We start from the raw sequence: 56921 nt of genomic DNA, 5'->3' as shown, positions 1-56921 counted from the left end.
CGAGCTGAAGCACCTGACGACGACGCGGCACAGCGCCGGTCTGACCGGGCTGCCGGTGGCGCCCGCGATCGGGAACCTGATCCTGGACGGGGGCGCGGACCGCTCCCTGGACGAGATGGTCGCGGGCACCGGGCGCGGGCTGCTGCTGACCTGCCTGTGGTACATCCGCGAGGTGGACCCGGCGACGCTGCTGCTGACCGGACTGACCCGGGACGGCGTCTATCTGGTGGAGAACGGCGAGGTCGTCGGCGAGGTGAACAACTTCCGCTTCAACGAGTCGCCGGTCGACCTGCTGGGCCGGGCCGCCGAGGCCGGGCGCACGGAAAAGACGCTGCCGCGCGAGTGGAGCGACTGGTTCACTAGGGCTGCGATGCCCGCCCTGAGGGTGCCGGACTTCAATATGAGCTCTGTCAGCCAGGGCGTATAACCTCGTAGGCGTTCGCGGCCGGCTGTCACCCGGCCGCCCGAAGATCATCAAGGAGACGCGAGAGACGTGACGGACATCGTCGACGAGCTGAAGTGGCGGGGCCTGTTCGCCCTGTCCACGGACGAAGATGCTTTGCGCAAGGCGCTCGCGGACGGTCCCGTCACGTTCTATTGCGGCTTCGACCCGACCGCGGCCAGCCTGCACGTCGGTCACCTGGTGCAGGTGCTGACCATGCGCCGGCTCCAGCAGGCGGGGCTGCGGCCGCTCGCCCTGGTGGGCGGCGCCACCGGCCAGATCGGTGACCCGCGCCCGACGGCCGAGCGCACGCTGAACGACCCGGAGACGGTCGCGAACTGGGTCGGCCGGCTGCGTTCGCAGATCGAGCCGTTCCTGTCCTTCGAGGGCGAGAACGCCGCGGTCATGGTGAACAACCTGGACTGGACGGCCGGTCTGTCGGCCATCGAGTTCCTGCGGGACATCGGCAAGCACTTCCGCGTCAACAAGATGCTTACGAAGGACTCGGTCGCCCGGCGTCTGGAGTCCTCCGAGGGCATCAGCTACACGGAGTTCAGCTACCAGCTGCTCCAGGGCATGGACTTCCTGGAGCTGTACCGCCGTCACGGCTGCACGCTCCAGCAGGGCGGCAGCGACCAGTGGGGCAACCTCACCGCGGGCCTGGACCTGATCCACCGCCTGGAGCCCGAGGCCCAGGTGCACGCGCTGGCGACCCCGCTGATGGTCAAGGCGGACGGCACCAAGTTCGGCAAGACCGAGGGCGGCGCCGTCTGGCTCGACCCGGAGATGACGACGCCGTACGCGTTCTACCAGTTCTGGCTGAACGTGGACGACCGGGACGTCTCGACCTACATGCGCATCCTGTCCTTCCGCTCCCCCGAGGAGCTGGCGGAGCTGGAGCGGCAGACCGAGGAGCGGCCGCAGGCGCGGGCCGCGCAGCGGGCACTGGCCGAGGAGCTGACGACGCTGGTGCACGGCGCCGACCAGACGGCCGCCGTGATCGAGGCGTCGAAGGCGCTGTTCGGCCAGGGCGAGCTGGCCGGTCTGGACGAGCGGACGCTGGCCGCGGCGCTCTCCGAGGTGCCGCACGTCAAGGTGGCCGAGCTCGGCCCGGTGGTCGACCTGTTCGCCGAGGTCGGCCTGGTCGCCAGCAAGTCCGCCGCCCGCCGGACCGTGAAGGAGGGCGGTGCCTACGTGAACAACGAGAAGGTCACCGCCGAGGACGCCGTCCCGGCCGTCTCGGACCTGCTGCACGGGCGCTGGCTGGTGCTGCGCCGCGGCAAGAAGAACCTGGCCGCGGTCGAGGTCACGGGCGCCTGAGCGTTCCTGCGACGGCGTGGGCGCGGGCCGCTTCCTCAGGGAGGCGGCCCGCGCTCCGCGTCCGGCCTCGCGCGGGGTCAGGTGTCGCGCGGGGGTCGGTACTCGCGCGGGGGTCAGGCCCGCTGCTGCGCCTTCTTGTTCCCCCACAGCGCCATGTACGCCATGTCGCCCAGCGCCACGATGACGATCGCGGCGATCAGCTGGAAGAAGTGGCGGGTCCAGTCGATGCCGGACGTCGCCTCGACGCCGAAGGCGCGCGCGAGGGCGTTGCCCACGATCGCGCCGAGCATGCCGAAGATCGTCGTCAGCCAGAGCGGGCTGTGCTGCTTGCCCGGGATGACCAACTTGGCGATCAGGCCCAGTACGAACCCCACGATGATCGCCCACAACCAGCCCATGGCTGCCTCCTCGTGCGTGACGTGAGCACTGCGTCCAGCGTGGGCCGTTTGGCCGTCCGGCGCATTCCGGGTGCGGCCACCCGGCGCATCGGGGCTCGTGCCCCGGTCTCGATGGCGGCGCGGGTGCGGCGTACCGTGGGGATGTCCGCCCCGGCTCCCCGGCCGAGGCGGGGACGACGGGTTCGGGCCGGGGAGAGCCGATGCGGGCGGATGGTGGATCGTGATGCGGAAACAGCGCGGTGGGGGCGGCGCACAGGTGTTCCGGATCACCGGCGCGCGGACCGGCCTCGCGGAGGACGTGCGCGGCAGGCAGCGGCGCTATGTCATCTCGATGAGCATCCGTACGGTCTCGGTCGTCCTGACGGCGGCCCTGTGGAACGTCGAACGGCCCGTCGCCATCGTCACGCTGGTGCTCGGGGCCCTGCTTCCCTACGTCGCCGTCGTGGTCGCCAACGCGGGGCGGGAGCGGCCGCCGTCGCTGCCGTCGACGTTCGTGTCCGTGCCGCTGCGGCCGATGATCTCGGCGCCGCGCGAGGAGGAGCCGCACACCCCGTCCGGCGCGGACGGGAGTGCGGGCGAACCGTCCGCAAAGACGCGCGAGGAGCACACCGAAGGGGCCTGACCGCGGCGGTTGCCGACGGCCGCGAAAGGGGGTCGCGGACGCCCGGGTCAACCGGAATCAGGCTCTCCATCAAGCTCAGGAAAAGCTCAGATCCATAGTGCTGTTCCGGTGCCGGGGGCGGGGTGACCCGTGACATACTGCGTACGCGCTCCGCATCCCCCGTCGGAGCGACGGACCGACGCCGGGCAGCTCCCCCCGTGGCTGCTCGGCGTCGCCTTTTCCGGCCTACCGTGAGACGAAATCCCGTGAGTGACGAGACCCCCATCTGTTCGGCCAAGGGCTGCCGTACCACCGCCGTCTGGGTGCTCGCCTGGAACAACCCGAAGATCCACACGCCGGAGCGGCGCAAGACGTGGATCGCCTGCGAGGAGCACCGGGAGCACCTCGCGCAGTTCCTCTCGGTGCGGGGGTTCCTGAAGGACGTGGTCCCGCTCGACGAGTGGCGCGAACCCGAGGGTTCCGAGGGCTGACGCCCCCCGGCTCGGCCTCCGGGCGGGCCGGCTCAGCCCCCGATGGCCGACATCGGGCGGTCCGGCTGGAGGAACGAGGGGTCGTCGAGGCCCGAGCCCGCCTTCTTGCCCCACATGGCCAGCCGCCAGATCCGCGCGATCTCCTCGTCGCCCGCGTCCGAGCGCAGGGCGGCCCGCAGGTCGGTCTCCTCGGTGGCGAACAGGCAGGTGCGTATCTGCCCGTCGGCGGTGAGCCGGGTGCGGTCGCAGGCCGCGCAGAACGGGCGGGTGACGGAGGCGATGACGCCGACGCGGTGCGGGCCGCCGTCGACGAGCCAGCGCTCGGCGGGCGCCGAGCCGCGCTCGCCCTGTCCCTCCGGAGTCAGCTCGAAGCGGGTGCGCAAGGAGGCCAGGATGTCGCCCGCGGTGACCATGCCGTCGCGCTTCCAGCCGTGCTGGGCGTCGAGGGGCATCTGCTCGATGAAGCGCAGTTCGTAGCCGTGGTCGAGCGCCCAGGCGAGGAGGTCGGGGGCCTCGTCGTCGTTCAGGCCGGGCATCAGCACCGCGTTGACCTTGACCGGGGTCAGGCCGGCCGTCCGCGCGGCCTCCAGTCCGTCGAGGACGTCCTGATGCCGGTCGCGGCGGCTGAGCGCCTTGAAGACCTCGGGGCGCAGGGTGTCCAGCGAGACGTTGACCCGGTCCAGGCCCGCCGCCTTCAGGGCGGCCGCGGTGCGCTTGAGGCCGATGCCGTTGGTGGTGAGGGACATCCGGGGGCGAGGGGTGAGCGCCGCGACCCGCTCGACGATGCCGACGAGGCCGGGCCGCAGCAGCGGCTCACCGCCGGTGAAGCGGACCTCCTCGATGCCGAGCGAGGTGACGGCGATGTCGACGAGCCGGACGATCTCGTCGTCGGTGAGCAGGTCGGGCTTGGCCAGCCACTGCAGCCCCTCTTCGGGCATGCAGTACGTGCAGCGCAGATTGCACCGGTCGGTCAGGGACACCCTGAGATCGGTCGCCACGCGGCCGTAGGTGTCGATGAGCACGTGGGCCCCTTCCCTCGTGGTGGATCGTCCGCTGCGTCCGCCGTCACCGGCTCGTCACGGCGTATCTCCGTCATCTGCGAGCCTACGTGACGGGACCGACAACACCAGCGTCCCGATCCCACGAGGTGGGACGCGGCCGTGTCGTAGGTCCCTACGAAACGGCCGCGCTGCGGGACTCGTGGGATCCCGCGGCGCGGCCGGTGTGCGCGGTCAGTGGGCTCCGGTGCCCGTGAGGGAGCGCACCTCCAGCTCCGCGTACTTGGCGGCGTCCGGCCGCTCCTTGGAGAGCAGGGTGCCGACCACGCCGAGCAGGAAGCCGACGGGGATGGAGATGATGCCGGGGTTCTCCAGCGGGAACCAGTGGAAGTCGACGTGCGGGAACATCGACGTCTCCTTGCCGGAGACGACCGGTGAGAACAGCACAAGGCCGACCGCGGTGACCAGACCGCCGTAGATCGACCAGAGAGCCCCCGAGGTGGTGAACCGCTTCCAGAACAGGCTGTAGAGGATCGTCGGCAGGTTGGCTGAGGCGGCGACCGCGAACGCGAGGGCGACGAGCCCGGCCACGTTCAGGTCGCGGGCGAGGGCGCCCAGGACGATCGACACGGCGCCGATGCCGACGCTGGCCCAGCGGGCGGCGCGCACCTCCTCCTTGTCGGTGGCGGTGCCCTTCTTGATGACGTTGGCGTAGATGTCGTGGGCGAAGGACGACGAGGAGGCGAGGGTCAGGCCCGCGACCACGGCGAGGATCGTGGCGAAGGCGACCGCCGAGATGCTGGCGAGCAGGATCGCGCCCCAGTCGGAGTCGACCCCGCCGAGGTGCAGCGCGAGCAGCGGCGCCGCGGTGTTGCCCGACTTGTTGGAGGCGATGATCTCGTCCGGCTTGATGAGGGCCGCGGCGCCGAAGCCGAGGGCGAGGGTCATCAGGTAGAAGGCGCCGATGAGACCGATGGCCCAGTTGACCGACTTACGGGCGGCCTTGGCGGTGGGCACCGTGTAGAAGCGGATGAGGATGTGCGGCAGGCCCGCGGTGCCGAGGACCAGGGCGAGGCCGAGGGAGAGGAAGTCCAGCTTGGTGGTGCCGGTGGCGCCGTACTTCAGTCCGGGCTGGAGGAAGGGCGAGCCCTTGCCGCTGTTGTCGGCGGCCTTGCCGAGCAGGTCCGAGACGTTGAAGTGGAACTTCAGCAGCACCAGGAAGGTCAGCAGCAGGGCGCCCGCGATCAGCAGGACGGCCTTGACCATCTGCACCCAGGTGGTGCCCTTCATGCCGCCGATGGTGACGTAGACGATCATCAGGACGCCGACCAGCGCCACGATGCCGATCTTCCCGGCGTCGCTGGTGATGCCGAGGAGCAGCGAGACCAGGACGCCCGCGCCCGCCATCTGGGCCAGCAGGTAGAAGATCGAGACGACGATCGTGGAGGTGCCCGCGGCGGTGCGGACCGGGCGCTGGCGCATCCGGTAGGCGAGGACGTCGCCCATCGTGTAGCGGCCGGAGTTGCGCAGCGGCTCGGCCACCAGGAGCAGCGCGACGAGCCAGGCGACGAGGAAGCCGATGGAGTACAGGAAGCCGTCGTAGCCGAAGAGGGCGATGGCGCCCGCGATGCCGAGGAAGGAGGCCGCGGACATGTAGTCGCCGGAGACGGCGAGGCCGTTCTGGAAGGCGGTGAACTGGCGGCCGCCCGCGTAGAAGTCGGCGGCGTCCTTGGTCTGCCGGCCGGCCCAGACGGTGATGACGAGGGTCGCGGCGACGAACACCGCGAACAGGGTGATGATCAGCGGGCGGTGCTGGCTCGCCTCGCCGGCCGCGAGGAGCGTGCTCTGCGCGGGGCTCATGCGTCGCCCTCCATCCGGGACTTGATGGCCGCCGCCTTGGGGTCGAGGTCGGCGGCGGCGTGCCGCGAGTACCCCCAGGCGATGAGGAACGTGGTGAGGAACTGGGCGAGGCCGAGGACGAACGCCACGTTGATGTTGCCGACCACCTTGGTGCCCATGAAGCCGTCGGCGTAGTTGGAGAGCAGCACGTAGAGCAGGTACCAGGCGATGAAGCCGACCGTCACCGGGAAGGCGAACGAGCGGTGGGCGCGGCGCAGTTCACCGAACTCGGCGCTGGACTGCTCCGCGACGAACTCCTCGGCGGACGGGAGCCGGTGTTGCTCTTTCGAGGGGGGCGGTGTCTCGGTGGCCACGGAGTCTCCTCGCGTCACGGGCATACGGGTTCCGACCTCACAGGACTCATGGCCCACGCGACAGGGAGTGATGGTCCGGCTCCCTTGCGTGATGCCGACGGGGGGCCTCGATCCTGCTGGCGTCCCCTGTCCAAGGTCACGGCGCCACGCGAGGACCGGTTCAACTCCTTCTGCTTCTTTCGCGAACACACCCGATCGCACCCGATCGGAGCCGGGACGCCATTGCTGGCCGGTGAGCGCGGGAGATAGCTTCACCCTGCACACCCGTCATGTACCTGCCCAGTCGCCCCATCGGCGTCCCGGGCATCTCGCTCACGGATGATGTGGAGATCCCATGGCTCATCTGCGCTCCGGACGCCGGCTCGCGCTCGCCGTACCGGTCGTGCTGTCGCTGACCGCCTCGCTCGGCTTCCTTCCGTCGGCGGCCTCGGCCGTTCCGTTCGCGGAGTCCACCGCGCAGGCCGCACCGGCCGACGCCACCGAACTCAGCTATGTCGTCAACGTCCATGCCGGGCACGGTCTTTCGCCTTATCTGAAGAAGGCGATCGCCGACGCCGGTGGCACCATCGTGACGTCGTACGACCAGATCGGCGTGATCGTCGTGCACTCGGCCAACCCCGACTTCGCCGCGACCGTGCGCAAGGTGCCGGGGGTGGACTCGGCGGGCAACACCCGCAACGCGCCGCTGCCCGCGCAGTCGACGACCGACGAGGGCACCCCGAAGGCGCTGACCGAGGCTCAGGTCGCGGCCGCCGGGGCCGAGGCCACGGACGGCCAGGACCCGCTCGAACCGCTCCAGTGGGACCTGCCCGCGATCAAGGCGGACAAGGCGCACGAGAAGACGCTGGGCAGCAGCAAGGTCACCGTCGCCGTCATCGACACCGGCGTCGACGACACCCACCCGGACATCGCGCCCAACTTCGACCGCGACGCGTCGGTCAACTGCGTGTCGGGCAAGCCGGACACGACCGACGGCGCGTGGCGGCCCACGGCGGCCGAGAGCCCGCACGGCACCCATGTGGCCGGTGAGATCGCGGGCGCGAAGAACGGCGTCGGCATCACGGGGGTCGCGCCGGGCGTGAAGGTCGCCGGCATCAAGGTGGCCACCACCGCCGGGTACTTCTACACCGAGGCCGTCGTCTGCGGCTTCATGTGGGCGGCCACCCACCACGTGGACGTCACCAACAACAGCTATTACACCGACCCCTGGTACTTCAACTGCAAGGACGACCCGAACCAGAAGGCGCTCGTGGACGCCATCACCCGCGCCTCGCAGTACGCCGAGCGCAAGGGGGTCGTCAACGTCGCGGCCGCGGGCAACGAGAGCTACGACCTGGCGTCGCACTCCATCACCGACCCGGTCTCCCCCAACGACGCCACCCCGGTCGACCGCGTCGTCGACCCGCACAAGTGCTATGACATCCCGACCCAGTTGCCCGGTGTGGTCACCGTCGCGGCGACCGGCGCCAAGGGGCTGAAGTCGTCGTTCTCCAACTACGGCCTCGGCGTGATCGACATAGCCGCGCCCGGCGGCGACTCCACGGCCTACCAGGCGCCGGCGCCCCCGGCCACCAGCGGCCTGATCCTGGGCCCGCTGCCCGGCGGCAAGTGGGGCTACATGGCGGGCACCTCGATGGCGACCCCGCATGTCGTCGGCGTTGCCGCATTGATCAAGTCAACCCATCCGCACGCGTCGGCGGCCCTCGTCAAGGCGCTGCTGTACGCGGAGGCGGACGCCACGCCGTGCACGGACCCGTACGACATCAACAGCGACGGCAAGGTGGACGCGGTCTGCCAGGGCACCAAGAACCGTAACGGGTTCTACGGCTTCGGCACGGCGGACGCGCTGGCGGCGGTCACGCGGTGAGGGGGCGCGGCGGGGGTGCCCGGTAGCGGGGGTGCCCGACAGCAGAGGTGCCCGGTAGCGGTGCGGGCCTCGCCCCCCACGGTCGTACATTGATTGAATCAATAATGCACACTTCAATCATGACGACCTTGCCGATCGACCCCGCCGCACCCGTGCTGCGGGAGACCGCGGCCGCCTGGGCGGCCCTGGGCGGGGACCCCGCCCTGCTCGCACGCGTGGCGCCCGTCGTGCGGGACGGGGTCCTCGACGCGCGCACGCCCGTACGGGAGTTGGCACGGGCGTGCGTGGGCGCGTGCGCGCTGGCCGCCGCCGAGCTGGGCGCGCGGCGCGCGGGCCGGGCCGACGCGCCGCTCGTCGAGGTGGACGACGGGGCGGTCGCGACCGCCTTCGCCAGCGAGCGGCTGCTGACCGTGGACGGGCGGGCGCCGGAGACCTTCGCGCCGCTGTCGCGGTGGTGGCGGACCGCCGACGGCTGGGTCCGCACGCACGCCAACTACCCCCACCACCGGGACCGGTTGCTGCGCGCGCTCGCCCTCGCGCCGGACGCCTCCGCGGACGACGTGGCGGCCCGTCTCGCGGAGCGCGCGGCCCTGGACGTGGAGGGTGCCGTGTACGGCGCCGGGGGCCTCGCCGTCGCCCTGCGCACACCCGCGGAGTGGGCCGCGCACGAGCAGGGCACGGCGGTCGCCGCCCACCCGCTCGTCGAGACCCGCCCGCCCGAGGCGGCGGGCGCGCGGGGGCTCGCGCCCCTGCCCGGCGGCTCGGTACTGCTGCCCGCCGCGGGGCTGCGGGTCCTCGACCTGTCCCGGGTCCTCGCGGGCCCGGTCGCCACCCGCACGCTCGCCCTGCTGGGCGCGGACGTCCTGCGCCTCGACGCGCCCTGGCTCCCCGAACTCCCGGACCAGCACGCGGACACGGGCTTCGGGAAGCGCTCGGCCACCCTGGACCTGCGCACCGACCGCGCGGCCTTCGAGGAACTCCTCGCCGACGCGGACGTCGTGGTCACCGGCTACCGGCCGGGCGCCCTGGACCGCCTCGGCCTGTCCGCCGAGGCGCTGACCGAGCGGCGGCCGGACCTGGTCGTCGCCCAGTTGTCGGCGTGGGGCGCGTACGGGCCCTGGCGCGAGCGGCGCGGCTTCGACAGCCTGGTGCAGGTCGCCACCGGGATCGCCACCACCGAGGGCACCCCCGAGCGGCCCGGCGCGCTGCCCGCCCAGGCCCTCGACCACGGCACCGGCTATCTGCTGGCGGCGGCGGTCCTGCGGGGGCTCAGCGAGCGGGCGCGGGAGGGGCGCGGGCGGGTGGTACGGCTCTCCCTCGCACGGACGGCCGCGTGGCTGACGGACGGGATCGAACCGGCCGCCGGCGACCGCGGGGCACCGGGCCTCGCCTACGACGGCCCGGAGGCCTGGCTCGCCGAGACCACCGGCCCCCTGGGGCGGCTGCGGCACGCCCGCTCACCGATCACCTTCGCAGGCGGCCCGACCGACTGGGCCCACCCGCCGGTCCCGTGGGGCGACAGCGGCGCGCAGTGGAGAGCCTGCGGGTGAGTGGCGCGCCTGGCCAACCGGCCGGTGATCTCCACCGCGGGTGAGTGGGGGCTGATCGCGCAGTTCCCCGCGCCCCTGGAGGGGCGCGGGGAACTGCGCGAAGGGGCACGACGCACCCGCACTCGACGAACCGGTGCCGCGCCGAACCCGCCCCGAACCCGCCCCGAACCGAACCGAACCGAACCGCCGGAGGCTTCCCGCGTGGAACGGCTTGGTGTCAGTTGTTTTTCGGGGCTTGCCCGGTTCTGTGGTGGCTGGTGAAGATCTCGGGGTGACGTCGACACGAACGGGTGACGAGAAGGCCGCCATACCCGGCCCCGGCCGGGCCGTCGCCGTGCTGGTGCTCGCGGCGCTCGCCGCGCTGATCCCGCTGCTCGGCCCGTCCGCCGCGCTGACCGGCACCGGCGAGGCCGCCGCGCCCGGGGTCGGCGGCATCGCGCTGCTGCGCGGAGTGCTGTTCGCCGCGCTGTCCGTCCCCCTGGGCGAGGCGCTCGTGGCCCGCCTGGCCCGGCGGGTGCCCGGCGCTCCCGCACGCACGCCGGCCGGCTGGACGCCGTACGCGACCCTGGCCGGGCTGGTCGCCGCGCTGGGCCTCGCCTCGGTCGTGGCCACCGGCAACCTCGTCCCGCACAGCCTCGCCGCGGTCGACGTCGGCGGCCTCTACCAGTCGCGCGACGGCACGTTGGCCCTGCTGGAGGTCAACGCGTTCCTCGTGGCGGCCCTCTGCGCGCGCTCGCGCCGCCCCGCGACCGCGCTCTGGCCGCTCGCCGCGGCGATCGTCGCGGAGGCGCTGCGCGCCCACCCGCCGGCCGAGCACCACCCGCTGCTCGGCTCCGCGCTGACCCTCGCCCATCTGACGTGCGCGGCGCTGTGGTCCGGCGGCCTGCTCCACGCCCTGCGGACCCTGCGGCAGTGGCGCGACGAGCCGGCCGGGGCCGTCGCGGGGGCCGCGCTGCTGGGGCTCTACGCGCGCGTGGCGGCCGTACTGCTCGCGGCGATCACGGCGAGCGGCGTGTGGAGTTCCCTGCGCCGCGTCCCCCCGCACGCGGCGCTCACGGAGGTGCTGACGTCGACGGCGTACGGCCGCACGCTGGTCGCGAAGGTGCTGCTGGTCGCGGTCGTCGCCGCGCTCGCCCTGTGGGCCCGCGTCCGGCTGCGCCGCGCGTCCGACCCGCTGTCCGCGTACACCCCGGCACGGGCGGAGGTGCTCGTGCTGGGGCTGGTGGTCGTGGTCTCCGGCCTGCTGACCGCGCTGCCCCTGCCGATCCGCTGGACCTGAGCGGACGTCAGGTCCGGCGGCGGCGGAGGGAGTCCGGCCCGGCGGGGCAGCAGGAGCTGGCCCGGCAGGGCAGCAGGAGCCGGGCCCGGCAGGCGTCAGCCGTTGGTGACGAGCACCTTGAGGGCCGTGCGCTCGTCCATGGCCTTGTAACCGTCGGGCACGCCCTCCAGGTCCACCGTCAGGTCGAAGACCGGGGAGGGGTCGATCGTGCCGTCCAGGACGTCGGGCAGCAGGTCCGGGATGTAGGCGCGGACCGGGGCCACGCCGCCCCGCAGGGCGATGTTCCGGTCGAACATGACGCTGAGGTCCACGCCGGTGCCGCTGCCGTGCGGCACGCCGACGAAGCCGACCGCGCCGCCGTCGCGGGCGATGCCGATCGCGGTGCTCATCGACTGCTCGGTGCCGACCGCCTCGACGACCGCGTGCGCGCCCTGACCGCCGGTCAGCTCGCGGACCGCCGCCACGGCCTCGTCGCCGCGCGCCGCGACGACGTCGGTGGCGCCGAAGCGGCGGGCGATGTCGGTGCGGACCTCGTGCCGGCCGAGCGCGATGATCCGCTCGGCGCCCAGGCGCCGGGCGGCGAGCACCGCGCACAGGCCGACCGCGCCGTCACCGACGACGGCGACCGTGGCGCCCGGCCGGGCACCCGCGCCCAGCGCCGCGTGGTGGCCGGTGCCCATCACGTCGGACAGGGTCAGCAGCGCGGACAGCAGCCGGTCGTCGGAGGCGGCCTCCTTCGGCAGCGGCACCAGCGTGCCGTCGGCGAACGGCACCCGTACGGCCTCGCCCTGGCCGCCGTCGGAGCCGACCGTGCCCCAGAAGCCGCCGTGCACGCAGGACGTCGTCAGGCCCTCGCGGCAGTAGTCGCAGCGGCCGTCGGACCACATGAACGGCGCGACGACGAGATCGCCGCGGCGCACGCCGGTCACCTCGCCGCCGGTCTCCTCGACCACGCCGAGGAACTCGTGTCCGATCCGCTGGCCCGGCTGCCGGGCCGCCTCGCCGCGGTAGGCCCACAGGTCGCTGCCGCAGATGCAGGCGCGCAGCACCCGCACCACGGCGTCGGTGGGCAGCTGCACCACGGGTTCGGGCACGTCCTCCACGCGCATGTCGAAGGGGGCGTGGATGGTGGTGGCGCGCATGACGAGGGTCCTTCTCGGCTCTGAGCTGCTGTGTTTCCTGGCGCTCGGGGGGTGGTCGAGCGCACTTCACCGTACGCTGCGAGGCGGGCGAAGCGCCCATCGAGGGGCCGATGCCGCCCGACCGCGTCGCCGTCCGCGCCCCGGTGGGGCCTGGTCGCGCAGTTCCCCGCGCCCCTTTCGGACACGGCTGCCAGGGCCCCTCAAAGGGGGGGGCGGGGAACCGCGCGACCAGCCACCGCGGACCCGCGGCGGACCCTGTGGGACGGACGTCGCCGCCCCGGACCGGGCCCCCGGCAGTGACCGGCAGGGACCCGGCAGGGTCCTCTCCGCTACGCCCCCGCCGCCCCCAGCAGCGCCCCCGCCGCATAGGTGACGCCCATCGCCAGCGCCCCTCCCACCACGTTGCGCAGCACCGCGCGGCGTGGGTCGGCGGCGCCCAGGCGGGCGCCGGCCCACCCGGTCACGACGAGCGCGACGAGGACCGAGCCGACCGTGACCGGCAGCCGCCACCCCGTGGGCGGCAGCACGATCGCCAGCAGCGGCAGCAGCGCCCCCGCGGTGAAGGCGAGAAAGCTGGCCCAGGCCGCGTGCCAGGGGTTGGTGAGGTCGTCGGGGTCGATGCCGAGCTCCACGCGCGCGTGGGCGCGCAGCGCGTCGCGGGCGGTGAGCTGCTCGGCCGCCTCGCGGGCGACCTCCTGGGACAGTCCGCGCGCGGCCAGCAGGCCGGTGAGCTCGGCCAGCTCGGCCTGCGGCTGCTCGTGCAGCTCGCGCTTCTCCTGGGCGAGCGCGGCCCGCTCGGAGTCCCGCTGGGTGGAGACGGACACGTACTCGCCGGCCGCCATCGACATCGAGCCGGCGAGCAGCCCGGACGCGCCCGCCGTCAGCAGGGCCGCGCGGGAGTCGGTGGCGCCGGCCACACCGACGACCAGACCGGCGGTGGACACGATGCCGTCGTTCGCGCCGAGGACCGCGGCGCGCAGCCAGTTCAGCCGCGAGCCGAGGGTGCCGCCGTGGGCCTCGCCGTCATGGGCGTCGCCGTCAGGGGCCTCGCGGTCAGGGGCCTCGCGGTCATGGACCTCGTCGTCAGGGGCCTCGCGGTCATGGACCTCGTCGTCATGGACCTCGCCGTCAGGGGTCGCGTCCTCCGTCACAGGGGGAGGATGCCACCGGGCGCCCGCCGGGAACCGCACCCACGCGGTGGACGGCACCGACACCCGCCGGACGGCCCAGGAAACCGAACTTCCCACCCCGGCACGGCAGTTGCCCACCGCGGGTGCAAAGAGTCCTAAATAAGGACAAATACCAGCACGTCGACTCGTACGACCCTCGAACGCGCGGGCCCGGCAAGGCACCTGAGGGCCCGGGGTGTCAGTCCCGGCCCGTATCCTCATGGACCATGCTCGAAGACCGTACTGCCGCGGGGCCCGCCCGCACGGAGTGGCCGGCCGCGTATCCCCGGGGATACGCGGTCGTCGACGTGGAGACCACCGGCCTGGCCCGCGACGACAGGATCATCTCCGCGGCCGTCTACCGGCTGGACGCCCGCGGCGAGGTCGAGGACCACTGGTACACGCTGGTCAATCCGGAGCGCGATCCCGGCCCGGTGTGGATCCACGGCCTGACGAGCGAGGCCCTGGAGGGGGCGCCGCTGTTCCAGGACATCGCCGAGGACTTCGCGACGCGGCTCGCGGACCGGGTGCTCGTCGCGCACAACGCGGTCTTCGACTGGCAGATGATCGCCCGGGAGTACGCGCGGGCGCAGCGCGAGGCACCGGTGCGGCAGCGGCTGTGCACGATCGCGCTGTCCAAGGAGCTGCGTCTGCCGCTGCCCAACCACAAGCTGGAGTCCCTGGCGGCGCACTTCGGCGTGGTCCAGCGCCGGGCGCACCACGCGCTGGACGACGCGCGCGTGCTGGCGGAGGCGTTCCGGCCGAGCCTCGCGGCCGCGGCGGCGGGCGGCGTACGGCTGCCGCTGCACGAGTGCCGGCCGCTGACCGAGTGGTCGGACCGGCCCGCCCCGCGCATCGGCCGGCAGGCCGGCGGCTCGGGCGGCTACGCGGCCACGACCTGGCGCCCGTCCCGCAAGCGGCCCCCGTGCCCCTACCCCAACCCCGGGCGCTACGAGGACGGCAAGCGCCTCAGGCAGGGGATGCGGGTGGCGTTCTCCGGGGACACCTCGACCGAGCGCGACCTGCTGGAGGACCGCGCGACCGAGGCCGGACTCCATGTCGCCACCAGCCTGTCCCGGCTCACCAGCCTGCTGGTCACCAACGACCCCGACTCCGGCACCTCGAAGGTGGTCAAGGCGCGCCAGTTCGGCACGCCGGTGGTGGACGAGGCGGCGTTCGGGCAGCTGCTGCGCGATGTCGAGCCGGCCCGTACGGATGGGTGATTGCCGGGCGACTCGCCCGGCACGCACTCGCCCGCGCGCCGGCCACGGCTCACCCTGTGGCCCATGGCGAGATGCGAAGTTTGCGGTAACGACTACGGAATGACCTTCGAGGTCCACGCGCAGGGCGCGGTGCATGTCTTCGACTGCTTCTCCTGTGCGATCCATCGCATGGCCCCCATCTGCGAACACTGTCGCGTGCAGATCATCGGCCAGGGTGTCGAGGTGGACGGCCAGTGGTACTGCGGGGCGCACTGCGCCCGCTCGGAGGGGAAGGCGGGCATCGTCGACAAGGTGTGAACCGGCGCGGCCCTCGCGGCGCGCCGAGCCGGTACCCGGGCGAATGCACCCCACGACCGAGTTGTACGGTCGTGGGGTGTACCGCTTCCTGTTGACCCGCCAGTGGGTGATTCTCACGCTCCTGGCCCTGCTGCTCGCCCCCACGATGATCCGGCTGGGGACCTGGCAGCTGCACCGCCATGACCACCGGCAGGCGCTGAACAAGGTGATCAACACCTCGCTCGCGGCGAAGCCGGTGGCCGCGGAGACGCTCACCTCGGTCGGCGGGACGGTCGCGCACAAGGACCTGTACCGGCGGGTGACCGCCAAGGGCCACTACGACACCGCGCACGAACTGGTGGTGCGCCGCCGCACCAGCACCGACGACGAGGTCGGCTACCACGTGCTGACCCCGTTCGTGCTGGACGACGGCCGGACCCTGCTCGTCAACCGCGGATGGATCCCCTCACCCGCCTCGCAGACCGCGTTCCCGAAGATCCCGGCACCCCCGAAGGGCGAGATCACGGTCACCGGGCGGCTGCGCCAGGACGAGACGACGGCGGCCAGCGGCATCAAGAACGTCAAGGGCCTGCCCGACCGCCAGATCATGCTGATCAACAGCGCGCAGGTCGCCACGCTGCTGCGCGACTCCGGCGACACCTCCGCCACGCAGGTGCTGGGCGGCTATGTCGAGCTGACCTCCCCGGCGCCCAAGGGCGGCAGCCCCGAGCTGATCCCGTCGCCCCAGGAGGACCGCAGCTGGATCGGGCTCGGCGACATCAACCTGCCGTACGCCGTCCAGTGGTGGCTGTTCGCGGCGGGCGTCCCGGTCGGCTGGGTGATCCTGGTCCGCCGCGAGGCCCGCGACCGCGCGGAGCGGGCGGCCGCGGAGACGGCCGAGGCGGCGGAACCCGCCGCGGTCTGAGCCGACGGTCCCGCCGGGAGACGGCCCTCCCGGAGGGACGACGGGGCGCCCGCCACGCGCGTACCGCCCCGTCACCCGTCCGGACGCACCCCGTGATTGCCCGGCGCGGGCACCGGGAACCGGCACCTGCGTGCACCCGCGCATCGAGGACTACGCCCTCATCGGCGACGAACAGACCGCCGCCCTGGTCGGCCGCGACGGCTCCGTGGACTGGCTGTGCCTGCCCCGGTTCGACTCCCCCGCCTGCTTCGCCAGGCTGCTGGGCGGCGAGGAGAACGGCCACTGGCGCATCGCCCCCGAGGGCGCCGACCGCTGCACCCGCCGGGCCTACCGCGCCGACACCCTGGTGCTGGACACCGAGTGGGACACGCCGGACGGGTCGGTGCGGGTCACCGACCTGATGCCGCAGCGCGACGAGTTCCCCGACCTGGTGCGCATCGTCGAGGGGCTGAGCGGCAGCGTGACCGTGCGCAGCACGATCCGGCTCCGCTTCGACCACGGCTCGATCGTGCCGTGGATGCGGCGGGCCGACGGCCACCGCGTCGCCGTGGCCGGGCCGGACTCGGCGTGGCTGCGCGCCGAGCCCGCCGTGCACACGTGGGGCGAGGACTTCGGCACCCACTCGAAGTTCACCGTGGCCGAGGGCGAACGGGTGGCGTTCGTGCTCACCTGGCATCCCTCGCACGAGCCGCGCCCCGAGCCGGTCGACCCGTTCGCCTCGCTCGCCGGCAGCGTCGCCGACTGGCGGGCCTGGGCCGCCAAATGCCGCTACACGGGCCCCTACCGGGACGCCGTGATGCGCTCGCTGATCACCCTCAAGGCGCTCACGTACGCGCCCACCGGCGGCATCGTGGCCGCCCCCACCACCTCGCTGCCCGAGGAGCTCGGCGGGGTGCGCAACTGGGACTACCGGTACTGCTGGCTGCGCGACTCCACCCTCACCCTGGGCGCGCTGCTGACGGCCGGTTACCACGAGGAGGCGGAGGCCTGGCGCGACTGGCTGCTGCGCGCCGTCGCGGGCGACCCCGCGGACCTCCAGATCATGTACGGCCTCGGGGGCGAGCGCCGGCTGCCGGAGTTCGTGCTGCCGTGGCTGACCGGGTTCGCCGGGTCGGCGCCCGTGCGGATCGGCAACGAGGCGGTCAACCAGCTCCAGCTCGACGTCTACGGCGAGGTCATGGACTCGCTGTTCCTCGCCCGGGACTCGGGGCTGAGCACCAGACCGCACATGTGGTCGCTCCAGTGCGCGCTGATGAGCTTCCTGAAGGAGGCGTGGCGCCAGCCCGACGAGGGCCTGTGGGAGGTACGCGGCGATCGGCGGCACTTCGTGCACTCGAAGGTCATGGTGTGGGTGGCCGCGGACCGTGCGGTGCGGACCCTGGAGCAGTACCCGGAGCTCGACGGCGACCTCGACGGCTGGCGCACGATGCGCGACGAGGTGCACCAGGAGGTGTGCGAGCGCGGCTACGACCCCGCGCGGGGCACCTTCACCCAGTCCTACGGCTCCCGCGAACTGGACGCGGCCCTGCTGCTCATCCCGCGCTTCGGGTTCCTGCCGCCCGACGACCCCCGGGTGGTCGGCACCGTGGACGCGGTGCGCGCGGAACTGGGCCACGACGGCTTCGTGCGCCGGTACTCCACCGAGGGCGTCGCCGTCGACGGGCTCCCCGGCGCCGAGGGCACCTTCCTGGCCTGCTCGTTCTGGCTGGCCGACGCGCTGCATCTCACCGGCCGCCGCGACGAGGCCCGGGAGCTGTTCGACCGGCTGGTCGGCATCGCCAACGACGTCGGCCTGCTGGCGGAGGAGTACGACCCGGCGGCCCACCGCCAGCTCGGCAACTTCCCGCAGGCGTTCAGCCACATCGGCCTGGTCAACACCGCCCTCGCCCTGTACGGGCGGGACGGGGCAGGATAGGGACCATGGATCTTGGACTGAAGGACCGGGTGTACGTCGTCACCGGAGCCACCCGCGGGCTGGGCAACGCCGCCGCGCGGGAACTGGTCGCCGACGGCGCGAAGGTGGTCGTCACCGGGCGGGACGAGCAGCGGGTGGCCGACGCCGCGGCGGCGCTGGGCCCGGACGCGGCCGGGGTGGCCGTGGAGAACGCCGACCCCGACGCCCCCGCCCGGCTGATCGCGACCGCCCGGGAGCGGTTCGGCGGCTTCGACGGCATCCTCATCAGCGTCGGCGGCCCGCCGCCCGGGTTCGTCGCCGACAACACGGACGAGCAGTGGCGGGCCGCGTTCGACTCGGTGTTCCTGGGCGCGGTACGGCTCGCGCGCGCGGCGGCGGCGGAGCTGGAGCCGGGCGGCGTCATCGGCTTCGTGCTGTCCGGGTCGGTGTACGAGCCGATCCCGGGGCTGACCGTCTCCAACGGGCTGCGGCCGGGCCTGGCCGGGTTCGCCAAGTCGATCTCCGACGAGCTGGGCCCGCGGGGCATCCGGGTCGTGGGCCTGCTGCCGGCGCGGATCGACACCGACCGGGTGCGCGAGCTGGACGGGCTGTCGGCGGACCCGGAGGCGACGCGCGCCGCCCACGAGTCCCGCATCCCGCTGCGCCGGTACGGCACGCCGGAGGAGTTCGGGCGGGTGGCGGCGTTCCTGCTGTCCCCGGCCGCGTCGTACCTGACGGGCCTGATGCTGCCGGTGGACGGCGGGGCACTGCACGGGTTCTGAGGCTCACCAGCCAGGGCGGGCGGCCCGCCGTCTCAACTGACCCGTTCCGCGCGGTGCTTGACGCCGCGCAGGCGGACCTCGGCCGGGAGCGCGGCCAGCCGCGCCGAGTCGCGCGCGTGGGCCAGCGCCTCGGCCGTGAGTTCGTGCAGGGCCGCGGCCGGGTCCACATGCGGCTCCACCTGGAGGCGGACCCGCACCGCCGGGGCGTCGCGGCGGCCCCTGAGCTGCACGTGGACGTGGCGCACGCCCTCCTGGCCGGCCGCCTCCGCCGCGAGCACGTGCTCCAGGGCACGGCCCCGCAGCAGCGCGGTGTCCTGGTCGCCGGTGTCGACCAGGACCTCGGCGAGCCGGTGCCGGCGCACCACCGCGACCAGCCACCACAGGGACAGCAGCACCAGCACGGCGAGCGAGGCGATGACCGTCGGCCACCACCATCCGCTGTCCGTGTACTTCGTGCGCTGCGCGTCGCTCAGCACGACGTCGTGGCGGCTGCCGTAGATCCACCAGAACGGCGGCGACGCGCCCAGGCCGACGGCCAGCGCGGCGCCGCCGAACACGAGCAGCACCAGTCCGACGAGCCCGATCAGCACCCGGTTGACGGTCCGCAGCATCCCGCTCACCCCTTCCGTCCGGCCCGGCCGACCCGCACCGACACCGCCGGCGCCCGGACCAGGCCGAGGCCCTCGCTCGCCTCGGTGAGCGCGGTGTCCAGGTCGGCGTGGACGTCGTCGAGTTCGCGGTAGTGGGAGGAGGCGCGGACGTCCGCCTTGTGGCGCCGTACCCGTACGCGTACCGACTGCACGCCGGCCACCTCCATGGCGCGGTCGCGCAGGACCAGGGCGACCGCGGTGCGGTGCAGTCCGGCGCGGACGTCGGTGCGCGGGCTGCGCATCGGCAGCACCTTGCGCAGGCCGGGGGTGGCGGCGAGGACGACCAGCCACAGACCGAGCGCGGCCGCCACGCCGGAGCCGACCAGCACCCACGTGTCGTCGAGGGGGCGTTCGGCGAGCTGGTTCGCGAGGCCGTGGCGCCAGGCCATCGCGGAGTGGCCGGTGCGGACCGCGACGACGTCGTAGAGGGAGACGCCGGAGACGACGAGCAGGACGAGGGCGACGATGCCCGCGGGGACGCGGCGCGCCGACCAGAAGCGGCCCTTGCCGCCTCCTTCCCCGTCCAGGACGGGGGGTGACGGTTCGTCCGGCGACCAGCCGGGGTCGCTGGGGTCCCGCTTCTCCAGGACCGGCAGCCGCTGTGTGGTGCCCTGGGAGCCCTGGGGCTCGCTCATCGCGTCCTCCCCTGTGCCGCGCCGTGTGCCGGGGTCAGATGCAGCCGTTCCACCTGGACGGCGACCTCCGGCACCTCCATGCCCACCAACGCGCCTACCCGCTCGGCCACATGCCGACGCACCTCGGCGCTGCGGGCGCCGATGTCGCACGGATAGCCGAGTTCCAGGTGGATGCGGACGTGGGCCGTGCGGTGGTGCACGACGACGTTGGCGTACGGCGCCGCGGCCTTCTCGGGCGCGGGCGGCAGCACCTCCCGGGCCGCCTGCGCGGCGACCTTGGAGACGACGCGGTCGGCGATCCGGGTGGCGCCGCGCTCGGCGGGCTCGACGGCCGCCGGAGGTCTGCGCCGTGCGGCGCCGGTGGCGGAGGTCACCGGCGCCGGTCCCGCCGCTCGTCGCGGGTGCGGAACAGCTCGCCGAGATCCAGGTCGCCCTCCAGGAACCGCCCGACCACGAAGCCGATGGCGCCCAGCGCGGCCACCAGCAGGAAGGCGCCGAAACCGCCGAAGTACCCGGCGAAGCCCAGCGCCATGCCGGCGATCATGCCGACGACGGCCATGTTCATCGTGCGCTCCTCATGTCACCGCCGCCGGTCACTGGATCCTGGGCTCCGGCTCCTCGTCCTCCTCGTCGGGCAGCTTCACGTCGCTGACCGCGATGTTGACCTCGACGACTTCGAGGCCCGTCATGCGTTCGACGGCGGCGACGACGTTCTCCCGCACCGCGCGCGCGACGTCGGAGATCGACACGCCGTAGTCGACGACGATCTCCAGGTCGAGCGCGGTCTGCACCTCGCCGACCTCGGCCTTCACTCCCCTGGTGGCGGCGGACTTGGCGCTGCCGGGCACCCGGTCGCGCACGGCTCCGAACGTCCGGGACAGTCCGCTGCCCATGGCGTGCACGCCCAGCACGTCGCGGGCGGCCAGGCCCGCGATCTTCTCCACGACGCCGTCGGCGATGGTGGTACGGCCGCGGGAGGCGGGGTCGCCGCCGCCGCGCCGGGTCGCCTTGCGGGTCTGCACCGGATCGCTCTCGCCCTCGGGGTTCGCCGTCCGGTTGGTCATGTCGGTCATAGCCGTACGCCCCTTCGGTCGTCGTCCTTCGACCACCGTAAGTGCGCTCGCGCTCTCCCGCCCCGCGATGGGGCAGGCTGGAGCAATGACGGCGGAGCGATGGGCACAGGGTGTGCGGCATCAACTGGGGCTGGGCAGGCTGCTGCCGCTCGGCGGCCCGGGTGACGGCGCGTGGATCGTGGAGGGGGTCGCGGCGGCCGTGCTGCGGCGGGCGGCGGCGGGCGTGCGGGGGGTGCGTCCGGGGCGGCTGCGGATCGCGCTCACGGACCCGGACGACGCGCAGGAGCCGGCGGTCCCCCCGCCGCCGGGCGCGCTGCCGCCCGGCCCGCTGCGGGTGACGGCGGACTTCGCGGCGACGGCGGCCGAACCGCTGCCGGCGACGGCGTCCCGGCTGCGCGCGGCCCTGACCGCGACGGCGACGGCCGCCCTCGGTCTGACGGTGACGGAGGTGGACCTGCGGGTCACGGACCTGCTGGAGGAGGGGGACGAGGACGTCACGGCGGACGCGCCGGACGTCCTCGACGGGATCGAAGGGTTCGACGGGCCCGGTGCGGGCGGGGTGCCGGACGCGGGCGTCGCGGAGGACGGCGTACGGCCGTCCGGGGTCTCGCGCGCGCCCGAGGGCGCCGATCCGGACGATGTCCGGGCGGGCGCGGCGGCGCTGGGGGTGCCGGGGGTGGCCGGGCTGGCCGCGCTCGGGGGCATCGGGCGCGCGGTGCATCTGGAGGAGCGCGGGGGCGACGGGGCGGCCCTGCCGCGGCCGCACGCCCGCGTGGAGATCGCGGTGGCGCCGGACCACCGCCCGTCGGACGTGGCCCGCGAGGTCCGCACAGCAGTCGAAACGGCCCTCCCGAACCACCCGACGGTGGCCGTGGTGGTCACGGCGGTGACCGACCCGGGAACGTGACCCCCGCGCCCCAAAGGGGCGCGGGGAACTGCGCGAACACCCCCACGGACCGGCAGCCGACCGACAGACCCCGGCCCGGAGGACCAGGGCTCACTCCCCCAGGCCGGCCAGGTCCCGCAGCCGCCGAGCCTGAGCGGCACGCTCCGCCGCACGCTGGTCGTCGTAGGACCGCCCGGAGGCCCCACGCAGCAGCGCCTTCGTCTCGATCACGGCATCCCGCGGAGCGGCCAGCAGCGCGGCCGCGAGGTCGTGTGCGGCGCCGTCGAGCTGGTCGCCGGGCACGGCGAGGTTCGCCAGGCCGATGCCGACGGCCTCCTCGGCGCCCACGAACCGCCCGGTGACGCAGATCTCCAGCGCGCGGGCGTACCCGACGAGCCCCACCAGCGGATGCGTCCCGGTCAGGTCGGGCACGATGCCCAGGCTGGTCTCGCGCATGGCGAACTGCACGTCGTCGGCGACGACGCGGAGGTCGCACGCGAGGGCGAGCTGGAAGCCCGCACCGATGGCATGGCCCTGTACGGCGGCGACGGTCACCAGGTCGCTCCGCCGCCACCAGGTGAATCCCTCCTGGTATCCGGCGATGGACGCGTCGAGTCCGGCGTCGTCACGGCCCGCCAGCTCGGTGAACGTGGGCTCGCCCGGGATCCCCTCCGGAGTGAACATCCTGCGGTCCAGTCCGGCGGAGAAGGACTGCCCCTCACCGCGCAGCACGACGACCCGCACCGTGCCCGGCAGCAGCCGTCCGGCCTCGGCGAGCGCCCGCCACATGGCCGGGCTCTGCGCGTTGCGCTTGGCCGGATTGGTCAGCGTCACCGTGGCGAGCGCGTCGTCGACGGTGAGCCGTACGCCGTCCTTGTCGAGAACGGGCGTGAGGTCCTGCTCGGGCGAAGCCATGGGGCGCCTCCGATGAGTGCGGTCATGCTGGATGCCGTAGGACGGCACAGCTAAGTGACTGCACAGTAACCACCCGGCCGATCGATCGACCGACCGGGTGGCCACCTATCGAAGCCGATGGGGCCGCCCGGGGCTCAGGCCGAAGCGGCCTTCTTGCCCCGGGTCGCCCCGCCGCGTCCACGCAGCGTGACGCCCGACTCGCTGAGCATCCGGTGCACGAAGCCATACGAGCGGCCGGTTTCCTCGGCCAGTGCCCGAATGCTCGCACCGGAGTCGTACTTCTTCTTCAGGTCTGCCGCGAGCTTGTCGCGCGCGGCGCCGGTCACCCGGCTGCCCTTCTTCAGAGTCTCGGCCACCCGTGCCTCCTCATGGGAAGTGCGCTCTGGTCTCCTCATGATCACCCCTACCGCCGTCGATGGCCACCCATTCGGCAAGGTCCGTGAGACATCGTTGTGACGACAGGAGCACATCCCCACAAGCGGAATAGGACCCTCCACACAGTGTCGTCCGTACCGCCGAACGGGTTGTTCCGCGAAGTACCAGGTCAGGGACGCACGACGGCCGATCCCTTGTCGACAAAGGGATCGGCCGCAATTTCCGTGTAGGACACACCCCGGTACGAGGAGATCTCACACAGATGATGGATCACCGATGGGCCGAATGATCCATAGCCAGTGGATCAGTCTTTCGATCACACCGGAGGGGCGGAAGGAGGCTCCGCCCGGCTCAGGCCAGGGCGACGAGATCCGCGTAGTCCGCGCCCCACAGGTCCTCGACGCCGTCCGGCAGCAGGATGATCCGCTCCGGCTGGAGCGCCTCGACGGCACCCTCGTCGTGCGTGACGAGGACGACGGCGCCCTTGTACGTGCGCAGCGCGCCGAGGATCTCCTCGCGGCTGGCCGGGTCGAGGTTGTTCGTCGGCTCGTCGAGCAGCAGGACGTTCGCCGAGGAGACGACCAGGGTGGCGAGCGCCAGCCGGGTCTTCTCGCCGCCGGAGAGCACCCCGGCGGGCTTGTCGACGTCGTCGCCGGAGAAGAGGAACGAGCCGAGCACCTTGCGGACCTCGACGAGGTCCATGTCGGGCGCCGCGGACCGCATGTTCTCCAGGACGCTGCGGTCCGGGTCGAGCGTCTCGTGCTCCTGCGCGTAGTAGCCGAGCTTGAGCCCGTGGCCGGGCACGACGGCGCCGGTGTCGGGCTGCTCGACACCCCCGAGCAGCCGCAGCAGCGTGGTCTTGCCGGCGCCGTTGAGGCCGAGGATGACGACCCGCGAGCCCTTGTCGATGGCGAGGTCGACGTCGGTGAAGATCTCCAGCGATCCGTACGACTTCGACAGACCCTCGGCGGTGAGCGGCGTACGGCCGCAGGGCGCGGGCTCGGGGAAGCGCAGCTTGGCGACCTTGTCGGACTGGCGCACGGCCTCCAGGCCGGACAGCAGCTTGTCGGCGCGCCGGGCCATGTTCTGCGCGGCGACCGTCTTGGTGGCCTTGGCGCGCATCTTGTCGGCCTGCGAGTGCAGGGCGGCGGCCTTCTTCTCGGCGTTGGCGCGTTCGCGCTTGCGGCGCTTCTCGTCGGCCTCGCGCTGCTGCTGGTAGAGCTTCCAGCCCATGTTGTAGACGTCGATCTGGGCGCGGTTGGCGTCCAGGTAGAACACCTTGTTGACGACCGTCTCGACCAGGTCGACGTCGTGGGAGATCACGATGAAGCCGCCGCGGTACGTCTTCAGGTAGTCCCGCAGCCAGATGATCGAGTCGGCGTCGAGGTGGTTGGTCGGCTCGTCGAGCAGCAGGGTGTCCGCGTCGGAGAACAGGATGCGGGCCAGCTCGATACGGCGGCGCTGACCGCCGGAGAGCGTGTGCAGGGGCTGGCCGAGCACCCGGTCGGGCAGGTTGAGCGCGGCGGCGATGGTGGCGGCCTCGGCCTCGGCGGCGTACCCGCCCTTGGTGAGGAACTCCGTCTCCTGGCGCTCGTACTGCTTCATGGCCTTCTCGCGGGTGGCGCCCTGGCCGCCCGCGATGCGCTGCTCGTTCTCGCGCATCTTGCGCAGCAGCACGTCGAGGCCGCGCGCGGACAGGACGCGGTCGCGGGCGAGGACGTCGAGGTCGCCGGTGCGCGGGTCCTGCGGGAGGTAGCCGACCTCGCCGGAGCGGGTGATGGCACCGGCCGCCGGGATGCCCTCCCCGGCCAGGCACTTCGTGAGCGTGGTCTTGCCGGCGCCGTTGCGCCCGACGAGGCCGATGCGGTCGCCCTTGGCGACACGGAAGGAAGCGTTCTCGATGAGGACACGCGCGCCGGCGCGCAGCTCGATACCGGAGGCGGAGATCACGGACAGACTCCAGGGCAGGGGAGGAATTGGCGGTGGACGGTCGCGGACGTTCCCGCCGTCTAATGCGCGAGGAGAATGGCCATGAGTTCATTCTAACGGGGCCGTGCAAGCGCTTTTTCGCCCGGTTGCCGGGTCCCGGGCCGGCGGGCGGGCGGCTTCCGGGCCGCTTCCGGGCCGTTGTCAGTGGTCGCTGCGAGACTGTCGGCAGGTGGTCGATCCGGCCGTCGTCACGAAGGAGTGATCGGCATGGCAGGCACGAACGGCGCACGTCCGAGCATCTATCCGTCGCTGCTGTACGCGGACGCCAAGGCGGCCATCCGGCAGCTGACCGAGGCCCTCGGCTTCACCGAGCTGTCGGTGTACGAGGGCGAGGACGGCTCGGTGCTGCACGCCGAGCTGGCGCAGGGCAACGGCGCCGTGATGCTCGGCTCCAAGGGCCGCGGCGGCGTCTTCGACTCGGCGATGAAGGGCGCGGGCCCCAGCGGGACGTACATCGTGGTGGACGACGTCGACGCGCACCACCGGCGGGCCGTGGAGCACGGCGTGGAGATCCTGATGCCCCCGACCGACCAGGACTACGGCTCGCGGGACTACATGGCCCGCGACGCCGAGGGCAACATCTGGAGCTTCGGGACGTACGCGCCGACGATCGGCGGCTAGGGCGCAACACGCCCTAGGCCCCCGGCGGTCGAGGCGGCGCGGGCCCCGAGCGGCCCCAGGCGGCCGCCTCCGCGCAGTCGTACGGCGCTCACACGCCGCGCGGCCGTGCGGCGTGAGCCTCGCGTGGTCGTGCGGCGCCCGGCCCCGCGCGGTCGTCCGCGTGCGTAGGCCGTCCTACGCACGCGTCCAGACGCCGGGTCGTGCGCCCGTGTCTAGACGCCGCCCCTGTGCACCTGGAAGGCGGCCCGGCGCACGGCCTTGGCGAGGGCCGGGTCGGGGTGGGCCGCAGCGAGCGCGACCAGCACCTGCACGGTGCGCGGGTGGCCGACCCGGCGGACCTCGTCGAGCAGCTGCGGGACGGTGGGCTGCACCGCGGACTCCAGGTGGCGCACCAGCATCGGCGCCTCACCGTGGTCGGCCACCGCGGCGGCGGTGTCCACCCACAGCCAGGTGGCCTCCTCCCGGGTGAGCACCTCGTGGGCGTCCTCGGGGTCGACCCCGTCGTGCTCGGCCAGCCACAGCAGGGCGTACGGCCTGAGCGCGGGGTCGCCGAGCACGGCGCGCACGTCCGGCTCGGCGGGGGCGCCGACGACGCGCAGCGCCTCGAAGGCGAGGCCGCGCAGCAGGGCGTCGTCGCCGCGGGCGGCACCGAGCAGCTCGCCGACGGCGCTGCCGACCGGGCGGGCCGCGAGCCAGGCGCGGTACTCGGCGCGGGCGGCGTTGGGGCGCAGCTGGGCGCAGCCGCGCAGCATGTCCTCGGCGGACTGCTCGATGTTGCCGGCGGGGCTCTGCGCGGCCACGCAGATCTGCTCCAGCTTGACCCAGACGGCCCAGCTGCCCAGCGGGGTGAGCGTGGCCTGCCCGTCCCCGCAGGTCAGCGCGCCCACGGAGGCGAGGGCGTCGAGCGCCCAGTCGAGCAGGGGGGCCAGCTCGGCGGCTTCGGCGGCCACGCCGGTCGCGCCGGCCACGGCGGTCGCGGCGGTGCCGGCAGTCGCCGTGATGTCGGCGGGCGCGGCGAGGTGAGCGGGCGCCGCGAGGTCGGCGGGCGTCGTGACGTCCACGGGCGCCGTCACGTCCACGGACGCGGTGAGGGGCGCGGACGCGGTGAGGGGCGCGGACGCTGTGACGTCGGCGGGCGTGAGGGTGCCGGCGGGTGCGATCGCTTCGACGGGCGCGAGGGTGTCGGCGCTCGCCGGGGCGTCGGCGCTCGCGCCGCTCTCGGCCGGGTCGGCGACGGCGGAGACGGCGGGCGCGGTGACGGGCGCGAGCGGGGCCAGGGGGGCCGCCGGGTCGGGCTGCGGGCCGTAGGGGACCTCGCAGCGCTCGGTGCGCAGTTCGGTGACCCGCTGCCGGAGCAGGTCGAGGAGCTGCTCGCGGGGCACGGGCCCGGCGGACAGCTGGAGGAAGGACAGCACCTGGGGCATGGCCGACACCACGTCGGCCACGGCCCCGTGCTCGTGCGGCTCGGGCTCCGGGTGGGCCAGCGACCACGCGTCGAACAGGGCGACCCAGCCGCGCAGCACGGCGCTGTCGTCGCGGTCCCAGGCGCGCAGCCGCCAGCCGGGGCGGGCGTCGTCGCCGTGCACCTCGACCAGGCCGGCGAGGCGGGCGGTGTCCCAGTCGGCGCGGACCTGCGCCGCGCTCAGGCCGAGGTCGTCGGCGGCGCGCTCGGCGGTCGCGTCGGAGAGGGTGGCCTTGCCGTCGCCGGCCGCGCCGTCCCGGCCGGGGCCGAGGAAGGCGTCGGCCCAGCGGGCGACACGGGCGGCTCCGGCGAGACCGGAGCGTGCCATTCTGGCCAGTTCCGCGGGTGCCGGTGTGCCCTCGGGCGGCCGGGGTGCGGCGCGGCGCGGGCGCCGCTGGTTCACAGCTCTGGGGGCGGCGGCCAGGGGTCGCGGACGGACGAGTCGAAGCCTGGAGTCGCGCGGGATACGGGACGTCACGGGTGCAGTCTCGCGGTTGACGGTGCGAAAACCCAAACGGAATGTCACGGCGGGCGACGGACTGGGCCAACGCACAAGGTCGGGCACCGGGTGGGCAGGCATGTTCAGGCCATGCCCGCGGGGGCAAACGGAAGCGTCGCGACCGGGCGCCGACGGTCACATCAGCGGGGTCAGGAAGCGGCGCAGGGCCTCCTCGTACCCGGCGGGGTCGGCGTTCCACATGGCGCCGTGCGGGGCCCGCGCGACGGTGCGCAGGGCGACCCGGCCGGGGTTGCGGGCGGCGAGGCGGCGGGACAGCTCCCACGGCGCGACGGAGTCGTCCGGGCCGTGGAAGACCAGGGTCGGCACCCGTAGCCGGGAGGGGTCGGTGACGTCGGTGATGCGGTCGCCGTGCAGCCCGGTGCGGCCCTGGGCGGCGCGCACCGCGAGCGGCAGCACCACGCCGGGGGTGTGCCGGGCCGAGGCGAGGGCGCGCAGCGTGGTCTCCCAGCTGAGCACGGGCGAGTCGAGGACCAGGCCGCTGACGTGCTCGCGGACCGCGGAGTGCGCGGCGGCGCGCAGCGCCATGGTGGCGCCGGTGGACCAGCCGAGCAGGACGACGCTCCGGGCGCCGTAGCGCACGGCGTAGCGGACGGCGGCGTCCAGGTCGCGCCACTCGGTCTCGCCGAGGTGGTTGAGGCCGTCGGTGGGGCGGGGCGCGCCGAGGTCGCCGCGGTAGGCGAGGGCGAGCACGGGGAGCCCGCGGCGGTTCAGGAACCCCATGAGGTTCATGGCGTGCTCGCGGGTGGTGCCGAGGCCGTGCACCGCGATCACCCAGGTGGTGCGGGTGCCGGGCACGAACCAGGCGGGCAGGGCGCCGAGCTCGCCGGGCACGTCGACGTCGGCGTGTTCGAGGCCGAGGGCGGCACCGGGGTCGCCGACGTACAGGTTGGGGGTGAGCCACACCTTGTCGCCGGAGGCCAGGGAGCCGTGGGTGACCCGTTCGAGCCGGCGCACCACGGTGTCCGCGGTGTTGGGCGCGGACGCCAGGATGTCGCCCACGACGGCGTGCGAGCCGTCCCCGCCCAGCCCGTAGGTGCCGGGGCGCAGGGAGGCCAGGTCGCGGGTGAGGGTGATCCGGCCGGCGGCCGTGCCGTGCACGGTGAGCCGGGGTTCGGTGGGCAGCGGCCGGCCGGCGGGCGCCTTGAGCGCGGCGTCGCTGGCGATGCGGCCGGCGGCCACGCTGGCCGCTCCGGCGGCGAGGGCGACGGTGACGGCGGTGGCCGTGGCTTTGACTGTGCGCACGCGTCCAGTGTCGGGGCGGACGACACAGGCGGCCAGCCGGAGCGGGGGTCGGGGTGACGTGCTCACCCGTTCCTTGTGCCCGCTGCCGGACCGTTGTTGCTGCCACGGCCTGTCGCGGTCACCCCCTCGTCGGCCGCGCCCCGCCGCCGCGCTCACCGACCCTGCCCGTACCCCCGCAGCTTCAGGGCCGCGTCGGCCATCTGTTCCTCGGTGAGCAGGGACGGGGTCAGGCCCGGGATCGAGGACGCCGTCAGCCACAGGCGGCACATCCACTCCAGCTGGGCCGTGCGGTCGTAGGCGCGGTCGAGGGTGTCGCCGTAGGAGAGCGTGCCGTGGTTGCGCAGCAGGCAGGCCGTGCGGCCGGACAGCGCGCGCAGCATGTTCTCGGCCAGCTCCTGGCTGCCGTAGGTGGCGTACGGGGCGACCCGGACGGCGCCGCCGAGCGCGCCGGACAGGTAGTGGATCGGCGGGAGCTCCTCGACGAGCGTGGAGACGGCCGTGGCGTGCACGGCGTGGGTGTGCACGACGGCGCGGGCGTCGGTGGCGCGGTAGACGGCCAGGTGCATGGGGAGTTCGCTGGTGGGCAGCAGCGCGCCGAGCACCTGGCGGCCGTCCAGGGCGACGCCGGTGATGTCGTCGGCGCTCAGCCGGTCGTACGGCACGCCCGTCGGGGTGACCAGCACGGTGTCGCCGACGCGGACCGAGACGTTGCCGGAGGTGCCGACGACCAGCCCGTCGGACACCGTGCGCCGGGCCGTCGCGACGAGTTGGTCCCAGGCGAGCGCCCGCGCCTTCGCCGCCTCCCGCTCGTCATGTTCGGCCTTTGCGCCGGGTTCGCCGCCTCTTTGCTCGCTCATGCCGGCGATCCTGCCAGGAGCCGTACGGACGGCGGGAGCGGCGCCGCACACCAGCCCGAAATAGCGTCTCCGTGAGGGGTCGTATACGCACGGCAGCGACGGGTGATCGTGTGATGTAGATCACTTTCGGGGCGCCGCGGCCCGGCTGGAAACGCTTACCCGAGGGTGACGGTCAAGCGGCGCACGGCCCGTCGATCTCAAACGAAATCCCGGCATCCTCCTACAGACACCCGGATGCCCGTCCCAGTTCACCTTCCGTTCACCCAGGTTACTTACGTTCAACCAGCCAATTACTACGAACGATTGCCTGGGTAAATGGAAAACTTCTCGCTGATCCTCGCGATTGTGGTCGTCACCGCACTCGCGTTCGATTTCACGAACGGTTTCCACGACACCGCGAACGCGATGGCCACCACCATCTCGACCGGTGCACTCAAGCCCAAGGTCGCGGTGGCCATGTCCGCCGCGCTCAACCTTGCCGGCGCCTTCCTCTCCGTCGAGGTCGCCAACACGATCTCCAAGGGTCTCGTCGACGAGAACGGAATCCAGCCCGAGGTCATCTTCGCCGCACTGGTCGGCGCGATCCTCTGGAACCTGGTGACGTGGCTCGTAGGACTGCCGTCCAGTTCCTCGCACGCCCTCATGGGCGGTCTGATCGGCGCCACCGTCGCCTCGGCCGGCACGGGTGCCGTCCACGGTGACGTGCTCGTCAGCAAGGTGCTGCTCCCCGCCGTCGCGGCACCGGTCGTCGCGGGTCTCGCGGCGATGCTCGCGACCCGCTTCTCCTACGTCGCCGGCAAGAAGTCCGACGGCGAGGCCGCCCGCAAGGGCTACCGCGCGGGCCAGATCGCCTCCGCCGGCCTGGTCTCCCTCGCCCACGGCACCAACGACGCGCAGAAGACGATGGGCGTCATCACCCTGGCCCTGGTCGCCGGCGGCGTCGTCGCCCCCGACTCGAACCCTCCCACCTGGGTGATCCTCTCGGCCGGCATGGCCATCGCGCTCGGCACCTACCTCGGCGGCTGGCGCATCATCCGCACCATGGGCAAGGGCCTGACCGACCTCCAGCCGCAGCAGGGCTTCGCCGCCCAGACCAGCGCCGCGACGGTCATCCTGGCCTCCTCCCACCTCGGCTTCTCGCTCTCCACCACGCACGCCGTCTCCGGTTCGGTGATGGGCGCGGGCCTGGGCCGCAAGGGTGGTGTGGTCCGCTGGTCCACCGCGACCCGGATGGCCGTCGCCTGGGTCCTGACCCTGCCCGCCGCCGCCCTGGTCGGCGCGGGCGCCGAGTCCCTCACGGACCTCGGCGACTGGGGCACCGGCCTTGTCGCGGCCTTCCTGGTCGCCGCCAGCGCCACGATCTGGAAGCTGTCGCGCCGCAACGTGGTCGACTCGTCCAACGTGGTCGACGACGCGGAGCCGGCCGGTGTGATCACCACGACCATCGCCATGGTGGCCCCGCCGCCCGCCGGCACGGTCGCGGAGGCCGACGCCGAGACCGCGCCCGCCGCGGAGCCGAGCAACGTGACCGCGCTGCCGCTCCCCGCCCAGCCCCTGACCGCCGACCCCGCGGCCCCGCCGGCCGCGGCGGTCTGAGCCCGACCACCCGGTTCCCCCGGCAACCCAAGGAAGTTCCATGACAATCGACTGGGCGGCCCTCGGCTCCGTCTTCGGCGTCAGCCTCGTGGTCACGGTGGCCCTGGTGGGCCTGTTCACCCTCGGCATCGCGGGCCTGTCGCGCCGCGAACGCGCCACCGCGCAGGGCGGCACCGCGGCCCTCGCCACCACGGCGGCGTACCTCTGCTTCGCGACCTGCGCGGCAGCGGTCGTCTACGGCCTTCACCTGATCGTGGCCAAGTCCTGAGCGAGGCCACTTCCTGATGGTGGCCACGTCATGACCGAGGCCACTTCCTGATGGTGGCCAGGTCCTGACCGGGGCCACCGACAGCACACGGCACCACCATCCGGGGTGCGGAACGGAATCCTCCGTCCCGCACCCCGGGTGTTTTCGGGAAGACCTCCCCCGCCACACCCCGTGTGCGTTCGGGCAACTCCCGTCGCACCGCGCGCATGTGGGCCTGCCCACACTCCGTCGCCGCTGGTCAGCAGCGAGTTGACGCCCCTTCCGGGCCCGTGGTGGACTTCCGGGGCCATGTACGGAGGCAGAAGAGGAAGCCGGTGTGAATCCGGCGCGGTCCCGCCACTGTCACCGGGGTAGCCATCCCCCGGGAGCCAGGAACTCTCGCCGCCGGTCTCGTCGAACCAGGGCGTGGACACCCTGAGTGAGGACATATCGCCATGCTCGGCTGCCGATCGAGGCGCAGTAACCGGACCGTTCCCGACCCCACGGCCGGCTGACCCGATGGGTGCCGATCGCGTCTTCGCGTACGGCGCCGCCGCCGGCCTCCTCGGCGACCTGCTCCTCGGCGATCCCCGCCGCGGGCATCCGGTCGCCGCCTTCGGACGTGCCGCCGGTGCCGTCGAGCGCCTGCTCTGGCACGACCACCGTGGCTGGGGCGCCCTGCACACCGCCGTCCTCACCGGCGGCGCCGTCGCGCTCGGCGCCGCCGCGGCCCGTGCCGTACGGCCCTTTCCCGCCGCCTCCGTCGCGCTGACCGCGGGTGCCACCTGGGCCGTCGTCGGCGCGACCTCGCTCGCCCGCGAGGCCCGGCTGATCGAGGACGCGCTGACCGCCGGTGACATCGAGGCCGCCCGCGCCCGGCTCCCCCACCTGTGCGGCCGCGACCCGCAGGCCCTGGACGCCGACGGGATCGCCCGCGCCGTGGTCGAGTCGGTCGCCGAGAACACCTCCGACGCCGTCGTGGGCGCCCTCGTGTGGGGAGCCGCCGCCGGGGTGCCGGGGCTGCTCGGATTCCGGGCCGTCAACACCCTGGACGCGATGGTCGGCCACAGGTCGCCGCGCCACCGCCGCTTCGGCTGGGCCGCCGCCCGCCTCGACGACCTGGCCGGCTGGCCCGGCGCCCGGCTCACCGCCGTACTCGCCGCCGCGGCCGGGGACGACCCCCGGGGCGCCGTACGCGCCTGGCGCGCCGACGCGCACCGGCACCCGAGCCCCAACGCCGGTCCCGTGGAGGCCTCGTTCGCGGGCGCCCTCGGCGTCCGGCTCGGCGGCACGCTGTCGTACGGCGGACGGGTCGAGCACCGGCCCGCACTCAACTGCGGCGGCCGCCCGGTCGTCGCCACCGACATCGAACGGGCCGTGCGGCTCTCCCGCCGCGTCGGCGCGCTCGCGCTCGCCGCGGGCGTCACCGGCCGACTGGCCGCCCGCGCCCTCCACACCCGGCTGCTCACCAGGGGGCGTACGTCATGAGCGGTGGTCTTCTCGTCGCCGGCACCACTTCCGACGCGGGCAAGAGCGTCGTGACGGCCGGCATCTGCCGCTGGCTGGTGCGCCAGGGCGTCAAGGTCGCGCCGTTCAAGGCGCAGAACATGTCGCTCAACTCCTTCGTCACCCGCGAGGGCGCCGAGATCGGACGGGCCCAGGCCATGCAGGCCCAGGCCTGCCGGATCGAGCCCACCGCGCAGATGAACCCCGTGCTGCTCAAGCCCGGCGGCGAACGGAGCAGCCAGGTGGTGCTGCTCGGCAAGCCGGTCGGCGAGATGAGCGCGCGCGGCTACCACGGCGGGCGGCAGCAGCGACTCCTCGGCACCGTCCTCGACTGCCTCGCCGAGTTGCGGGGCACGTATGACGCGGTGATCTGTGAGGGGGCGGGCTCGCCGGCCGAGATCAATCTGCGGCGGACCGACATCGTGAACATGGGCATCGCGCGCGGCGCGCGGCTGCCCGTGCTCGTCGTCGGCGACATCGACCGCGGCGGCGTCTTCGCCTCCTTCTACGGCACCGTCGCGCTGCTGTCGCCCGAGGACCAGGAACTCGTCGCCGGGTTCCTCGTCAACAAGTTCCGCGGCGACGTCTCCCTGCTGGAGCCCGGCCTCGACATGCTGCACGGCCTGACCGGGCGGCGGACGTACGGCGTGCTGCCGTTCCGGCACGGGCTCGGCATCGACGAGGAGGACGGCCTGAGGGTGTCGCTGCGCGGCACCGTGCGCGAGTCGAACGTCTCCCCGCCCGTCGGCGAGGACGTGCTGCGGATCGCCGTCTGCGCGATCCCGCTCATGTCGAACTTCACCGACGTGGACGCCCTCGCCGCCGAACCCGGAGTCGTCGTGCGGTTCGTGGACCGCCCGGAGGAACTCGCCGACGCCGACCTCGTCGTGATCCCCGGCACCCGCGGCACGGTGCGCGCGCTGGAGTGGCTGCGCGGGCGCGGCCTCGCCGACGCGCTCGTGCGGCGGGCCGCCGAGGGGCGCCCGGTGCTCGGGATCTGCGGCGGCTTCCAGATCCTCGGCGAGCACATCGAGGACGACGTCGAGAGCCGGCTCGGCCCCGTCGACGGCCTCGGGCTGCTGCCCGTGCGGGTCCGGTTCGCCCGCGAGAAGACCCTCACCCGGCCGGCGGGCGAGGCCCTCGGCGAACCGGTCGAGGGGTACGAGATCCATCACGGCGTCGCCGAAGTGACCGGCGGGGAAGCCTTCCTGGACGGGTGCCGGGTCGGCCAGACCTGGGGCACCCACTGGCACGGCTCCCTGGAGTCGGACGGCTTCCGGCGCGCCTTCCTGCGCGAGGTGGCCGCCGCGGCGGGCCGCCGCTTCGTGCCCGCACCGGACACCTCCTTCGCCGCGCTGCGCGAGGAGCAGCTCGACCGGCTCGGCGACCTGATCGAACAGCACGCGGACACGGACGCGTTGTGGCGGCTCATCGAGTCCGGCGCGCACCGAGGACTGCCCTTCATCCCCCCGGGAGCACCCGCATGAGCACAGTGTTGTTGTTGTCGACCGCCGACACCGATCTGCTGGCCGCGCGGGCCTCGGGCGCGGACTACCTGATCGGCAACCCCTCCCGGGTCGACGTCGCCGAGGAACTCCCCGGGCTGGTCGAGAGCGCGGACCTCGCGGTGGTACGGCTGCTCGGCGGCAGGCGCGCCTGGGAGGACGGGCTCGCCGCACTGCGCGCCGCCGGCCTGCCCACCGTGCTGCTCGGCGGGGAGAACGTGCCCGACGCCGAGCTGATGGCGGAGTCGTCGGTGCCCGCCGGAGTGGTCGCCGAGGCGCTGCGCTACCTGGTGGAGGGCGGCCCCGCGAACCTCGCCGAACTGGCCCGCTTCCTCTCCGACACCGTCCTGCTGACCGGCGAGGGCTTCGAGGAGCCGCGCGCCATGCCGGAGTTCGGCGTGCACGGCGCCCACGAGCAGCGCGAGGGCCGGCCCACCGTCGGCGTCCTCTTCTACCGGGCCCACCAACTCAGCGGCAACACCGGCTTCGTGGACACGCTGTGCGAGCAGATCGAGGCCCGCGGCGCCAACGCGCTCCCCGTGTACTGCGGTTCGCTGCGCGGCGCCGACCCCGCGCTGTACGAACTCCTCGGCCGCACCGACGCGTTGATCGCCACCGTCCTCGCGGCGGGCGGCACCCACGCCTCGCAGGCGTCGGCCGGCGGGGACGAGGAGGCCTGGGACATCGGCGCGCTCGCCGACCTGGACGTGCCGGTGCTGCAAGGACTCTGCCTCACCTCCTCGCGCGCCGCGTGGGAGGAGTCCGACGCCGCGCTCTCCCCGATGGACGCCGCGATGCAGGTCGCCATCCCGGAGTTCGACGGACGTCTGATCACGGTGCCGTTCTCCTTCAAGGAGCAGGGCCCCGACGACGTGCCCGTCTACGTCGCCGACCCGGAGCGGGCCGCCCGCGTCGCCGGGATCGCCGTACGCCACGCCCGGCTCGCCCATCTGCCGAACGCGGAGAAGAAGCTCGCGCTCGTCTTCACCGCCTACCCCACCAAGCACTCGCGGGTCGGCAACGCGGTCGGCCTGGACACCCCGGCCTCGGCGGTGCGGGTGCTGGACGCGCTGCGGAACGCCGGATACGGAGTGACCGACTACCCGTCGGGCGGCGACGAGTTGATCCACACCCTGATCGAGGCCGGCGGCCACGACGTGGAGTGGCTGACCGAGGAGCAGCTCGCCGCCGCGCCCGCCCGGGTGCCGCTCGCCGACTACCGCGCCTGGTTCGACGAGCTGGACCCCGCACTGCGCGCGGCCATGCTGGAGGCGTGGGGCGAACCGCCGGGCAGCCTCTACGTCGACGGCGAGGACATCGTCCTGGCCTGTCTGCGGTTCGGGAACGTCGTCGTCATGATCCAGCCGCCGCGCGGCTTCGGCGAGAACCCCATCGCGATCTACCACGACCCCGACATGCCGCCCTCGCACCACTACATGGCCGCCTACCGCTGGCTGGAGAACGGCTTCGGCGCCGACGCGGTGGTCCACATGGGCAAGCACGGCACCATGGAGTGGCTGCCCGGCAAGGGACTCGGCCTCTCCCAGGGCTGCGCCCCGGACGCGGTGCTCGGCGAACTCCCCCTGATCTACCCGTTCATCGTCAACGACCCCGGCGAGGGCACCCAGGCCAAGCGGCGCGGGCACGCCACCGTCGTCGACCACCTCGTGCCGCCGATGGCCCGCGCCGACACCTACGGCGACCTCGCGAAGCTGGAGCAGCTGCTCGACGAGTACGCCCTCGTCTCCGACCTGGACCCGACGAAGGCCCCGGCCGTCCGCGCCCAGATCTGGACCCTCGTCAAGGCGGCCGAGCTCCACCACGACCTGCATGTCGACGAGCAGCCGGGCGACGACGACTTCGACTCCTTCGTCATGCACATCGACGGCTACCTGTGCGAGATCAAGGACGTGCAGATCCGCGACGGCCTGCACATCCTCGGCGGCGGACCGGAAGGCGAACCCCGGGTCAACCTCGTCCTCGCGGTGCTGCGCGCGGCCCAGGTGTGGGGCGGGCAGGCGAACGCGCTGCCCGGTCTGCGGGCGTCGATCGCGGCCCACTTCGGGCTGGTGGAGAAGGAGTTGCTGGCCGAGCCGGGCGCGCCGCTGAAGGTGCCGGTGGAGCTGACGGACCTGGTGGACGGGCCCGCCCGGACCGCCGCGGACGCCGTCGACCTGCTGGAGCAGCTGTGCCGCCGGGTCGCCGAGGGCATGGAGGAGCGCGGCTGGGACGCCGCCGCCGTCCCGGCGCTCGTACGGGACGTGCTCGGGACCGAACTCCCCGACGCCGTCGCGGTGCTGGAGTTCGCCTGCCGCGAGGTGGTGCCCCGGCTCGCCCGCACCACCGACGAGATCGGGCACATCCTGCGCGCCCTGGACGGCGGTTACGTGCCCGCGGGCCCGTCCGGCTCCCCCACCCGCGGCCTGGTCAACGTGCTGCCGACCGGCCGCAACTTCTACTCCGTGGACCCCAAGGCGATCCCCTCCCGGCTGAGTTGGGAGGTCGGCCAGTCGCTCGCGGACTCGCTGGTGCAGCGGTACCTGGCCGACACGGGAGAGTACCCGAAGTCCGTCGGCCTCACCGTGTGGGGCACGTCCGCGATGCGCACCCAGGGCGACGACATCGCCGAGATCCTCGCGCTGCTGGGCTGCCGCCCGGTGTGGGACGACGCCTCGCGCCGGGTCACCGGCTTCGAGGTCGTCCCGCTGGAGGAACTGGGCCGTCCCCGCATCGACGTCACGGTCCGCATCTCCGGCTTCTTCCGGGACGCGTTCCCGCACGTCATCGCGCTGATCGACGACGCCGTACGGACGGTCGCCGAGCTGGCCGAGCCGGCCGAGGCCAACTTCGTGAAGGCGCACGCCGACGAGGACACCGCGGACCACGGCGACCGGCGGCGCGCGACGGCCCGCGTCTTCGGCTCCAAGCCGGGCGCGTACGGCGCCGGTCTGCTGCCGCTGATCGACGCCCGCAACTGGCGCTCGGACGCGGACCTCGCCGAGGTGTACGCGGTCTGGGGCGGCTACGCCTACGGCCGGGGCCTCGACGGGCGGGCGGCGCGCGGCGACATGGAGACGGCGTTCAAGCGGATCGCGGTGGCGGCGAAGAACGTCGACACCCGCGAGCACGACCTGGTCGACGCGGACGACTACTTCCAGTACCACGGCGGCATGGTCGCGATGGTGCGCCACCTGACCGGCGCCAACCCCGAGGCGTACGTGGGTGATTCGGCGGTGCCGGACCAGGTGAGGACACGCACGCTCGGCGAGGAGACGCACCGGGTGTTCCGGGCGCGGGTGGTCAACCCACGCTGGATGGCGGCCATGCGGCGCCACGGCTACAAGGGTGCCTTCGAGATGGCGGCGACCGTGGACTACCTCTTCGGCTACGACGCCACGGCCGGGGTCGTGGACGACTGGATGTACGAGAAGTTGTCGGCGGAGTACGTCTTCGACGCCGAGAACCGGGACTTCATGCGGCAGTCCAACCCGTGGGCGCTGCGCGGCATCACCGAGCGGCTGCTGGAGGCCGCGGACCGGGGGCTGTGGGCGGAGCCGGACGCGGAGACGCTGGAGCGGCTGCGCGCCACCTACCTGGAGCTCGAAGGCGATCTGGAGGGCGACGAGAAGTGAGTACCCCGTTCCCGTTCACGGCCGTCGTGGGCCAGGACGACCTGCGGCTCGCGCTGCTGCTGAACGCCGTGTCCCCGGCGGTCGGCGGCGTGCTGGTGCGCGGCGAGAAGGGCACCGCCAAGTCGACCGCGGTGAGGGCGCTTTCGGCGCTGCTGCCCGCGGTCGCCGTGGTGCCCGGGTGCCGGTTCTCGTGTGATCCCGGCTCCCCCGACCCCGCCTGCCCGGACGGCCCGCACGAGTCGGCGGCGGCCGCGGAGCGGCCGAGCCGGATGGTGGAGCTGCCCGTCGGCGCCTCCGAGGACCGGCTGGTGGGCGCGCTGGACATCGAGCGGGCGCTCGCCGAGGGCGTGAAGGCCTTCGAGCCCGGCCTGCTGGCCGACGCGCACCGCGGCATCCTGTACGTCGACGAGGTCAACCTGCTCCACGACCATCTCGTGGACCTCTTGTTGGACGCGGCCGCGATGGGCGCCTCGTACGTCGAGCGCGAGGGCGTCTCCGTGCGGCACGCCGCGCGGTTCCTGCTCGTCGGCACGATGAACCCCGAAGAGGGCGAACTGCGGCCGCAGTTGCTCGACCGGTTCGGGCTCACCGTCGAGGTCGCCGCCTCCCGCGAGCCCGACCAGCGGGTGGAGGTCGTACGGCGGCGTCTCGCCTACGACGACGACCCGGCGGGCTTCGCCACGCGCTGGGCCGGCGAGGAGGCGGCCGTACGCCAACGAGTCGTGGCGGCGCGGGAGTTGCTGCCGTCGGTGCGGCTCGGGGACGGGGCGCTGCGGCAGATCGCGGCGACGTGCGCGGCCTTCGAGGTCGACGGGATGCGCGCCGACATCGTGATGGCGCGCACCGCGACCGCGCTGGCGGCGTGGGCCGGGCGCACCGACGTGCTCGCGGAGGACGTACGGCAGGCGGCGCTGCTCGCGCTGCCGCACCGGCGCCGCCGCAACCCCTTCGACGCGCCGGGCCTGGACGAGGACAAGCTCGACGAGACGCTGGAGGAGTTCGCGGGCGAGGACGACACCGACCCGGATCCCGACTCGGACCCGGACGGCGGCGGTCCCGGCGGGGGCGGCGGGCAGCCCGCCCCCGACTCCGGCCCGCGGGGCGGCGACACCGCCGCCCGGCCCGAGGCCGGGGAGGACGGCGCGCCGCAGGCGTCGGGGGGCGCCGAGCAGTCCCCGGTGCGCGCGGCGGAGCCGTTCCGCACGAAGGTGCTGAGCGTGCCGGGCCTCGGCGAGGGGGCCGCGGGGCGGCGCTCCCGCGCGCGGGCCGAGCACGGGCGGACGATCGGGTCGCGCAGGCCCCGGGGCACGCTGACCAAGCTGCATCTGGCGGCGACCGTGCAGGCCGCCGCCCCGCACCAGCGGGCGCGCGGGCGGTCCGGGCCGGGGCTCGTGGTGCGCCGCGACGATCTGCGGCAGGCCGTCCGTGAGGGGCGCGAGGGCAATCTCGTGCTGTTCGTCGTCGACGCCTCCGGTTCGATGGCCGCGCGGCAGCGGATGGGCGCCGTGAAGGGCGCCGTGCTGTCGCTGCTGCTCGACGCCTACCAGCGGCGGGACAAGGTGGGCCTGGTGACCTTCCGGGGCCGGGACGCGCAGGTCGCGCTGCCGCCGACGTCGTCGGTGGACGCGGCGGCGGCCCGGCTGGAGTCGCTGCCGACCGGCGGGCGCACCCCGCTGGCGGCCGGGCTGCTCAAGGCGCACGAGGTGCTGCGGGTGGAGCGGTTGCGCGATCCGGCGCGGCGGGCGCTGGTCGTGGTGGTGACGGACGGGCGGGCGACGGGCGGGCCCGAGCCGGTGGCGCTCGCGGCGCGCGCGGCACGGCTGTTCGCCGCCGAGGGCATCGCCTCGGTGGTCGTGGACTGCGAGTCGGGCCCCGTACGGCTCGGTCTGGCCGGGCAGTTGGCCGGGGAGCTGGGCGGCACGGCGGTGACGCTCGGCGAGTTGCGGGCGGACGCGATCGCCGGTCTGGTCAAGGACGTGAGAGGAAGGGCGGCGTAATGCCTCAGGGACAGCCGAGCGTGGTGCCGGACGACGGCCTGACGACGCGCCAGCGGCGCAACCGGCCGCTGGTCGTGGTGCACACGGGCATCGGCAAGGGCAAGTCGACGGCGGCGTTCGGGCTCGCGCTGCGCGCCTGGAACCAGGGCTGGCCCATCGGGGTGTTCCAGTTCGTCAAGTCCGCCAAGTGGAAGGTCGGCGAGGAGAACGCGCTGCGCGTGCTCGGCGCCTCCGGTGAGGGCGGCACCGTCGACTGGCACAAGATGGGCGAGGGCTGGTCCTGGGTCCAGCGCGACGCGCAGATGGACAACGAGGAGAAGGCCCGCGAGGGCTGGGAGCAGGTCAAGCGGGACCTGGCCGCCGAGACCTACCGGCTGTACGTCCTCGACGAGTTCGCGTACCCGATGCACTGGGGCTGGGTCGACACCGACGAGGTCGTCCGGGTGCTGCGGGACCGGCCGGGCACCCAGCACGTGGTGATCACCGGGCGCAACGCCCCGGAGAAGCTGGTGGAGTTCGCCGATCTCGTCACCGACATGTCCAAGGTCAAGCATCCGATGGACGCCGGCCAGAAGGGCCAGAGGGGCATCGAGTGGTGACGTCCTCGTCCGTGCCCCGGCTGGTCATCGCCGCGCCCTCCTCGGGCAGCGGCAAGACCACCGTGGCCACGGGGCTGATGGCGGCGCTCACCGGGCGGGGGCTCGCCGTGTCCCCGCACAAGGTCGGGCCCGACTACATCGACCCCGGCTACCACACGCTCGCCACCGGGCGCCCGGGGCGCAACCTCGACGCGTACCTGTGCGGCCCCGAGCTGGTCGGGCCGCTGTTCGCGCACGGGGCGCGCGGCTGCGACATCGCGGTCGTGGAAGGCGTGATGGGGCTGTTCGACGGGGCCGCCGGGGAGGGCGAGTTGGCCTCCACGGCGCAGGTCGCCAAGGTGCTGCGGGCGCCGGTGGTGCTGGTCGTCGACGCGTCGTCGCAGTCGCGGTCGGTGGCGGCGCTGGTGCACGGGTTCGCGTCGTGGGATCCGCAGGTGCGGCTCGGGGGCGTGATCCTCAACAAGGTCGCCTCGGACCGGCACGAGGAGTTGCTGCGGGAGGCGTTGGACTCCGTCGGGGTGCCGGTGCTGGGGGTGTTGCGGCGGGCGCCGCAGGTGGACACGCCGTCCCGGCATCTGGGTCTGGTGCCGGTCGCCGAGCGGCGGGCCGAGGCGGTGGAGGCCGTGGCGGCCATGGCCCGGCAGGTGGAGCGGGGGTGTGACGTCGAGGGATTGCTGGCGCTGGCGCGGGGGGCCGGGGCGCTGGACGGTGCGGCTTGGGACGCGGCCGCGGCGCTGGCTTCTTCGCCCCCGCCGCCCCTTCCCTTCCCGTCGTCGGGGGGTGCCGCCCCCGGGCCCCCGCTTCGGCCTGGACGGCCTCGTCCTCAAACGCCGGACGGGCTGGCGGGGACCGGGCCTGCCCGGGGGCAGGAGCTGGAGGGGAACGGGCCTGCCCGGGGTCGGAAGAGGGACGCACCCGTGATCGCCATCGCCGGTGGGCCTGCCTTCACGTTCTCCTACGCCGAGCACACCGAGCTGCTCGCCGCCGCCGGGGCCGAGGTCGTTCCCTTCGATCCGTTGCACGACGAGCGGCTGCCCGAGGGGACGCGGGGGCTGGTCATCGGGGGCGGGTTTCCCGAGGTGTACGCCGCCGAGCTGTCGGCCAACCTGCCGCTGCGCAGGGCGGTCGCCATCCTCGCGGCGTCCGGCAACCCCGTCGCCGCCGAGTGCGCCGGGCTGCTCTATCTGTGCCGGGAGCTGGACGGGCGGCCGATGTGCGGGGTGCTCGACGCCTCCGCGCGGATGACCGACCGGCTCACGCTCGGCTACCGCGACGCCGTGGCCGTGGGCGACAGCGCGCTCGCCGCCGCCGGGACGCGGATGCGGGGGCACGAGTTCCACCGCACCGCCGTCGAGCCCGGCGCGGGCGCGGCCCCCGCCTGGGGGGTGCGCTCCCCCGGACCGCGGGTCGAGGGTTTCGTGCAGCGGGGCGTGCACGCGAGTTATCTGCATACGCACTGGGCGGCCGTGCCCGGTGTGGCCCGTCGGTTCGTGGAGAGGTGCCGGACGTCATGAGCAGCAGGCTGGTCGGGGTCGGCGTGGGTCCCGGGGACCCGGAGCTGGTGACCGTCAAGGGCGTGAACGCGCTGCGCGCCGCCGATGTCGTCGTCGTACCGGTGATGGACAGCGGTGAGCGCGGGCGCGCGGAGGCGACGGTGCTGCACTACGTCTCCGCCGACAGGGTCGTACGGGTGGTGTTCGCGCTCAACGAGCGGACCGACCGGGCGCGCCGGGAGGCCGCCTGGGACGCGGCCGGCGAGCGGGTCGCCGAGCTGCTGCGTACGCACGGGTCGGTGGCGTTCGCGACCATCGGCGATCCGAACGTGTATTCGACGTTCACGTATCTCGCGCAGACGGTGGCCGCGCTGGTGCCGGGGACGGTCGTGGAGACCGTGCCGGGGATCACCGCCATGCAGGATCTCGCCGCGCGGTCCGGTGCGGTGCTCACCGAGGGCACCGAGCCTCTGGTGCTGGTGCCGGTGACGGCCGGGGCGGCGGTTCTGAAGGACGCCCTGGACGGGCCGGGCACGGTCGTCGCCTACAAGTTCGGGCGGCACGCCGCCGAGGTCGCCGAGGCGCTGCGGGCCAGCGGGCGGCTCCAGGACGCGGTGTGGGGGTCGGCGCTGGGGCTGGAGGACGAGGACATCCGCTCGGCGGCCGAGCTGGACGGGGCGCCGCTGCCGTATCTGTCGACGCTGATCGCGCCGGCGCGGCGGGACGGCGGACGGGGCGGCAAGCTGTGACCACCGTGGTCCGGGAGTCGTCCCCGGGCTCAGCCCGCCAGGCCGACCACCAGCCAGATGAAGGCCGCGCCCGCGACCGTGCACAGCAGGGTGGAGCGGGCCGGGTGCTCGTGGTGGGCCTCGGGCAGGATCTCGGCGGCGGCGAGGTAGAGCAGTACGCCGCCGAAGAGGCCGAGATAGCCGCCGAGGGCCGCCTCCGGGATGGTGAAGAAGAGCGTGGAGGCCGCGCCGACGACCGGCGCGACGGCGTCCGCGACCAGCATGAACACGGCTTTGCGGCGGGCGTTCCCGTACAGGCTCGTGATCGTGTACGTGTTGAAGCCGTCCGCGAAGTCGTGCGCGATCACCGCGAGCGCGACCGCGAGGGCCATGCCGCCGCCGACCTGGAACGCGGCGCCGATCGCGACGCCGTCCATGGCGCTGTGGCCGACCATCGCCGCGGCCGCGGTCAGGCCCACCTCGGGCGCCCGGTGGTCGTGCTCGTCGGCGCCGTGCGCGGCGCGGCGGGCGGCCAGCAGCCGCTCCACCAGGTGCGCCAGCAGGAACCCGGCGACGAACAGCAGCAGCGCCGCCGGTACGCCGAAGATCTCGCGGCCCGCCGCGCGCAGCGCCTCCGGGAGCAGGTCCAGGCCGACCACACCGAGCATCAGCCCGCCCGCGAGGCCGAGCACCAGATGGCGGCGGTCGGTCACGCGCTGCGCGGTCCAGCCGCCCGCCAGCGTCATCAGGAACGCGCCCAGCGCGACGAAGACGGCCATGTGTTCTTGCTATCCGATCGATCCGCGTTCGCGCACGTCGGACGGCGGCGACCGCAGCACTCGTAGTCATTCGTAGTAGGAGGACAAGATTCTCATGGCCGAAGCCCCCAGCGCCAAGGTGACCTTCGTCGGTGCCGGTCCGGGCGCCGCCGACCTGCTGACCTTCCGTGCCGCGCGGGCCATCGCGGAGGCCGACGTCGTGATCTGGGCGGCGAGCCTGGTGCAGGAGGAGGTGCTCGGGCACGCGCGCGAGGACGCGACCGTGCTCGACTCGGCGACGATGTCCCTGGAGGACGTCGTGGACGTCTACCGGCGGGCGCACGCGGAGGGCCTGAAGGTCGCGCGCATCCACTCCGGCGACCCGGCCCTGTGGGGCGGCACGCAGGAGCAGCTCGACCGGTGCGCGGAGATCGGCATCGCGACCGAGATCGTGCCCGGGGTGTCGTCGTTCTCGGCGGTCGCGGCGCTCGCGCGACGCGAGCTGACCATCCCCGAGGTCGCGCAGTCGGTGGTGCTGACCCGGCTCGGCGGCGGCAAGACGCCGATGCCGCCCGGCGAGGAGGTCCGCGAGTTCGCCCGGCACGGCACCACGATGGCGGTCTTCCTGTCGGCGGCGCGCAGCGGTCAGCTGGTGCGGGAGCTGCTGGAGGGCGGCTATCCGACCGACACGCCGGTGGTCGTCGCGTATCAGGCGACCTGGCCGGAGGAGCTGATCGTGACGTGCACGGTCGGCACGCTGGAGGAGACCGTCAAGGAGCACAAGCTCTGGAAGCACACGCTCTTCCTGGTCGGCCCGGCGCTCGGCGCCTCCGGCACGCGCTCGCACCTGTACCACCCCGGGCACTTCCACGGGTACCGCAAGGCCGACCCGGAGGCCCGCAAGGCGCTGCGGGAGCGGGGGGCGAGCACGTGATCACGGTGATCGGGACGGGGACCGGCGCGCCGCCGCCGCGGGCGGAGGCGCTCGCCGGGGCGCGGCTCGTGGTGGGCGGGCGCCGTCATCTGGACGCCGTACGGCTGCCCGCGGAGGCCGAGCGGATCGTGCTCGGGCCGCTGGCGCCCGCGCTCGACGCGGTCGCCCGGTACCGGGAGAAGGATCTGCCGGTCGTGGTGCTGGCGTCCGGGGACCCCGGGTTCTTCGGGATCGTGCGGGCGCTCGCGGAACGGTTCGGGCCGTCGGCGCTGGACGTACGGCCGGGGGTGTCGTCGGTGGCGACGGCGTTCGCCCGGCTGGGGCTGCCCTGGGACGACGCGGTGGTGGTCAGCGCGCACGGCAGATCCCTGCGTACGGCGGTGAACGTGTGCCGGGCGCGCCCGAAGGTGGCCGTGCTGACCGGGCCGGGCGCGGGTCCGGCGGAGCTGGGTGCGGCGCTCGCCGGGGACCGGGGGCCCGGGCCCCGGCCCGGCGCGGACCGGGCGCCGGGGGACGCACCCGCCGCCGACCGCGTGCTGGTGGTGGCGAGCGCGCTCGGTGATCCGGAGCGTGAGCGGGTGGAGCGGGTGACGCCCGCGGAGGCGGCGGCCCGCGACTGGGGTACGGCGGTGAGCGTGGTGCTCTGCCTGGACGAGGCACGGGTGCCGTCCCCGACGCGGACGATCGCGGGCGGCGAACCGGAGACGGCCTGCGCCGGGAGCCGGTCGCCGGACGCCGATCACGCGGGCCGGGAGCCGGAGCACGCCGGGTGGGCGCTGGAGGAGGCCGCGTTCGCGCACCGGGACTCGATGATCACCAAGTTCGAGGTGCGGGCGCTGGCGCTCGCGCGGCTCGGGCCGCGCCTCGGCGAGCTGGTGTGGGACGTCGGCGCGGGCTCCGGCTCGGTCGGCGTGGAGTGCGCGCGGCTCGGTGCGGCGGTGGTGGCCGTGGAGCGGAGCGCGGACGGCGTGGAGCGGGTGCGCGCCAACGCCCGCGCGCACGGCGTGGACGTCCATGTGGTGCACGGCTCGGCCCCCGGGGCACTGACCGGGCTCGACGATCCGGACGCGGTGTTCGTCGGCGGCGGCGGACGCGAGCTGCCCGCGGTGGTCGCGGAGTGCGCGCGGCGGGCCCGGCGCACGGTCGTCGTGGCCGTCGCCGCCCTGGACCGGGTGCCGGCCGCGCGCGCGGCGCTGACCGCGGCCGGGATGTCCTGCGACGGCGTGCTGCTCCAGTCCTCACGGCTCGCGCCGCTGCCCGGCGACGTGACCCGGCTCGCGGCCGCCAACCCGGTTTTCCTGCTGTGGGGCGTACGGCCCCAAGCCCGTGACGAAGGAGTTTCCCAGTGATCGGCCTGATTTCCGCCACCGCGGCGGGCGCGGCGGCCCGCGACCGGCTGGCCGCGGCGTGGCCGGAGCGGACCCGCGTGTACGAAGGCCCCGTCGCGGACGGGGTGCGGGCGGCGTTCGCGGAGTGCGACCAGCTCGTGTGCTTCCTCGCGACCGGCGCGGTGGTACGGCTGCTCGCGCCGCTCGTCGGCGACAAGCGGACCGACCCCGGCGTGGTGTGCGTGGACGAGGGCGGCCGGTTCGCGGTGTCGCTGCTCGGCGGGCACGGCGGCGGCGCCAACACCCTGGCGCGCGAGGTGGGTTCGGTGCTCGGCGCGGAGCCGGTGGTGACGACGGCGACGGACGCGGCCGGGCTGCCGGGCCTGGACACGCTCGGGCTGCCCGTGGAGGGCGCGGTCGCGGCCGTGTCCCGGGCGCTGCTCGACGGAGAGCCGGTGGTGCTGGCCGCCGAGGTGGCGTGGCCGCTGCCGCCGCTGCCGACGGCCGCCGAGGGGCCGTACACGATCCGGGTGACGGACCGGGCGGTCGCGGCCGGTGAGCGCGAGGTGCTGCTGCGGCCGCCGACGCTGGTGGTCGGGGTCGGGGCGTCCAAGGGCGCGCCGGTCGAGGAGGTGGTCGAGCTGATCGGCTCGGCGCTCGCCGGGGCCGGTCTGTCGGCGGCGTCGGTCGCGGAGCTGGCCACCGTCGACGCGAAGGCCGAGGAGCCCGGTCTGGTCGCGGCGGCCGAACGGCTCGGGGTGCCGCTGGTGACCTACCCCGCCGGGGAGTTGGCGGCGGTCGAGGTGCCGAATCCGTCGGACGCGCCGCTGGCCGCGGTCGGCACGCCGTCCGTCGCGGAGGCCGCCGCGCTGGCCCGCGGCGGTGAACTCCTCGTCCCCAAGCGGAAGTCGGCGGCGGCTCCGGCGATGGCGACCTGTGCGGTCGTACGGCGTCCGGGGCGCGGGCGGCTCGCGGTGGTGGGACTCGGGCCCGGCGCCCGGGACCTGCTGACGCCGCGCGCGGAGGCGGAGTTGCGGCGTGCCTCGGTGCTCGTCGGGCTCGATCAGTACGTCGACCAGATCCGCGATCTGCTGCGGCCGGGCACCCGGGTGCTGGAGTCGGGTCTCGGCGCCGAGGAGGAGCGGGCCCGCACGGCCGTCGCCGAGGCGCGCGCCGGGCACGCCGTCGCGCTGATCGGGAGCGGGGACGCGGGCGTGTACGCCATGGCCTCCCCCGCGCTCGCCGAGGCGTCCGACGACATCGACGTGGTGGGGGTGCCGGGCGTGACGGCGGCGCTCGCGGCCGGGGCGATCCTGGGCGCGCCGCTCGGCCACGACCACGTGTCGATCAGCCTGTCCGACCTGCACACGCCGTGGGAGGTCATCGAGCGGCGGGTGCGCGCGGCCGCCGAGTCGGATCTCGTGGTGACGTTCTACAACCCGCGTTCCCGGGGCCGGGACTGGCAGCTGCCGAAGGCGCTCGCGATCCTCGCGGAGCACCGGGAGCCGGCCACGCCCGTCGGTGTGGTGCGCAACGCGTCGCGGCCCGACGAGTCGAGCCGGGTGACGACGCTCGCCGGACTCGACCCCGCGAGCGTCGACATGATGACGGTCGTGACCGTCGGCAACACCGCGACCCGGCAGGTCGCCGGGCGCATGGTGACCCCGCGCGGCTACCGCTGGCAGCAGGAGGAGGCGCAGTGAACCGGGTGGTCCACCCCATCGAGCAGGAGTCCTTCCGCAGGCTGCGGGCGCGCCTGGACACCTCGCACCTGCCGCCGCTGACCCGGGCGGTGACCGAACGCGTCATCCACTCCGCGGCCGACCTCGACTACGCGGCCGACCTCGTGATGGACGAGGGCGACCTGGAGCGGGCGCACGCCGCGCTGCACGCCGGGGCGCCGGTGGTGGCCGACGTCGAGATGGTGGCCGCCGGGATCACCCGCCGCGCGGCGATGTGCAGGCTCGCGGACGCCCGGTCGGGCCCCGGCCTCACCCGCTCCGCGCACGCGGTCCGGCTCGCGTTCGAGGAGGTCGGCCCGGGCGCCCTGTGGGTGATCGGCTGCGCGCCGACCGCCCTGGAGGAGCTGCTGACGCTGGACGCCTCCCCGGCGCTCGTCATCGGCCTGCCCGTCGGGTTCGTCGGGGCCGCCGAGTCCAAGGCCGCCCTTCGGGAGAGCGGACTGCCCGCCGTGAGCAACGTGTCCGAGAAGGGCGGCTCGGCGGTCGCCGCGGCCGCGCTCAACGCCCTGCTGTATCACCCCGTTCCGTCCGAGGAGACATCGTGACCACCCCACCGCCCGCCCTGCTCGTCGCCGGCCACGGCACCCGGGACGAGGCCGGAGCCGAGGCATTCCGCGACTTCGTACGGGAGTTGGGCCGCCGCCGTCCCGAACTGCCCGTCGCGGGAGGCTTCATCGAACTGTCGCCGCCGCCGCTGGGCGAGGCCGTGACCGAGCTGGTCGAGCGCGGCGTGCGCCGGTTCGCGGCCGTCCCGCTGATGCTGGTGTCCGCCGGGCACGCCAAGGGCGACATCCCGGCCGCGCTGGTCCGCGAGAAGGAACGGCATCCCGGCATCACCTACTCCTACGGCCGTCCGCTCGGCCCGCACCCGTCGCTGCTGTCGGTGCTGGAGCGGCGGGTCGACGAGGCGCTCACCGCGGGCGAGGCAGCGCCGGCCGCCCGGTCGGAGGTGACCGTGCTGTTGGTCGGGCGCGGTTCGACGGACCCCGACGCCAACGCCGAAGTCCACAAGGCGGCCCGGCTGTTGTGGGAGGGCCGGGGCTACGCGGGCGTGGAGACGGCGTTCGTGTCGCTGGCCGCCCCGGACGTGCCGAGCGGTCTTGACCGGTGCGCCCTGCTGGGCGCGCGGAAGATCGTGGTGCTGCCGTACTTCCTCTTCACGGGCGTCCTGCCGGAGCGGGTGCGGCGGCAGACCGGGGAGTGGGCGGCGGCGCATCCGGAGACCGAGGTGCGGTCCGCCGAAGTGATCGGCCCCGAGCCGGAGTTGATGGATCTGGTGCTGGAGCGGTACGCGGAGGCGGTGCGCGGCGATCTGCGCATGAACTGCGACTCGTGCGTGTACCGGATCGCCATGCCGGGCTTCGAGGACAAGGTCGGCCTGCCCCAGCAGCCGCACTTCCACCCGGACGAGGACGGCGAGGGACACGGGCATCACCACCATCACGGTGGGCACAGTCACTCCCATGCGCACTGAGGAGGGTTCGATGCCTGCTGGGCAGGGCGGCGCGGTCGCCGGACACGATCTGCGGCACCACGGGGACGCCGAGGTCCGCGACGACGGCGCGGACCTCGTCGACCTCGCCGTGAACGTGCGCGCCGACACCCCGCCGGCCTGGCTGCGGGAGCGGATCGCGGGCTCGCTGGGCGGGCTCGCCGCCTATCCCGACGGGCGGTCCGCGCGGGCGGCGGTGGCGGCGCGGCACGGGCTGCCGCTGGACCGGGTGCTGCTGACGGCGGGCGCGGCGGAGGCGTTCGTGCTGCTGGCGCGGGCGCTGAAGGTGCGCCGCCCGGTGGTGGTGCACCCGCAGTTCACCGAGCCGGAGGCGGCACTGCGGGACGCCGGCCACAGCGTGGACCGGGTGCTGCTGCGCGAGGCCGACGGCTTCCGGCTCGATCCGGCGCTGGTGCCCGAGGACGCGGACCTGGTGGTGATCGGCAACCCGACGAACCCCACGTCCGTGCTGCATCCGGCCGCGACGATCACGCGGCTGGCCCGGCCCGGCCGGACGCTGGTCGTCGACGAGGCGTTCATGGACGCGGTGCCCGGGGAGCGGGAGGCGCTCGCCGGGCGGACCGACGTGCCGGGCCTGGTGGTGCTGCGCAGCCTGACCAAGACGTGGGGGCTGGCCGGACTGCGGGTGGGCTATGTGCTCGCCGCGCCGGAGACGATCGCCGACCTGGAGCGCGCGCAGCCGCTGTGGCCGGTGTCCACGCCGGCGCTGGTGGCCGCAGAGGCCTGTGTGGAGCCGCGGGCCCTCGCGGAGGCGGCGCACGCGGCGCACCGGGTGGCCGCGGACCGGGCCCATCTGGTCGCGGGGCTCGTGGAGTTCGCGGCCGACGGGGTGCGCGTGGCGGGTCCGGCGGCGGGCCCCTTCGTGCTGCTGGCGACGGAGCGGGGCGCGGCCGTACGGCGCCATCTGCGCGACCTCGGCTTCGCGGTCCGGCGCGGCGACACGTTCCCGGGCCTCGGCGAGGAGTGGCTACGCGTAGCGGTCCGCGACCGCACGACGGTGAACACCTTCCTCCAGGCCCTGGACCAGGCCTTGACACTGTCCTCCGGCTAACCCTGCCACCCCCAAGGGGCGCGGGGAACTGCGCGACCGGCCCCCACCGGCCCGCACCCGGTGTCTGCCGAACCGCCACGGCGGCGGCCGCCCCGGCCGGAGCCGGGACGGGCGCCACCCGCGTGCGGGGGCGGGGGCCGGCCCCCGCGACGGACCGACCCCCGCAGCAGGCCGGCCCCGCGAAGGTCAGCCCCGCGAAAAGGTCAGCCCCGGCGCCGCGCCAGCAACACCCCTGCACCCCCCGCGAGCAGCAGCGCCAGCGCCCCGCCCGCGACATACGGCGTGGCCGACCCGCCCCCCGTCTCCGCGAGATCGGACTTCGCGGGCGCGCCCTGCGTCTTCACGTCGGCCGCCGGGTCCGCGCTCGGCGAGGGGTCGGTGCTCGTCGCGGGCTCGGGAGCCCCGGCCTCGTGCTGCGTGCCCTTCGGCGTCTCGCAGGTCGCCTTCGCGAGCGTGACCGTGCCCTCGACGTCGGCGACGTTCAGCTTCAACGGGTTGACGGAGACCTTGAGTTCGAGCGCGGTGGCCGCGGCCGTACGGGATGTCGTGCTGCGCTGGGAGAGGTCGAGCCGCACCTCGCCGACCCCGGGCACCTTCACGTCGGTCGTGCCACCCGCGGTGAGCGTGACCCGCTTGCCGAGGACGGTCACCGAGCCGAGCGGGTCGGCCTCGGCGACGGGTGAACCGCCCACCTCGCAGGTGGCCTTGGAGGTGACGTCGTCGACCTCGATGAGGGACAGCAGGGGCAGGCCGGGGACATGGACGCGGACATGGGCGAGATGAACCGTTCCCTCGGCCCTGTCGTCCGTGACGGTGGCCTTCGCGGAGGCCACGTCGGCGCGGAGCACGCTGAACGGCTTTCCGTGGTCGACCCCGTCGAGACGGGCGGTGAGCGCGGTCTCGTCGGCGCTGCGCGGGGCCTCGACGTCGTTCAGGGAGAGCGTGAGGGGCGCGTCGACCGTCTTGTTGAGCAGGGACACGTCCAGGCCGGTGCGCAGCACCACCGCGGTCGCGTGCCCGCCGCCGTCGGTCGCGTGCGCGGCGCCCGCGCCCGCCAGGACCGTGGGTCCGGCGGTCAGCGCGGTGGCCGCCGCGAGCACCGCGAGACGGCGGCGGGCGCTCGCCGCGCCGGGGCGGCCGGGACGGGCCGTACGGGCGGGGCGGGCAGGGTGGAAGTGGGTGGAGTTCAAGGTGTGGGACCCCCAGTAGGAACTGCTCGGGACCCAGAAATATTTACGCACTGAGAGTGAACGGGCAGCTGTCCAGCGTCACTTCACCCCTTCGTGGGTTTTCCGGCGGCATTTTCGAATCATGGTGGGTGACCTTTCGATTCCCTGGTCGCCGCGGTACGACAGGTGATCGATTCCGGTGGCACCGGGGACCCTGCCGCCACCCCGGCACCGCACGTCCGGCGGACGCGCGGAGCGCGCGTGCCGGGTCGCGCGCTCCGCCGAAGGAGTGCCCCACGGCCCTACGCCACCACGCGTCCGTTCAGCACCACCCGCTCCGGCGCCGCCAGCACCCGTACGTCCTCGCGCGGATCGCTGCCGTAGACGACGAGGTCGGCGGGGGCGCCCTCCTCCAGGCCGGGGCGGCCGAGCCAGCGCCGGGCGGCCCAGGTGGTCGCCGCGAGCGCCTGGACCGGCGGGATGCCGGCCGTCACCAGTTCCCGCACCTCGCCCGCGACCAGGCCGTGCGGGAGATGGCCGCCCGCGTCGGTGCCGACGTAGACGGGGATGCCGGCGTCGTAGGCGTTGCGCACGGTGTCGTAGCGCCGTTCGTGCAGCCGCCGCATGTGGGCCGACCAGCGCGGGAACCGGGCGTCGCCGCCCGCGGCCAGCTCCGGGAAGGTGGCGATGTTGACCAGGGTCGGGACGATGGCCACGCCGTGCTCCACGAACAGGGGGACGAGGTCGTCGGTCAGCCCGGTCGCGTGCTCGACGCAGTCGATGCCCGCCTCCACCAGGTCCCGCAGCGAGTCCTCGGCGAAGCAGTGCGCGGTGACCCGGGCGCCCAGGCGGTGCGCCTCCGCGATCGCCGCCTCGGCCGCCTCACGCGGCCAGCACGCGGAGAGGTCGCCCAGCTCGCGGTCGATCCAGTCGCCGACCAGCTTCACCCAGCCGTCGCCGCGCCGGGCCTCCTGGGCGACGTACGCGGTGAGTTCGTCCGGCTCGACCTCCCACGCGTAGCCGCGCATGTAGCGGCGGGTGCGGGCGATGTGGCGGCCGGCCCGGACGATCCTCGGCAGGTCCTCGCGGGCGTCGGTCCAGCGGGTGTCGGCGGGCGAGCCGGCGTCGCGGATCAGCAGGGTGCCCGCGTCGCGGTCGGTGAGCGCCTGCTTCTCGGCCACGTCGTCCTCGACCGGCCCGTGCGCGCCGAGGCCGACGTGGCAGTGCGCGTCGACCAGGCCGGGCAGCGCCCAGCCGTCGACGGTGCGCACGTCACGGGCGCCGGCGGGGCGGTCGTAGGAGACACGTCCGCCGACCACCCACAGCTCGTCGCGGACCTCGGTGTCGTCGGGGCCGGTGAGGATGCGGCCCCGCACATGCAGCACTGCTCGATCACTCATGCAACGCACCTTAGGGCGTGCGGGGAGAGCCCCCGGACAGGCCCTAGCGGTCGGGGAGCCCGGGGTCCGGCGGCCGCTTCGGGGACGGCCCGTCGCCGCCGGCGCCCTGCGGCCGCTCCGGCTCCACCTCCGCCATCGCGGGGTCCAGGAGGCGGGAGAGGAAGTGGCGGGTGCGCTCGTGGCGGGGGGCGGTGACCACCTGCTCGGGCCTGCCCTCCTCGACGATCACCCCGCCGTCCATGAAGACCACGCGGTCGGCGACCTCCCGCGCGAACGTCATCTCGTGGGTGACGACCATCATCGTCATGCCCTCGTCGGCGAGCATCCGCATCACGGCCAGGACCTCGCCGACCAGTTCCGGGTCGAGCGCCGAGGTCGGCTCGTCGAAGAGCATCACCTCCGGGCCCATCGCCAGCGCGCGGGCGATCGCCACCCGCTGCTGCTGGCCGCCGGAGAGGGCGGCGGGGAAGGCGTCGGCCTTCTCCGACAGGCCCACCCGCGCCAGGTGCTCGGCGGCGATCCGCGCGGACTCGGCCTTGCCGCGGCGCAGCACCCGGCGCTGCGGCAGGGTGAGGTTCCCGGTCACCGACAGGTGCGGGAACAGGTTGAACTGCTGGAAGACCATGCCGATACGGCGGCGCACCGCGTCGATGTCGACATCCGGGTCGGTGACCTCGCAGCCGCCGACGAAGACCTTCCCGGCGCCCGGCTCCTCCAGCAGGTTCACGCAGCGCAGCAGCGTCGACTTGCCGGAGCCGGAGGGGCCGATCACGCAGACGACCTCGCCCTGGGCGATCTCCAGGTCGATGCCGCGCAGGACGTGGTTGTCGCCGAAGGACTTGTGCAGGTCCTTGATGCGCACCTCGGGGCGGCTCATCGGATCTCCCTCCTCGCCCTGGACTCCATACGGCGCACGACGAGGCTGAGCGGGATGGTGACCAGCAGGTAGCACAGGCCCGCTACCAGGATCGGGGTGGAGTTGGCGGTCGTGCTGGCCAGGTCGTTGCCGAACTTGGCCAGTTCGCGCTGCTCCAGGGTGACGCCGAGGAACAGCACCAGCGAGGAGTCCTTGAAGAGCAGGACGAGTTCGTTGGTCAGCGGCGGCAGGATGATCCGGAACGCCTGCGGCAGGACGATGGAGACCATGGTCCGCGCGGGCGAGAAGCCGAGCGAACGGGCCGCTTCCGTCTGCCCCTTGGGCACGGCCTGGATGCCCGCGCGAATGGTCTCGGCCATGTAGGCGGCGGAGACCAGTCCGAGCGCGACCGCGACCTTGCCGTAGATGCCGCCCGGGTACTGCACGCTCGGGAAGGCCAGCGGCACGCCGGTGCCGACGAAGATGAAGATCAGCAGCGCGGGCAGGCCGCGGAAGATCTCGATGTACACACTGGCGAGCCAGCGGTACGGCCCCACCGACGACAGGCGCATCAGCGCGACGACCATGCCGAGGACCAGGCCCACGACGAACCCGGACAGCGTGTAGAGCACGGTGTTCTTCAGCGCCACCGTGATGATGTCCGGGAACAGCTGCCTGGCGATGTCGGGCTGCGCGAACTGGTTCTGGAGCCGGCCCCAGTCCGCCGTGACGGCGACCAGGGCCACCACGGCGACGAAGACGACGTACTGCGCCCCGCGGGAGAGCCGCCGCCGTTGGCGGATCGTCAGCCCGGTTCTCCTGGGCTGGACGGGCATGTCGGTGTCGGCCATGGCTCAGGAGGAGGCCGGGGACGGGGAGGCGGAGGCGGCCGGGGAGGCGGCGGAGGCGTCGTACGGGCCGATCCACTTCTCGTAGATCTTCTTGTACGTGCCGTCGGCCTTCGCGTCCTTCAGGGCCGTGTTGATGGCGTCGAGCAGCTTGGTGTTGCCCTTCTTCACCGTGAAGCCGTACTGCTCACCGGTGTTGATGTTGTCGACGACCTGGAAGGCGTCCGCGTTGGCCTTGTCCTTCAGCCAGCCCTGGACCACCGGGTAGTCGATGATGACGGCCTGGACCTGGCCGGTACGCAGGCCGTTGAGGACGGCGTCGGAGGAGGCGAAGGAGACGGGGTCGAAGCCCTTGCTGCGGGCGTAGTCCTCGCCGGTGGTCTGCGCCTGGGCGCCCAGCTTCTTGCCCTTCGCCTTGACGTCGGCGAGCGAGGTGATCCCGCTGTCCTTGGCGACCAGGACGCCCTGGGTGGCGTCGAAGTACGGGTCGGAGAAGTCGACGTGCTTCTTGCGTTCGGCGGTGATCGTCATGCCCGCGGCGGCGAGGTCGCACTGGCCGGAGTTGAGGAAGGCGCCGGTCTTGAAGTTCTCGAACGGGGTGTCGAGGATCTGCTGCTTGACGCCGAGGTTCTTCGCGACGAGGTCGATCAGCGAGACGTCGAAGCCCTGCACCTTGCCGTCGATCTCGGACTGGAAGGGCGGGTAGGGCAGGTGCGTGCAGGTCGTGAGCTGTCCGGCCTTGACGAGTTCGACGCCGCCGGAGGCGGTCTTCGAACTGCTGCCGCTGCCGCTCGACGAGCAGCCGGCCACCAGCAGCAGGCCGGCCGACGCGGCGGTGGCGACCAGGACGCGGGCCCGGCACCCGAGGAGCGTGTTCACGGGGGACCTCCAGAGCGGTGAGCGTGGTCGTGCGGATTCGTACGGTTCTCCGCGGAATACACGTTATGCGCGATTCCTCCGCCCGACCGGCTCCCACGCCCCGGGCGGGCCCCGGCGGCGGGCCCGAGAAGCCGCTGATCGGAGCGGCGGAGCGCCTCGGTCGCCCCCGGAGCGCCTTGGTTACCCTCGATCCGTCGGCCGTTCGGGCCGACGAACCGAAGAGAGCGAAGAGAGCACCGCCGTGACCACGCATTCCCTCCTCGACCTGCCCCCGCTGAGCGCCGCGCGCTTCGCCTCGATCGAGGACCGGGTGGCCCGGCTGCTCGACACCCGCCAGGACGTCCTGGTCATGCAGGGCGAGGCGCTGCTGCCGCTGGAGGGCGCGATCCGTGCGACGGCCGGGCCCGGCACCACGGCGCTGAACGTGATCACCGGCCCCTACGGGCAGACGTTCGGCAACTGGCTGCGGGACTGCGGCGCCACCGTGATCGACCTCGCAGTGCCCTTCCACACGGCCGTCACGGCGGCCGCGGTGCGGCAGGCCTTCGCGGACCACCCGGAGATCGACTTCGTCTCCCTGGTGCACGCGGAGGCCGCGACCGGCAACACCAACCCGGTCGCGGAGATCGGCGAGGCGGTACGGGAGCAGGGCGCCCTGTTCTACCTGGACGCCGTCGCCTCGGTGGGCGCCGAGCCGGTGCTGCCGGACGCCTGGGGCGTGGACCTGTGCGTCATCGGCGCGCAGAAGGCGATGGGCGGCCCGGCGGGTGTCTCGGCGGTGTCGGTGAGCGAGCGGGCCTGGGCCCGGATGGCCGCCAACCCCGGCGCGCCGCGCCGCTCCTACCTCTCGCTGCTGGACTGGAAGGAGCGCTGGATCGACGGCGGCCGCAAGGCGCTGCTGCACGCGCCGGCGCAGCTGGAGATGCTGGCGCTCGAGGAGTGCGTCGAGCGCATCGAGGCGGCGGGCCTGGAGACCGTGATCGCCCGGCACCGGGCGGCCGCCGCGGCGACGCGGGCGGGCGCGCTCGCGCTGGGCGGCGGCCTGGAGCCGTACGTCCACGACGCGGCGGAGGCCGCGCCGGTGGCCACCACGCTGCGCACGCCCGCCGGGGTCGTCGCCGCCGAGGTGGTCGCCGAGGCGCTGGCCGAGGAGCCGGGGCTGCCGCTGGCCGCGGGCGGCGGCGCGCTCGCGGCGGAGATGATCCGCGTCAACCACTACGGACCGGACGCCGAGCCGAAGGTCGTGGACGCCTGCCTGGCGGCGCTGGGCGCGGTGCTCGCGCGGCGCGGGCTCGCGGTGGACCCGGCGGGGGCGCGGCGGGCCGCGGCCGAATCCGCGCGGTGA

General features: G+C 74.0%; 53 protein-coding genes and 1 riboswitch (1 of these 54 running past the window's edge). Of the genes, 30 read left to right on the top strand and 23 right to left on the bottom strand.

Translation table 11 applies throughout. The features are described from left to right. Both WN71_RS19990 and tyrS read left to right on the top strand, forming a co-directional pair. A protein-coding gene (locus WN71_RS19990; protein WP_046591682.1) for a metallopeptidase TldD-related protein crosses the window boundary here: on the top strand, positions 1-427 show its 3' end. 977 nt of this gene lie to the left of the window's left edge; 427 of the gene's 1404 nt are visible here — the last part of the coding sequence; its start codon lies beyond the left edge, outside the window; the stop codon is at positions 425-427. A gap of 66 nt (positions 428-493) precedes the next feature. Continuing rightward, a complete protein-coding gene (tyrS, locus tag WN71_RS19985) occupies positions 494-1762 on the top strand; it encodes a tyrosine--tRNA ligase (protein ID WP_046591683.1) in 1269 nt (422 codons plus the stop codon). 113 nt (positions 1763-1875) lie between these two features. Here the strand turns inward: tyrS and WN71_RS19980 are convergent, their stop codons facing one another. Continuing rightward, positions 1876-2160 (bottom strand): GlsB/YeaQ/YmgE family stress response membrane protein, encoded by a 285-nt coding sequence (locus WN71_RS19980; RefSeq protein WP_046591684.1) that lies wholly within the window; start codon positions 2158-2160, stop codon positions 1876-1878. 223 nt (positions 2161-2383) lie between these two features. Here WN71_RS19980 and WN71_RS19975 point away from each other — a divergent pair, with 223 nt between their 5' ends. Both WN71_RS19975 and WN71_RS19970 read left to right on the top strand, forming a co-directional pair. Next, complete coding sequence (locus WN71_RS19975) at positions 2384-2782, top strand: DUF3099 domain-containing protein (RefSeq protein ID WP_046591685.1); 399 nt, start codon at positions 2384-2386, stop codon at positions 2780-2782. A 245-nt stretch (positions 2783-3027) separates the two neighbouring features. Continuing rightward, on the top strand, positions 3028-3252 hold the full coding sequence (locus tag WN71_RS19970) for a hypothetical protein (RefSeq protein WP_046591686.1): 225 nt from the start codon (positions 3028-3030) through the stop codon (positions 3250-3252). 32 nt (positions 3253-3284) lie between these two features. Here WN71_RS19970 and moaA read toward each other — a convergent pair whose 3' ends face one another. From moaA to WN71_RS19955, 3 genes are all read right to left on the bottom strand, one after another. Continuing rightward, positions 3285-4274 carry a GTP 3',8-cyclase MoaA gene (moaA, locus tag WN71_RS19965; protein WP_046591687.1) on the bottom strand — a complete coding sequence of 330 codons (990 nt, stop codon included), beginning with the start codon at positions 4272-4274 and terminating at the stop codon, positions 3285-3287. 210 nt (positions 4275-4484) lie between these two features. Next, positions 4485-6110, bottom strand: a complete 1626-nt coding sequence (locus WN71_RS19960; protein WP_046591688.1) for a solute symporter family protein — start codon at positions 6108-6110, stop codon at positions 4485-4487. Next, positions 6107-6463, bottom strand: coding sequence for a DUF485 domain-containing protein (locus tag WN71_RS19955; RefSeq protein ID WP_046591689.1), 357 nt, complete (start codon positions 6461-6463; stop codon positions 6107-6109). The genes WN71_RS19960 and WN71_RS19955 overlap by 4 nt, the downstream gene beginning before the upstream one ends. 334 nt (positions 6464-6797) lie before the next feature. On the opposite strand from WN71_RS19955, the gene WN71_RS19950 reads away from it, so the two are divergent. The 3 genes from WN71_RS19950 (at position 6798) to WN71_RS19940 (ending at position 11159) form a co-directional block, all read left to right on the top strand. Then, on the top strand, positions 6798-8330 hold the full coding sequence (locus WN71_RS19950) for a S8 family peptidase (protein ID WP_046591690.1): 1533 nt from the start codon (positions 6798-6800) through the stop codon (positions 8328-8330). Positions 8331-8449: 119 nt separating this feature from the next. Further along, complete coding sequence (locus WN71_RS19945) at positions 8450-9880, top strand: CoA transferase (protein WP_046591691.1); 1431 nt, start codon at positions 8450-8452, stop codon at positions 9878-9880. Between the two features lie 271 nt (positions 9881-10151). Next, the gene (locus WN71_RS19940) at positions 10152-11159 is read left to right on the top strand and encodes a CopD family protein (protein ID WP_046591692.1); all 1008 of its coding nucleotides are present in this window, start codon (positions 10152-10154) and stop codon (positions 11157-11159) included. Between the two features lie 95 nt (positions 11160-11254). Here the strand turns inward: WN71_RS19940 and WN71_RS19935 are convergent, their stop codons facing one another. Both WN71_RS19935 and WN71_RS19930 read right to left on the bottom strand, forming a co-directional pair. Continuing rightward, positions 11255-12301 (bottom strand): zinc-dependent alcohol dehydrogenase family protein, encoded by a 1047-nt coding sequence (locus WN71_RS19935; protein WP_046591693.1) that lies wholly within the window; start codon positions 12299-12301, stop codon positions 11255-11257. Between the two features lie 329 nt (positions 12302-12630). Then, positions 12631-13290 carry a VIT1/CCC1 transporter family protein gene (locus WN71_RS19930; RefSeq protein ID WP_046591735.1) on the bottom strand — a complete coding sequence of 220 codons (660 nt, stop codon included), beginning with the start codon at positions 13288-13290 and terminating at the stop codon, positions 12631-12633. A gap of 407 nt (positions 13291-13697) precedes the next feature. On the opposite strand from WN71_RS19930, the gene WN71_RS19925 reads away from it, so the two are divergent. The 5 genes from WN71_RS19925 (at position 13698) to WN71_RS19905 (ending at position 18570) form a co-directional block, all read left to right on the top strand. Further along, on the top strand, positions 13698-14693 hold the full coding sequence (locus tag WN71_RS19925) for a DEDDh family exonuclease (RefSeq protein ID WP_046591694.1): 996 nt from the start codon (positions 13698-13700) through the stop codon (positions 14691-14693). Positions 14694-14756: 63 nt separating this feature from the next. After that, positions 14757-14990 carry a hypothetical protein gene (locus WN71_RS19920; protein WP_046591736.1) on the top strand — a complete coding sequence of 78 codons (234 nt, stop codon included), beginning with the start codon at positions 14757-14759 and terminating at the stop codon, positions 14988-14990. 76 nt (positions 14991-15066) lie between these two features. Then, positions 15067-15894: an SURF1 family cytochrome oxidase biogenesis protein gene (locus WN71_RS19915; protein ID WP_206300104.1), complete on the top strand. Its 828-nt coding sequence runs from the start codon at positions 15067-15069 to the stop codon at positions 15892-15894. A 130-nt stretch (positions 15895-16024) separates the two neighbouring features. Next, a complete protein-coding gene (locus tag WN71_RS19910; RefSeq protein WP_046591696.1) occupies positions 16025-17809 on the top strand; it encodes a glycoside hydrolase family 15 protein in 1785 nt (594 codons plus the stop codon). A 5-nt stretch (positions 17810-17814) separates the two neighbouring features. Then, complete coding sequence (locus WN71_RS19905) at positions 17815-18570, top strand: SDR family oxidoreductase (RefSeq protein WP_046591697.1); 756 nt, start codon at positions 17815-17817, stop codon at positions 18568-18570. A gap of 32 nt (positions 18571-18602) precedes the next feature. On the opposite strand, the gene amaP is transcribed toward WN71_RS19905, so the two are convergent. The 5 genes from amaP to WN71_RS19880 are packed head-to-tail and all read right to left on the bottom strand — an operon-like array spanning position 18603 to position 20928. Next, positions 18603-19181, bottom strand: a complete 579-nt coding sequence (amaP, locus tag WN71_RS19900) for an alkaline shock response membrane anchor protein AmaP (protein ID WP_046591698.1) — start codon at positions 19179-19181, stop codon at positions 18603-18605. 5 nt (positions 19182-19186) lie between these two features. After that, a complete protein-coding gene (locus tag WN71_RS19895) occupies positions 19187-19855 on the bottom strand; it encodes a DUF6286 domain-containing protein (RefSeq protein ID WP_046591699.1) in 669 nt (222 codons plus the stop codon). After that, the gene (locus WN71_RS19890) at positions 19852-20229 is read right to left on the bottom strand and encodes an Asp23/Gls24 family envelope stress response protein (protein WP_046591700.1); all 378 of its coding nucleotides are present in this window, start codon (positions 20227-20229) and stop codon (positions 19852-19854) included. The genes WN71_RS19895 and WN71_RS19890 overlap by 4 nt, the downstream gene beginning before the upstream one ends. Next, a complete protein-coding gene (locus tag WN71_RS19885) occupies positions 20226-20420 on the bottom strand; it encodes a hypothetical protein (protein WP_046591701.1) in 195 nt (64 codons plus the stop codon). The genes WN71_RS19890 and WN71_RS19885 overlap by 4 nt, the downstream gene beginning before the upstream one ends. A gap of 28 nt (positions 20421-20448) precedes the next feature. Beyond that, positions 20449-20928 (bottom strand): Asp23/Gls24 family envelope stress response protein, encoded by a 480-nt coding sequence (locus WN71_RS19880; RefSeq protein ID WP_046591702.1) that lies wholly within the window; start codon positions 20926-20928, stop codon positions 20449-20451. An 85-nt stretch (positions 20929-21013) separates the two neighbouring features. Here WN71_RS19880 and WN71_RS19875 point away from each other — a divergent pair, with 85 nt between their 5' ends. Next, the gene (locus WN71_RS19875) at positions 21014-21835 is read left to right on the top strand and encodes a hypothetical protein (RefSeq protein ID WP_046591703.1); all 822 of its coding nucleotides are present in this window, start codon (positions 21014-21016) and stop codon (positions 21833-21835) included. A 90-nt stretch (positions 21836-21925) separates the two neighbouring features. Here the strand turns inward: WN71_RS19875 and WN71_RS19870 are convergent, their stop codons facing one another. The 3 genes from WN71_RS19870 to WN71_RS19860 all read right to left on the bottom strand — a co-directional run bounded on the left by WN71_RS19870 (position 21926) and on the right by WN71_RS19860 (position 25054). Beyond that, positions 21926-22729 carry an enoyl-CoA hydratase/isomerase family protein gene (locus WN71_RS19870; protein WP_046591704.1) on the bottom strand — a complete coding sequence of 268 codons (804 nt, stop codon included), beginning with the start codon at positions 22727-22729 and terminating at the stop codon, positions 21926-21928. Between the two features lie 134 nt (positions 22730-22863). Then, positions 22864-23085: a helix-turn-helix domain-containing protein gene (locus tag WN71_RS19865; protein WP_006123601.1), complete on the bottom strand. Its 222-nt coding sequence runs from the start codon at positions 23083-23085 to the stop codon at positions 22864-22866. Between the two features lie 370 nt (positions 23086-23455). Continuing rightward, a complete protein-coding gene (locus WN71_RS19860) occupies positions 23456-25054 on the bottom strand; it encodes an ABC-F family ATP-binding cassette domain-containing protein (RefSeq protein ID WP_046591705.1) in 1599 nt (532 codons plus the stop codon). 246 nt (positions 25055-25300) lie between these two features. On the opposite strand from WN71_RS19860, the gene WN71_RS19855 reads away from it, so the two are divergent. Continuing rightward, the gene (locus tag WN71_RS19855; RefSeq protein WP_046591706.1) at positions 25301-25714 is read left to right on the top strand and encodes a VOC family protein; all 414 of its coding nucleotides are present in this window, start codon (positions 25301-25303) and stop codon (positions 25712-25714) included. Between the two features lie 212 nt (positions 25715-25926). Here the strand turns inward: WN71_RS19855 and WN71_RS39910 are convergent, their stop codons facing one another. The 3 genes from WN71_RS39910 to WN71_RS19835 all read right to left on the bottom strand — a co-directional run bounded on the left by WN71_RS39910 (position 25927) and on the right by WN71_RS19835 (position 29795). Further along, positions 25927-27504, bottom strand: a complete 1578-nt coding sequence (locus WN71_RS39910) for a hypothetical protein (protein WP_046591707.1) — start codon at positions 27502-27504, stop codon at positions 25927-25929. A 306-nt stretch (positions 27505-27810) separates the two neighbouring features. Next, complete coding sequence (locus WN71_RS19840; protein WP_046591708.1) at positions 27811-28938, bottom strand: alpha/beta hydrolase; 1128 nt, start codon at positions 28936-28938, stop codon at positions 27811-27813. 152 nt (positions 28939-29090) lie between these two features. After that, a complete protein-coding gene (locus WN71_RS19835; RefSeq protein WP_046591709.1) occupies positions 29091-29795 on the bottom strand; it encodes a class II aldolase/adducin family protein in 705 nt (234 codons plus the stop codon). A gap of 315 nt (positions 29796-30110) precedes the next feature. Here WN71_RS19835 and WN71_RS19830 point away from each other — a divergent pair, with 315 nt between their 5' ends. The 9 genes from WN71_RS19830 to cobI all read left to right on the top strand — a co-directional run bounded on the left by WN71_RS19830 (position 30111) and on the right by cobI (position 43119). After that, positions 30111-31391 (top strand): inorganic phosphate transporter, encoded by a 1281-nt coding sequence (locus tag WN71_RS19830; RefSeq protein ID WP_046591710.1) that lies wholly within the window; start codon positions 30111-30113, stop codon positions 31389-31391. A gap of 40 nt (positions 31392-31431) precedes the next feature. Then, entirely contained in the window at positions 31432-31659 is a 228-nt protein-coding gene (locus tag WN71_RS19825; RefSeq protein WP_046591711.1) for a hypothetical protein, read from the top strand. 256 nt (positions 31660-31915) lie between these two features. Continuing rightward, positions 31916-32056, top strand: a riboswitch (cobalamin riboswitch). Between the two features lie 101 nt (positions 32057-32157). Next, the gene (locus tag WN71_RS19820) at positions 32158-33126 is read left to right on the top strand and encodes a cobalamin biosynthesis protein (protein WP_046591712.1); all 969 of its coding nucleotides are present in this window, start codon (positions 32158-32160) and stop codon (positions 33124-33126) included. After that, the gene (locus WN71_RS19815; protein WP_046591713.1) at positions 33123-34631 is read left to right on the top strand and encodes a cobyric acid synthase; all 1509 of its coding nucleotides are present in this window, start codon (positions 33123-33125) and stop codon (positions 34629-34631) included. The genes WN71_RS19820 and WN71_RS19815 overlap by 4 nt, the downstream gene beginning before the upstream one ends. Continuing rightward, positions 34628-38281: a cobaltochelatase subunit CobN gene (gene cobN / locus WN71_RS19810; RefSeq protein ID WP_046591714.1), complete on the top strand. Its 3654-nt coding sequence runs from the start codon at positions 34628-34630 to the stop codon at positions 38279-38281. Before WN71_RS19815 ends, cobN begins: the two co-directional genes overlap by 4 nt. Further along, positions 38278-40278: a putative cobaltochelatase gene (locus WN71_RS19805; protein ID WP_046591715.1), complete on the top strand. Its 2001-nt coding sequence runs from the start codon at positions 38278-38280 to the stop codon at positions 40276-40278. The genes cobN and WN71_RS19805 overlap by 4 nt, the downstream gene beginning before the upstream one ends. After that, a complete protein-coding gene (gene cobO / locus WN71_RS19800; protein WP_046591716.1) occupies positions 40278-40877 on the top strand; it encodes a cob(I)yrinic acid a,c-diamide adenosyltransferase in 600 nt (199 codons plus the stop codon). The genes WN71_RS19805 and cobO overlap by 1 nt, the downstream gene beginning before the upstream one ends. After that, on the top strand, positions 40871-42391 hold the full coding sequence (locus tag WN71_RS19795; RefSeq protein WP_107469697.1) for a cobyrinic acid a,c-diamide synthase CobB: 1521 nt from the start codon (positions 40871-40873) through the stop codon (positions 42389-42391). The genes cobO and WN71_RS19795 overlap by 7 nt, the downstream gene beginning before the upstream one ends. After that, the gene (gene cobI / locus WN71_RS19790) at positions 42388-43119 is read left to right on the top strand and encodes a precorrin-2 C(20)-methyltransferase (protein WP_046591738.1); all 732 of its coding nucleotides are present in this window, start codon (positions 42388-42390) and stop codon (positions 43117-43119) included. The genes WN71_RS19795 and cobI overlap by 4 nt, the downstream gene beginning before the upstream one ends. A gap of 29 nt (positions 43120-43148) precedes the next feature. Here cobI and WN71_RS19785 read toward each other — a convergent pair whose 3' ends face one another. Beyond that, positions 43149-43877, bottom strand: coding sequence for a ZIP family metal transporter (locus tag WN71_RS19785; RefSeq protein ID WP_046591717.1), 729 nt, complete (start codon positions 43875-43877; stop codon positions 43149-43151). A gap of 94 nt (positions 43878-43971) precedes the next feature. Between WN71_RS19785 and cobM the strand changes: the two genes are divergently transcribed. The 6 genes from cobM to cobC are packed head-to-tail and all read left to right on the top strand — an operon-like array spanning position 43972 to position 50424. Then, positions 43972-44790 (top strand): precorrin-4 C(11)-methyltransferase, encoded by an 819-nt coding sequence (gene cobM, locus WN71_RS19780; protein WP_046591718.1) that lies wholly within the window; start codon positions 43972-43974, stop codon positions 44788-44790. Beyond that, on the top strand, positions 44787-46139 hold the full coding sequence (locus WN71_RS19775) for a bifunctional cobalt-precorrin-7 (C(5))-methyltransferase/cobalt-precorrin-6B (C(15))-methyltransferase (RefSeq protein WP_046591719.1): 1353 nt from the start codon (positions 44787-44789) through the stop codon (positions 46137-46139). The genes cobM and WN71_RS19775 overlap by 4 nt, the downstream gene beginning before the upstream one ends. Further along, positions 46136-47821, top strand: a complete 1686-nt coding sequence (gene cobJ, locus WN71_RS19770; protein WP_046591720.1) for a precorrin-3B C(17)-methyltransferase — start codon at positions 46136-46138, stop codon at positions 47819-47821. The genes WN71_RS19775 and cobJ overlap by 4 nt, the downstream gene beginning before the upstream one ends. Further along, entirely contained in the window at positions 47818-48405 is a 588-nt protein-coding gene (locus tag WN71_RS19765) for a precorrin-8X methylmutase (RefSeq protein ID WP_046591721.1), read from the top strand. The genes cobJ and WN71_RS19765 overlap by 4 nt, the downstream gene beginning before the upstream one ends. After that, positions 48402-49334 (top strand): sirohydrochlorin chelatase, encoded by a 933-nt coding sequence (locus tag WN71_RS19760; RefSeq protein WP_046591722.1) that lies wholly within the window; start codon positions 48402-48404, stop codon positions 49332-49334. Before WN71_RS19765 ends, WN71_RS19760 begins: the two co-directional genes overlap by 4 nt. Before the next feature lie 10 nt (positions 49335-49344). Further along, positions 49345-50424: an Rv2231c family histidinol phosphate aminotransferase CobC gene (cobC, locus tag WN71_RS19755; protein ID WP_107469696.1), complete on the top strand. Its 1080-nt coding sequence runs from the start codon at positions 49345-49347 to the stop codon at positions 50422-50424. 203 nt (positions 50425-50627) lie between these two features. Here the strand turns inward: cobC and WN71_RS19750 are convergent, their stop codons facing one another. The 5 genes from WN71_RS19750 to WN71_RS19730 all read right to left on the bottom strand — a co-directional run bounded on the left by WN71_RS19750 (position 50628) and on the right by WN71_RS19730 (position 55576). Beyond that, positions 50628-51524, bottom strand: a complete 897-nt coding sequence (locus WN71_RS19750) for an SCO1860 family LAETG-anchored protein (RefSeq protein ID WP_046591724.1) — start codon at positions 51522-51524, stop codon at positions 50628-50630. Positions 51525-51895: 371 nt separating this feature from the next. Next, positions 51896-52993, bottom strand: a complete 1098-nt coding sequence (locus tag WN71_RS19745; protein WP_046591725.1) for an amidohydrolase family protein — start codon at positions 52991-52993, stop codon at positions 51896-51898. 43 nt (positions 52994-53036) lie between these two features. Then, complete coding sequence (locus tag WN71_RS19740; RefSeq protein WP_046591726.1) at positions 53037-53870, bottom strand: amino acid ABC transporter ATP-binding protein; 834 nt, start codon at positions 53868-53870, stop codon at positions 53037-53039. Then, the gene (locus tag WN71_RS19735; protein WP_046591727.1) at positions 53867-54700 is read right to left on the bottom strand and encodes an amino acid ABC transporter permease; all 834 of its coding nucleotides are present in this window, start codon (positions 54698-54700) and stop codon (positions 53867-53869) included. Before WN71_RS19735 ends, WN71_RS19740 begins: the two co-directional genes overlap by 4 nt. 3 nt (positions 54701-54703) lie before the next feature. Then, positions 54704-55576, bottom strand: coding sequence for a transporter substrate-binding domain-containing protein (locus tag WN71_RS19730; protein WP_046591728.1), 873 nt, complete (start codon positions 55574-55576; stop codon positions 54704-54706). A gap of 241 nt (positions 55577-55817) precedes the next feature. On the opposite strand from WN71_RS19730, the gene WN71_RS19725 reads away from it, so the two are divergent. Beyond that, the gene (locus WN71_RS19725) at positions 55818-56921 is read left to right on the top strand and encodes an aminotransferase class V-fold PLP-dependent enzyme (RefSeq protein WP_071369863.1); all 1104 of its coding nucleotides are present in this window, start codon (positions 55818-55820) and stop codon (positions 56919-56921) included.

Source organism: Streptomyces mangrovisoli, from assembly GCF_000974985.2.
In the GTDB taxonomy this organism is placed as follows: domain Bacteria; phylum Actinomycetota; class Actinomycetes; order Streptomycetales; family Streptomycetaceae; genus Streptomyces; species Streptomyces mangrovisoli.
This window is presented reverse-complemented; position numbering and strand designations above follow the sequence as displayed.

Bases quoted from the DNA above. Each gene is read 5' to 3' on its own strand.
- amaP (WP_046591698.1), bottom strand. From the start codon at position 19,181: ATGCTGCGGACCGTCAACCGGGTGCTGATCGGGCTCGTCGGACTGGTG.
- WN71_RS19980 (WP_046591684.1), bottom strand. From the start codon at position 2,160: ATGGGCTGGTTGTGGGCGATCATCGTGGGGTTCGTACTGGGCCTGATC.
- WN71_RS19905 (WP_046591697.1), top strand. From the start codon at position 17,815: ATGGATCTTGGACTGAAGGACCGGGTGTACGTCGTCACCGGAGCCACC.
- WN71_RS19830 (WP_046591710.1), top strand. From the start codon at position 30,111: ATGGAAAACTTCTCGCTGATCCTCGCGATTGTGGTCGTCACCGCACTC.
- WN71_RS19885 (WP_046591701.1), bottom strand. From the start codon at position 20,420: ATGAACATGGCCGTCGTCGGCATGATCGCCGGCATGGCGCTGGGCTTC.
- WN71_RS19825 (WP_046591711.1), top strand. From the start codon at position 31,432: ATGACAATCGACTGGGCGGCCCTCGGCTCCGTCTTCGGCGTCAGCCTC.
- WN71_RS19735 (WP_046591727.1), bottom strand. From the start codon at position 54,700: ATGGCCGACACCGACATGCCCGTCCAGCCCAGGAGAACCGGGCTGACG.
- WN71_RS39910 (WP_046591707.1), bottom strand. From the start codon at position 27,504: ATGGCACGCTCCGGTCTCGCCGGAGCCGCCCGTGTCGCCCGCTGGGCC.
- cobN (WP_046591714.1), top strand. From the start codon at position 34,628: ATGAGCACAGTGTTGTTGTTGTCGACCGCCGACACCGATCTGCTGGCC.
- WN71_RS19960 (WP_046591688.1), bottom strand. From the start codon at position 6,110: ATGAGCCCCGCGCAGAGCACGCTCCTCGCGGCCGGCGAGGCGAGCCAG.
- WN71_RS19855 (WP_046591706.1), top strand. From the start codon at position 25,301: ATGGCAGGCACGAACGGCGCACGTCCGAGCATCTATCCGTCGCTGCTG.
- cobC (WP_107469696.1), top strand. From the start codon at position 49,345: ATGCCTGCTGGGCAGGGCGGCGCGGTCGCCGGACACGATCTGCGGCAC.
- WN71_RS19935 (WP_046591693.1), bottom strand. From the start codon at position 12,301: ATGCGCGCCACCACCATCCACGCCCCCTTCGACATGCGCGTGGAGGAC.
- WN71_RS19785 (WP_046591717.1), bottom strand. From the start codon at position 43,877: ATGGCCGTCTTCGTCGCGCTGGGCGCGTTCCTGATGACGCTGGCGGGC.
- cobM (WP_046591718.1), top strand. From the start codon at position 43,972: ATGGCCGAAGCCCCCAGCGCCAAGGTGACCTTCGTCGGTGCCGGTCCG.
- WN71_RS19950 (WP_046591690.1), top strand. From the start codon at position 6,798: ATGGCTCATCTGCGCTCCGGACGCCGGCTCGCGCTCGCCGTACCGGTC.
- WN71_RS19895 (WP_046591699.1), bottom strand. From the start codon at position 19,855: ATGAGCGAGCCCCAGGGCTCCCAGGGCACCACACAGCGGCTGCCGGTC.
- WN71_RS19745 (WP_046591725.1), bottom strand. From the start codon at position 52,993: ATGAGTGATCGAGCAGTGCTGCATGTGCGGGGCCGCATCCTCACCGGC.
- WN71_RS19920 (WP_046591736.1), top strand. From the start codon at position 14,757: ATGGCGAGATGCGAAGTTTGCGGTAACGACTACGGAATGACCTTCGAG.
- WN71_RS19925 (WP_046591694.1), top strand. From the start codon at position 13,698: ATGCTCGAAGACCGTACTGCCGCGGGGCCCGCCCGCACGGAGTGGCCG.
- WN71_RS19870 (WP_046591704.1), bottom strand. From the start codon at position 22,729: ATGGCTTCGCCCGAGCAGGACCTCACGCCCGTTCTCGACAAGGACGGC.
- WN71_RS19880 (WP_046591702.1), bottom strand. From the start codon at position 20,928: ATGACCGACATGACCAACCGGACGGCGAACCCCGAGGGCGAGAGCGAT.
- WN71_RS19815 (WP_046591713.1), top strand. From the start codon at position 33,123: ATGAGCGGTGGTCTTCTCGTCGCCGGCACCACTTCCGACGCGGGCAAG.
- WN71_RS19875 (WP_046591703.1), top strand. From the start codon at position 21,014: ATGACGGCGGAGCGATGGGCACAGGGTGTGCGGCATCAACTGGGGCTG.
- WN71_RS19835 (WP_046591709.1), bottom strand. From the start codon at position 29,795: ATGAGCGAGCAAAGAGGCGGCGAACCCGGCGCAAAGGCCGAACATGAC.
- cobI (WP_046591738.1), top strand. From the start codon at position 42,388: ATGAGCAGCAGGCTGGTCGGGGTCGGCGTGGGTCCCGGGGACCCGGAG.
- WN71_RS19975 (WP_046591685.1), top strand. From the start codon at position 2,384: ATGCGGAAACAGCGCGGTGGGGGCGGCGCACAGGTGTTCCGGATCACC.
- cobO (WP_046591716.1), top strand. From the start codon at position 40,278: ATGCCTCAGGGACAGCCGAGCGTGGTGCCGGACGACGGCCTGACGACG.
- WN71_RS19945 (WP_046591691.1), top strand. From the start codon at position 8,450: ATGACGACCTTGCCGATCGACCCCGCCGCACCCGTGCTGCGGGAGACC.
- WN71_RS19820 (WP_046591712.1), top strand. From the start codon at position 32,158: ATGGGTGCCGATCGCGTCTTCGCGTACGGCGCCGCCGCCGGCCTCCTC.
- WN71_RS19740 (WP_046591726.1), bottom strand. From the start codon at position 53,870: ATGAGCCGCCCCGAGGTGCGCATCAAGGACCTGCACAAGTCCTTCGGC.